This window comes from Ignavibacteriota bacterium, from assembly GCA_016218045.1.
GTDB lineage: Bacteria > Bacteroidota > Ignavibacteria > SZUA-365 > SZUA-365 > JACRFB01.
The window spans coordinates 1-57,671 of sequence record JACRFB010000040.1 but is presented as its reverse complement, the minus strand read 5'-3'; the positions used below and the strand labels follow the sequence as shown (position 1 = coordinate 57,671).

Sequence of the window (57,671 nt, the reverse complement as noted above, 5' to 3'; positions counted from 1 at the left end):
TTCCTCGTGGTGATTGCCGTGATAGGCGTAAAAGACGGCGTTCTGCAAACGTATGACGTGGCGTTTTTCCATAACGCAACGTAGCGGTTCGGCCGGGGGGATACAAGTGGAGGAGTGAGGAGTTAGGAGCTAGGATTTAGGAGTTGGGAGTAGGGAGTAGGGAGTAGGGAGTGGGGAGTAGGGAGTAGGGAGTAGGGAGTTGGGGGCGGGTAGCCTTTCCCCGTTCCCCCTTTCCCTTTTCCCGTTTCCCGTCCTTCGTCACAACATTTCTGCGCGCGACGCGAAGACGGCGTGGATTGACTGCAGGAGGCATGAATGGTACATTTAGAAACACACGATCGGTGAGGTGCGGATGCGCGGATGGGTGCTGTGGTCTCTTCGCGGGATGGCATGTCTTGTTTGTCTCTGTACTGGATCAAGCACAGGCCTGGCACAGGGCGGAGATACCGCGCTGCTCAGCAGCCGGATTGGGAACACCATTGACGCGCAGGAGCGGGATTACTTCCGGCTGTTTCCTGGGTTCGGGTCCTACACGCAGGCCGATCTCGAGTCCATCCCATACGGCGTGCGCGTGCGGTTCACGTATCTGACGCCCGACAGCACACATGTGGAGACACGCCTGTCGCGCGACGAAGTGCTGGCCGCGGGCTGGCTGATCGACACATATGAATCGTGGGTGCGGAGGGAACCTCGTCTTAATGAGTACCTGCGTGCAAATCCCGGGCGCACAATCTCGCCGGAACAGTGGAAGAATGTGGTTCGGGAGGTGGTCGTTCCCGAACGTCTGCCGGTGGGCGAAAAGGTGTCCCTCGTTTTGATGAACGGTGAGCCGGTCAGCGGCATGCTGATGGACGCAACGTCTCGTCACATCGCCGTGTGGCCCAGCCAGACACCGGTCGATGGAAGACGCCTGTCCGACAGTGCCCGCGTGCTGCCGTACGATTCCATTCGCAGTCTTGCGTTCCGCGTCCGGAACTCCTTCTGGACGGGTGCCCTCGTTGGAGCTGCGGGGACCTTCGTGCTCGTGCAGCGCGCGATGGCGGAACATGACGCGACGGCGCATACAACACGCGGCGGCGGCGGCGATCTGACGGGGTTTGGTCCCCTCTTCAGCACCGCGGGCATTCTCGGAGGCGGACTTATCGGTGGTCTCGTATCGGCGGGTTCGCATCACACTGCGGTGTACGATCAAACGCAGGACTCCGGCGTTCTCGCACGGGCCGCCTGTGCGTTGCGCACTCGTGCCGCCTTCGCGCGACGCGTGCCGCCCGAATGGACACGCATGCGCGGCGCGATCGGCGACACCGCGGATCCGTGTCAGCTAGAACGGACCACCGCGGAGGAACCACAGAGACAGCCGACCGTCCGTCACGACGGGCCGCTGCAATTTTCCTGGTCGCTCGTCACCGGCATACAGAATTACTCGGCCGTGGAGCGTCCATCGTCGCCCTACCTCGGGCTCTGTGCGAACATGGATGTGACGTTATTCCGGAGTGCTCCCGTCGCCGTCGCCGTGCGCCCGACGCTCGGAGCAGGCGTCTTGTATGTGCAGGCCGAGGCGTGCGCACGTCTGCAGCTTTTCGGGATCCTCTCCGCCGGTGTGGGTGTGAGCCTCTTCTACGACGGCGACTCCTTCACCGGAAGAAGTCACACGGAACTCGATAACTCGTGGGGAACGGATTTTATCCGCGAACGAAGGGGCATCGGGCAGCAGCTATCGCTCCTCTATTCGGTCGAAATCACGACCCAGACGTTCTTCATTGAATGCCGCTACCGGCGCATGCTGCGTCCGTCGATCACGGCGCGCGAATGGAACAAGTATTGGAACAGAGAATTGGAATCACGCGTCTTATTCCCCCTGCAGTTCATCACCGCCCTCGAACTGCGCGTCGGATGGTACCTGTGACGCGACCACCTCACATCGGACACGATAAACTGCGCGGATGGCGAAGGACGAGGTTTACTTCTGTGCACAGCAGAGTGGGTGCGTCAGCACATCTTCGAAGTACCATTGTCGCAAGTCTGGTGTGTCTCGCCATCATGCCCTGCTTCGCGCAGAAGGGAGATCGACGTGAGCGCCGCTTCCAGTCTACGGAGGAGCACCTGTCGGAAATGTCGGTGTTCAGCCGAGCCCGCGAAACGATCACGGGCGAGCCGGTATGGGTGGGCGATTCTGTGTGTGTGCTCTGCCCGCCACGAGAGGGCATCAAGCAGCCCGTCCTGTGGGATTCGTGCAGAGTGATCCGTTTCGCGGATCTCTGGCAGGTGTCCGTCAACAGGAGCAATTCGTTCCACGACGGCTTTTATCCAGGTCTCGTGACTGGCTTTATAGTTGCGGGCTTTATCGCATCGAACATAACGGATTCGCACGGGAGGATCACTGAGCCCTACGGATACATGTTTCCGAGACTGGCGCTCATCATTCCTCTGCCCTCCGCGGTAATCGGTGGAATTGTTGCCGCGACGCTCCCGTCCACCACAACTTTCGATGCGGTTACCGACAGCAATGGCATCATGGACAATCGCGCCGCGCTCAGAGGTGCCGTGAATGCAGCGGCTCCATCCGCCGAGATCCTTCGCCTGTTGTCACCCTCGGAACGCGTCTTCCTCTCCACGATGATTGATTCCGCAGCGATGGTCCATGATCAGGGAATCGCCATCCTGGCGTCGGAGTCCGATCACCGGCTGCGATGGTCTGTATTGGCCGAATACGCTCTTCATGTGTACGCAACGGAGGGTCGCTTGATCGGGACGCATCTCGGCGCGGGTCTCGCGACCGATTTCCCGCTGCTGACGCCGAGCGACGGGCAGGGCTTACGCTGGGGTGTGAAGATGGAACTCAACGCCGGCTTCGCGTTCGTCGGCGGTTCGCTGGGTCTCACCGCGCAGCCCGCGGCGCGCACATCGTCTCTGCACGCTGCCATCGTGTACAGACGCGTCTTTGAAAAATTCGCGTACGGACATAATATCTGGGATGGCATCGACACCTCGCCACTCGCGGCAAGCCTGTTCGCCGAGCTTGGTATGACCTTCTTCGCAGGCACTCCGTTCACGAGGATCGCGTACAGGCATTGCCTCGGGAGTCCGCGGCTCGATATGTATGGGACCTCGATCCCGCCCTATGGCGTGCTGAGTGTGTCTCTGGGATGGAAACTGTGACCAGCAGTCCTCAATTCAGGAACAGGCATCGGCGATTGTTACGCCGTCGAATCGTGCCGCACTGCGCGATGGTGATCCTGGTCCTCGGCATCGCAGGAGGGGTCTTGCCCTGTGTTGCCGATGCGCAGGAGCAGGGCGACACTACTACGCAGGACAGTCGGACGTGGGTGTTCCCGCGTATGCGTGACACGATCGATGCGTACGCGTGCCGCTACTTCGGGATGCTGCCGGCATGCGGCGATGTGCGGCGTATCGTTGGGGAACGGCGCGGCGCGGGAACCGCACTCCATGTGTCCCGACCCACGGGCGACACGGTGTACACGCTCGATGCAGGCGGTACGGCGCTGATGAGGGTGTGGATCGAACACTTCGAGGCGATACAGCCGTCGCTCGTACGAAACGAGCGACGCATCGGGTGGCATCCGATCGTCATCGACAAAGTCGTGTACGACTTCACTCCGTTGCTGCAGGAGGGACTCGTCAGACCGCGCCACACAGATCACTGGACGCGCAGGCCTGTCTCCATCAGTCCGCGCGGATCAGCACCACTGTCGTGTGACATCCTGTACGCGGGTGACTCAACTATCATCATCCGGGAGGAGGATGATAGTCGTCCGTGGATGAGCGCCGCGAAGGTGCTGCGGCTCTCGGAACTTTCCTCGATAGAATCGACCGGGTACGGATCATTCGGCAGGGGGTTTGTGTGGGGTCTGCTCGGCAGCATCTCGGTATTCGTGATCCTTGTTGACGATGCGTCGAGCGCTCACGGCTCAGTGACCGACGGATACGGGGCCAGTGCAGTAATTGGGGGTGGGTTTGCCGGACTGTTTGCAGGATCGCTCACGGGTATTGTGACGATGTTGGCCGGTGGGGAACACGCAGTGTACCCCTGCCCGGAAGAGGGGCTCGGAATCAGCGACGCCATGCCTGTGCTGCGCGCACGGAGCATGTTCCCTTCCATCCCTCCTCCGGAATATCTCCCACTTCTCTCTCGCGCGGAACGTGATCGCGTGCTCGCACAGATCCAGGATACTGCCGAGGCTGCCGCTCCGCCTGCCGAGACAACGGATGCAGTGGGCGAGGAGCCCGCACCGCTGCCGCGTGATCGGTCTGCACGCGGCTTCCTGGATCATGCAACAGTATTCTGGGATCTCGGCGTCAATCTCTATCTTGGGTACACACGCGGCACGGGCTCCTGGACCGGCGCCTATTTGGCTTCGGCGCTGTCACTTTTTGGGACGAAGGATGAGACGATAACCGTGTTGTGCACTCCGCGTATCGGCGCCGGATTCGAATACGCTCTGGCCGGCTGTGACATCGGTCTGCTGTTGAAGCGGCGAGTCACCGTGACGGCCGGACTTACCTGGCAATGGTTTCATGAACCCTTCGGACGCTTCGATCGTGAATCGTACGAGTACCTCGATACATCGCCGTTCCGAAATAATCTCTTCTACAGCGGTGCAGTGGAAGCGGATCTGGGTGCTGCCCGATTTGTCCTGCGTATCTCGTCAGCGGCCGGCAGGCCCGTGGTGACAACCTCGCAACATGTTCCTGATACAGGCCCGGCCGTTTCGGATACCCGCGCACGCACTGCCCGCTCCTTCTTCATCGTTGGATTCTCGGTGGGGTGGGACATCCCGGGTCTGTGAGGACGTTACCGCAGCACCGTCATTTTGCGTGTCGTCTGCACAACGCGTCCGTCGTTGAGGCGCGCGGAGAGGCGCAGGAAATAGACACCCGGCTGAAGTCCGCCAATCTCCTGTCTCCTTCCACCACCCGCAGCAGATCCCACTACCATTTACCGTCTACCATTTACCATCTACCGTCTACCGTCTACCACCACCCTCCCTACCATCTCCCATCTTCTCTCCGTACATTACTCGATTATTCCAACCACAGCGCATCATCAAATCCACCAATGACCGACCCGACAACTCCTCCCGCGCCCGACAACTTCATTCATGAAATCATCAACGACGATTTGCGCACGGGCAAATTCGACGGTCGTGTACACACACGTTTCCCTCCCGAGCCCAACGGATATTTGCACATCGGGCATGCGAAATCCATCTGCCTGAATTTCGGCACCGCGTTTAAGTATGGTGGCAAGTGCAATCTGCGTTTCGACGACACAAATCCGACGAAGGAGGACGTGGAATACGTCGACTCGATTCAGGAGGACGTGCGCTGGCTCGGATTCTCGTGGGATGATCGTTTGTTTTTCGCGTCCGATTATTTCGAGCAGCTCTACCAGTACGCCGTGCAGCTCATTCAGAAGGGGAGCGCGTACGTGTGCGACCTGAGCGCCGAGGAGATTTCGGCGCGGCGCGGAACACCGACGCAGCCGGGGCAGGAGAGTCCGCACCGCAACCGCGGCGTCGAGGAGAACCTCGATCTTTTTGCGCGCATGCGCGCGGGCGAATTCCCCGACGGCACGCGCACGCTGCGCGCGAAGATCGACATGAGTTCGCCCAACATGCACATGCGCGATCCCGTGATGTACCGCATCATGCACGCGCACCATCACCGCACCGGCGACGCGTGGAACATCTACCCGATGTACGACTTCGCGCACGGCCTGTCGGACTCGATCGAGGGCATCACCCATTCGATCTGCACGCTCGAGTTCGAGGTACACCGGCCGCTGTACGACTGGTTCATCGACGAGCTGGGCATCTACCACCCGCAGCAGATCGAGTTCGCGCGACTCAATCTCAGCTACACGGTGATGAGCAAGCGCAAGCTGCTCGAACTGGTCAAGACCGGACGCGTGCGCGGCTGGGACGATCCGCGCATGCCCACCATCTGCGGCCTCCGCCGGCGCGGCTACACGCCGGAATCGATACGCAACTTCGCCGACCGCATCGGCGTGGCCAAACGCGACAACGTGATAGATGTGGCCCTGCTCGAACACAGCGTGCGCGAGGATCTCAACCGCCGCGCGGAACGCCGCATGGCCGTGCTGCGGCCGCTGCGTGTCGTGATCGAGAACTTCCCCGAGGACCGCATCGAACAGGTGCAGGCCGTGAACAATCCCGAAGATCTCGCCATGGGCACGCGCAGCATCGAGTTCTCGCGGCTGTTATACATCGAGCGCGACGACTTCATGGAGGCACCCCCGAAAAAATTCCACCGGCTTTCGCCCGGATCCGAAGTGCGCTTCCGCAATGCCTACATCGTCAAGTGTGAACGCGTGATCAAGGATGGCACAGGCGCGATCGTCGAACTACGCTGCAGCTACGACCCCGAGACAGGGCCGGGAGGCGCGAACGCCGACAGGCGCGTAAAAGGCACGATACATTGGGTGAGCGCCGCGCATGCGGTGGACGCGGAAGTGCGGCTCTACGACCGCCTCTTCAAGGTCGAAAATCCCGACGATGTGCCCGAGGGCGCCGATTACACCGTTCACCTCAACGAAGAATCGCTCGAAATTCTGCGCGACTGCAAACTCGAGCCGTCTCTCGCCACAGCCGCGGCCGGCGAACGGTATCAGTTCGAACGGCTCGGGTACTTCTGCGTGGATCCTGACTCGGCCCCCGGCGCGTTGGTTTTCAACAAGACCGTGGCGCTCAAGGAAACATGGGCGAGGATTCCCGGCTGAGAAAAAATGATGACATTGTGCGTACAACGTGTTGACAATTTTCAAGAACATCCGTACGTTTGTTCATGAGTCCCTTTCTGTGGGATGAAAAGAAAAACGCGCGGCTGAAAGTCGGCCGCGGTGTGTCCTTCGAACAAGCCGTCGTCCTTCTTGAGCGGGGCAATGTGCTCGACATTGTGGAACATCCGAACTCCGAACAGTATCCAGCCCAGAAAATCGCGATTCTCGAAATCGACGGGTACGCCTGGCTGCTTCCCTTCATCCAGTCGGGTGACACATTCGTCCTCAAGACGCTGATCCCGAGCAGGAAGGCCACAAAGAAGTATCTGGGGAACCGTGATGCCTAAAAAAAAGACACCGGAAGTGCAGCTCGAGCAGGACGAATTGGAACTGCTCGTCTCATACGAGAAAGGCGAATGGCGCCGCGCAAAGGGGCATGACGCCCTGCTGGCCCGGCTGCAGGGCACCGCCGCGGCGACACTGCGCAAGGATCGCCGCGTGAGCATACGCCTCGCCGAGCGCGACGTGCTCTCGATTCAGATGCGCGCCGCCGAAGAGGGCATGCCGTACCAGACGCTCATCGCGTCGATACTGCACAAGTACGTGAGCGGCCGTCTTACGGAGACGACGGAGTAAGGCGTTCGAGTGCCGCGGCGATTCTGCGCAGGCAGGTGTCGCGTCCCAGCACCACCATCATGTCGAAAAGACTGGGCGACTGCGAGCCACCCGTGAGCGCGAGCCGGAGCGGATGAATCACTTTTCCCGCTGCGAGTTCCGCGTCGGCCGCGTGTCTGCGCACCAAGTCCTCCAAGCCCTGCGGCGTGAAGTCCGACGCGGCGAAGGAAGACTGCAACCTTTCGAGCACGGACACTGCGGGGGCGGTCCAGTGTTTGCGCGCGGCGGTTTCGTCATAGTCCGCGGGATCGGTGAAAAAGTACATGCCCTTGTCGAAAATGTCGGTGAGCAGTTCCATCCGCTCGCGCATCAGCGGCAGCACCTGCAGCAGATACCCGTCCGCGACATCGTCGAGCGACTCGGGACGGTAGGGACGGAGGCGCGACAACAGCTCCTCGTCTGAAAGCAGACGGAGGTGGCGCCCGTTCATCCAGGCGAGTTTCTCCTCGTCGAAGACGGAACTCTTTTTCAGGATGCGGCGGGGATCGAAGGCCTCGACCAGTTCCTCCCGTGTCATCACCTCGCGGTCGTCGCCGGGCGACCAGCCCATCAGGGCGAGGAAATTGAAGAGCGCCTCGGGGAGCAGGCCGCGCGACTGGTATTCGCCCACCGACGTCGCGCCGTGACGTTTCGAAAGGCGTTTCTTGTCCGCCCCGAGAATAAGAGGCACGTGTCCGAACATCGGCACCTCGTAGCCGAGCGCCTCGTAGAGCAGGATCTGCTTGGGAGTGTTCGAGAGGTGATCGTCGCCGCGGATCACGTGTGTGACACCCATGTCGTGATCATCGACGACCACGGCCATCATGTACATCGGCGTGCCGTCGGAGCGGAGGATGACAAAGTCCTCGATCTCCTCGTTCCGGAACACCGTCTCGTCGTGCACGATGTCGAAAAAATTCGTTTCGCCTTCCGGCACGCGGAAGCGAAGCACGTACGGCATGGCGGCGGCGAGCCGCGCCTCGCGCTCCTGCGCGCTGAGGTGCAGGCACGTGCGGTCGTATTTTGTGTCGCGATCGCCCTCGCCGACGACATCGCGTTTGGCTTCGAGTTCCTTCTGCGTGCAGAAGCAGGGATAGGCCTTTCCTTCGGCAAAGAGCCGCAGACATTCCGCGCGGTGCCGCGCGATGTGTTCGGACTGTATCCACGGCTCGTTGTCCCAGTCCACTCCCAGCCAGCGCAGACCGTTGAGGATTTCGCGGGTCATCTCGTCGGTGGAGCGGGCGCGGTCGGTATCCTCGATGCGGAGGAGGAAACGGCCGCCGCTCGATCGCGCGTACAGCCAGTTAAATATGGCCGTGCGTGCGCCGCCGACGTGGAGGTAGCCGGTGGGGCTGGGAGCAAAACGAAGGACGAGGTCTTGGGGCATGATACGTATGTTGGTGAGCTGGACGAGTGAGTGGATTCCGCGGCGGCCGCTGCCGTATACCCGTCGGCGAGATTACGGCGCGGGTGTGTTGCGCGCGGCCTTTGAGCGCAGGACCACACGGAAGAGCAGGAAAAGCATCAGCAGCGAGAGCGCGCTCCAGAGCAGGCCCCAGATGATGGCGGGGACGCCCGTCATGGATGCGAGTATGGCCGCATCGGTAAGACGCGGCTCGAGTGTGAGCAGATCTTCCTTGATGTCGACCACCGCATAGAGCGCGGAGATGGTGCCGAGATAGAGAAGGGCGGTATCGAGAAAACGGCGTGGCAGGAAACGGGCGAGGGCGATCATGCCCGCGCCGAACGCGATGCCGAAAAAGAGGCCGAAACCGTTTCGTACAAAGGCCAGAGTGACGGCGAGCACGCCGAGTCCGATTCCCCACGCAAGCGCGGGCGCCGCGGCGCGTTTTCCGGCGAGTAGAAGAATGACACCGCCGAGCAGCAGACTGCCGAGGTATCCGCTCGAGACGACGAGAAACTCCCAGCCGCCGCGGGTGAGGCAGGCGCCGCCGATGCGGGGATCGATTTCGATGCGGACTATCTCGCCGCCGGTGAGGACGGCCGCCGCGCCGTGGCATAATTCATGGAGCAGCACCACAAAGAGTTTTACCGGTGCCAGCACCACCGAATCCCAGAAGACGAGCGACAACAGGGTCAGCGCTGCCACCGCAAGAAGCTGCGTACGCGGGGCGAGAGCGCCGGAATCGGCGCGGGTCATCCGCTACTCCTTTGTCCAATCATATGTGCGCAAACGCGTGCCATCACTTTCAAATATAACCGCTCCGCCGACATCGGTCCTATACACAGCGGTGCCGCGAGCCGCGAGTTGCAGAAGTGTGACGGGCGCGGGGTGTTTGAATTTGTTGAGACGTCCGCACGAGACGACGGCATGGCGCGGCCGTGCCGCGTCGAGGAAGGCGGGCGAGCTGCTGGTGGCGCTCCCGTGATGACCGCATTTGAGCACGTCGCAGCGCAGGAGATCGCCATAGCGCCGCGCGGCACGCTCCTCGGCCTCCTTCTCGGCATCCCCCGGGAGGAGGAAGGACACCGCGCCATGCCGCAGCAACAGCATGATAGACACGTTGTTCGTGCCTTCGAGCGGAGGTCCGTCGCGCGGCGGTGAGAGCACATACAGCCGCGTCTCCGCATCGAGCCGCAGCATCTGACCCGCGCGCAACACCGTGAGAGGAACACGCGCGGCGCGTATGGCGCTGTCGACTGCGGCCGGAAGCGGCGCTGCGGGCCAGGGGCGGGAGACGCAGCAGGACGCGATGCGCAAAGATCGCAACAGCGTGCACGCGCCGCCGATATGGTCGTCGTCGGGATGAGTGAGCAGAAGCGCGTCGAGATTGCGTATGCCGCGGGCGCGAAAGTAGGGAAGAAGCACGCGCTCGCCGGTATCGAAGCCGCCGGAGGAGGGTCCGGTATCGATGAGCAGTTTTCTCCCTCCAGGAGTTTCGACAAGCACCGCGTCACCCTGGCCCGCGTCGAGAAAAGTGACGCGCAGCACACCCGGTGGCGCGTCCGTTTCCGCGCGCCACCCGAACACGGCGAGCGCGGCCGCACACAGCGTCGTCGTCACGGCGAGCCGCACGCGCAGCCGCCTGCGCCATGACAGCACGAGTATGGTGCAGAGCAGATAGCAGAGCAGGAGAGGGAGCGGCACGGCGGGGAGATCGATCACGGCATAGGGAAGCGAGGCGAGTGTGGCGGACGTCCACAGCACCAGGCCGAGCGCGGCATCCGCGGCGGCGGCGTAGAGCAGCGCGGCCGCGGGCCAGAGCGGCAGGAGGAACAGGGCCACCGAGGCGCAGGCGGTCACAACAAAGATGAGCGGCACGACGGCGAGGTTCGCGAGGAAGGAAACAAGACTGAATTGTCCGAAATATACGACCAGCAGCGGCAGTGTGCCGGCTTGCGCGGCGCCGGTCATCGAAAGCAGCGAAAGAAGCGATTCCCCCGCGGGGATGCGGTGCACGAAAGGCAGGAGCCGCTGCAGCAGGCCGCGCACACGCGGCTCGAAGAGGATCAGCGACACGGCCGCGCCGAAGGAGAGCTGGAAGCCGGGCAGGAACAGGTCGTTGGGATCCGCAAGCAGAATCATCAGACCCGCCGCGGCCATGGCGTTGAGTGTGGTGGTGCTGCGCTGCAGGGCGGCTCCGCACACCACGGCAGTGGATGCGATGGATGCGCGCAGCACCGGGGGTGCGAGTCCGGTCAGCACCGTGTAGATCCAGAGCAGCGCCAGCGCAAGCGGGGCGCGCGCGGCGAGGCGCAGGCGGCCCAGCGGATACCAGACGAGACTCAGGATAATGCCGACGTGCAGGCCCGACACCGCCATGACGTGAATGACACCCGCGTCGCGCATCGAGGCCGTCACGTCGTCGTCGATCATGCCGCGGTCGCCCAGCAGAAGGCCCGCGATCACCGAGGCATGCCGTGCGGGGAACAGCGCGTCGATGCCGCGCGCCAGGGATTCGTGCACCGCGTCGATGGCGGCCATCGGCCCCGGGGCGTCGGCCCGGCCCGCAAGACGCACATCCTCAGCGGTACAGGACATCGTCACGGCGCAGCCCAGCCGTCGCGCGTACACACGCGCGTCGAAGCCGCGCGGATTGCGGGCCGGGCGCGCCGAGAGCATCTTTCCACGCAGCAGCAGCGTGTCGCCGCGACGGATGCCGGGCACGACACCACTCGCGCGCGCGGCGTACACCGTCGCCTGCATCCGCGCAGCGCCGTGCGCGACACCTCCGGTGTCGCGCCGCACATCGGACACATCGACCAGAAACGACACGCGCCCCGGTTTGTCCATCGGATATGAACGGACGACGCCGCGCACGGTAATCTTTTCGCGGCTGTCGGCGTACTGCAGCAGCGTGGTATCCATGCCCTGCACCGTGCCGGCCATCCGCGCATACCCCGCAGCAAATAGTGCGGCATACAACAGCACATCACGCAGGACATACCAGACCGGCCTCCAGGGCCGCGCCAGCAGCACAAGCAGTGCCAGTGCCGCGGCGCAGGCGCCGCACACAAGGGCGGGCATGGCCTGCGCGTCGGTGCGGTCGCCCGCCACAACTCCGGCGGCGAAAAACACAAACGCCCGCACCGCGGGCTGCTGCACAAGACGAGCGAGTGGTGCCGACATGCACGATTCCTCCGACGGAATTGCGCCGCATTCCGTCACATGTGAAGTTGCTTCCCCGATCCCAGCGGAGTTTTGCATCCGCATACCTTACACGCGGCAACGGCACATTTTGTTCCCGCACCCGCACGCCGTGTCACCGTGCTCGTCATCAAACGGTAGAACGCGGCCGTGTCAGTCCATCGAGTATTACGCCCGCCACATCGGTGAGCGCGCGGATGCGCGCCGCCGCGCGGGCGTGGCCGCGTCCGAATAGCAGTACGGGCACGGGATTGCGCGTGTGCGATTTTGTGGAGAGATCCTCAAGGTTGCCGTGGTCGCTCGTCACAATAACCAGCGTCGACGAAAGGTGTATGCGTTCATACAGACCACGGAGCAGCTCGTCGACATCGTGCAGTATCTGCGAGGCATAGTCCATCGACCGCTCGTGCCCCGCCTTGTCGGTGAGGAAATACTCGAACAGCGTGAGGCGGTGCGCGCCGGCGATGCCCGCAAGTTGCCGCCCCGCCTCGCGTGCGGAAATCACGGGCGCGTCGGGATGACCGATAAACGGCCAGCGCGCCGCGGTGATGTCGGCCGATACCGCGGTTCCCGCCTTGAGATGCCGTATGTCGCGGAATGGAATGCCGCTCGCACGCGCCGCGTACATGCCGGCCGCCATGCGCCGCGACGGACCCGCCAGATAGTCGAAGAAACGCTGCGGGAACGCGTTGGCGAGGGCGATGTCGTCGCGTGTCAATCCGGCCGCCAGGGCCTGCGCAAAAATATTCCGCTCTGCCAGGACGGGTTTGAGCGTGGAATAGACGTAGGGACCAAAATGCTGGCCTATGAGCCGCGCGGCGTTTGTGCCCGTGTACAGCGATGTCTGCCCCGTGCCGCTCTGCGGCAGACCGGCCACGCGCAGCGTCGCGTTTGCGGGCACCAGCGACACATCGGGCGCCTCGATGTGCCGGCGGCGCAGTGTCGGGAAGCGCGCCCCGAGCAGGCTCTCGACAAAGGGGAGGCGGCCTGCGGCGAAGGGATTGCGCAGCGCGTCCGCGGCACCGATGCCTACACCGTCGAGGAAAATCAGAAGGACGTGGTGAGGCATCGGAGTGGGGAGTCGGGAGTAGGGAGTCTTTGGAGGAGGGGCCGTCAGATGTATTCGTTTTTGCTCTTTATGGTGATCGTGACGGGACCGTCGTTGACGAGTTCCACCTCCATCATAGCGCGGAACTGGCCCGTCGCAACACGCTCCGGCGAAAGCAGCGCGCGGAGTTCCTCCACAAAAAGCTCGTAGAGCCGTTCGGCCAGAACCGGTTCGGCCGCGAGCACGTAGCTGGGGCGGTTTCCCTTGCGCGTATCCGCGTGCAGCGTAAACTGCGACACCACCAGCACCGACCCGCCTGTGTCGGCGAGCGACAGATTCATCTTGCCGTCGTCATCGTTGAAGAGACGCGCCGCGGCGACACGCGCGGCGAGATAGCGCGCCTCGTCGTCGTTGTCGCCCTGCCTGACGCCAAGGAACACGAGCAGGCCCGGTCCGATCGCGCCCGTCTCGGCGCCCGCCACGGTGACCCGCGCGCGGGAGACCCTCTGTATCAGCGCGCGCATAGCGCTGCGGCGCCTCCGTGCTTCACGCGAACCTTCACGCGAGCAGCTTGCCTTTCACCTTCTTCATCTCCGCGACGAGGTAGGCCAGCATCTTGTTGTTCTCGCGCGCGGCCATCGGAAAGTAGTGTTTCTCGGTCTCGTCGATATAGCGGAAGGGATTTCGTTTGACGCCGAATTCCATGCAGCGGAAGTTGTCGAGGCGCTCGGAGAACTTGACGATCTGGCAGTCGATGCTGCTGAAGTTCAGGCGTTCGATGTATTCGGCGTCCTCCGCCTCGCGCTCGGGTCCGGATAGCCGTATGTTTTTTGTCAGCACTTCGACGATGTAGCCCACGTAGGAGCCGAAGTTGTATTTGATGACCTCGGCGGTGATGATGCGCGAATCCTCGAGCACATCGTGCAGCAGCGCGGCCGCGAGTACATCGGCGTTGATGTAGCGCAGCTCGCGGATGAGGATACGGGCGACGCGCGAGATGTGCCAGAAATAGGGTGTCGAGTCGCTGCGCGTCTGGAACTCGTGCACACTCGCGGCCATGTCGTAGGCGCCGAGCACCGTGGTCAGGCCCGCCGGATCGATGTCGTGCGACACGTCCGCGATCAACTCCTCACGGGAGTAGAGAACCTGGTTGTACAGCGGCAGCGGTGCGCTCATGTCGGGCCGTCCGGAGACAAAGAGAGGATGCCCGTGGGAGCGGGCATCCTCTCTCGGTCGGCGGAAAAAATCAGTTCTGTTTCAGCTTCGTGAACACGTCGTTGAAGATGACCTTGTCCGACGTGACGGTGACACGGCGCCACACATCCGGGAACGCCTCGGATCCTTCCCACGTGCCCTGGCCGCCGCTGTTGCTGAATTTGTACAGCAGATCTCCCGGTTCTATTTCGGTGACGATCGTCCATACGTTGTTGCCGAACACCTCGTCGCCGTTCTCGCCGTTGTCCCACATGCGTATCGTGTTGGGTTCGAGATTGCCGAGTTCCTTGCGATTGCCCGCGATGAACACCGCGGTGATGGCCTCGCGGTCGGCGAGTTTGCAGAGGAAGGTCACGCGCACCTTCTTCTTCGGCTTCTCCCAGATCGGCGTCACCGTGTTTTCGGGGATGAAGGAGGCGAAGCTGCCTTCGGCGGAACCCGACAGACGTGTGGCGTTACGAAGCAGATTCTGGAAACACGCCTCGTACGGCTTCGGATCCGTGCGGAGGACGGAACCGGAGCTGAAGTTCTGGTACCAATGCTCGCTCGTCGCGCCGTAGAAAAACGCGTAGGGCTGTGCTGCGAAGGTGTCGAGATACTCGGGCGTCGCGGGAGCAGGGCCCTTCTGCGCGACAGTGGCGCGGGCGCCGTTGAGCTGCGTCCACGCGGCGTTGCTGGCCTCGTTGCCGATCCACGCATCGAAGGTGCCCTCGAGACGCGAACCCGCGCCGAGTTGCGAAATCGACGCGAAGTCGTCGGTCTTGTGCGCGGGGATGCCGCGCTCGCGGTTGCCGGAGATGTATTCCGACATCGTCACCGAAATCACGGCGCGTGTTTCGAACAGCTTGTTGAGCTTCCGGTAGATGCCGTTGATGAGGCCCTTGCCGTCGGTGTCGCGATCGTAGTGCATCCATGCGTCGTCGTTGTCGATCACCACGGTGACGAGCGCGCTCTGCGCGTTGTCGGAGGGGGAGAACGAGAGCAGATTCTCGACGAAGTCGTTCGCGGAGTTCTCGGCGTAGTAGTTGCGGTACACCCAGTTGACACGCGTGGTGAGCAGCGAATTCGAGAACGCGCCGAAGGCGGATGCGTCGCCCGACTTCACGTTGTACACCGCGGCCGACGAGAGGTTTGCCGGTTCGCTCTTTTTCAGCACGGCCTCGTCGCTCGTGAACCATGTGAGCCCGTTCTTCTTCAGATGCGGAATCACGTCGGCCGACATGGCGCCGTAGGGCGGAATGTAGCCGGTCGGTGTGACGTTGAAATATTTCTGATACGCCGCGAGAGCCATCTGCAACTGTGCGTCCACATCCTCGGGATGCGCGTACGCCGCGGGCAGCGTGGCCGAGGGATTCGCCGCGCGCGCGACGTCGCTGTTCGCAAGCAGCGGAAGGATGGCGTCGCTGAACGAGGTCGCCGCGATTTCCATCTGACCGATCTTGCTGGCCGGGCTGTATTTCACTTTCTCGAAGTTCGGCAGGATGCTGGCCATGATGTACCACGCCGAGGCGACGATGCGGCGGCAATCGTCTTCCGTCACTTCGCGCTTCAGGTAGTACTTGCCGTCGCTGCGGTACGACACGAGGTCACGCAGATCGAGCGAGCGCAGAATACGCGTGCCGGTCTGAATAAGCGGGACGCGGCGCTCGAAAAATTCGGTGTCGAAATGCGCGAAGATCGAGAAGAATTTCAGCGTGCGGAGATCCTGGACCGTGTAGTCGGGATTGCCCTTCCCGTCGATATACTTCTCGTAGAGTCGAATCATTTCGGGGAAACGGTTCATGCGCACGGCGCTGATCGTGAAGGCGTTCCACGGATTTTTGTAGAGGTAGCCCTTGTCGGCCTCGCTCAGTTTCTCGGCGGGCGTGAGGCATACGTCGATCCACGGATCAGTCTTTCCGCGCATGCGTGCGAGGAAGCCGTTCGCGTCCATGTCGGCCGGCTTCTTGCGCGGCGACCCGGTCTTCTTGTCCTTGATGAACGGTTCCATGCGTTTGACATAGATCTCCTGCACCTGCCAGAGCAGTGTCGGGGAGAGCGCCACGGTTGCGTGCACGTGCTGATAGCGCTGTATCACGTCGCCCATTTCAAAGTAGTCGCGCGTCGCGTGCATGCGCACAAACGGCGCTTCGATCTGGTCCTTCGCCGCGTTGTAATACAGGGGAACATGGTGTTTGAACACGAGGTTCAAGTACACCGTGCCGCCCTTTTTCGCGTACACGTCGTCGATCGCGCGGCGCACCGGGTAACCCTCCGTCACCACCTTGTTCGCCGTGTTCAGCGTCACCAACGAATTGATGCGCGAGCCGTCCACCGCCTCGAAGGTCAGCGGATTCGCGGGATCCCGCTGTATCCGCACGCCGTCGACAAGAAAGGCGTACTGGTAGGAACCCGGCAACAGGGGAACTGTGACATTCCATGTGGCTCCGCCCGCCTTCTTCATCGGGTGCGCGATGGCAGACCATCCGTTAAAATCTCCGACCAGGGCAACCGAGTTCGCCGCGGCGTCCTCGTACACGAAACGTATGCCTTCCGGGACGATCGACGGCTGGGCCCGCACAATGGCGGTTAAAAGAAGAAAGGAAACGAGCAGGAACGGCAGGTTTTTCTTCATGACGGCAATGCTGAGACTGTGAGGGAGGGAGACAGCGACTCGGTAAGGGGCGGGTTGCCCACAACAAAGGAAACTAACCCACGAACGCCTCAAATGCAACCTGAAGCCCTTTCACGCGTCGGAATGGCTGTGATTTCGCACCCTTCGGGTGAAAATTCCCTTTCAGTCTGTGTGACACGGAACTGAATTTTCTCGAAACTGGAAAAATCGGATATTCCCGTTTCCCCGACACGCACCCCGCGGCATTCCGGGAGCGGCTTCTGCGCACCCCGGAAGACGGCCGACAAGGACACGATACCATGAGCGCTTCGACTATTCCCGATATTCTTGATCTTCTCTCGCATTTTTCCGGCGGCCGGCTCCGCGATGCCGCGGCTTTGGGTCGTTTTCTTGAAGAGGCGGAACCCTCGGAGAAGGCGGCGGAGATCGGTGAATTGGCCTTTCACGGCAGATATCTGACGCGGCTCCTCGACACGATGAAAAAACAGACGGCCCAAAGTGAACATTTTCCCGGACTCGAGGCCGAATTCACGCGGGCTGTGAACCATTACCAGGAATTGATCCGCGTATTTGCAGCCGGCTGTTCGGACGGCTTTTTTCAGTTCTGCGAGCAGCATTATTTCGCCGTCAGTGAAGCGGCGTTACAACATTTGCTCGCGCTCGCCTACGATTTCGCATGGCTGAAGGAATGGGAAGTCACTATGGCGACGGACGGGGAAGAGACGGCCGCCTGATGCAGCTCGAACAGCGCGTGGAAGAAGAACTGGCGTCCCTGTGCGGATCACGCACGGGCGGTTCTTTCCTTGTGGCGTGCAGCGGCGGACTCGATTCCACCGTCCTTGCCTGCATTGCCGCGCGCCGACTCGGAGCCCGCGTTGCTCTGGCATACGTGGATCACGGCCTGCGTCCCGACACGGCCGACGACATTGCGCATGTGCGCGCGCTTGCAGCGCGTCTCGGCGCGGGCATTGAACTGCTCGCCGTCGACCTCTCCGTTCCGCGGCACGGGAGATCGCTGCAGGACCTCGCGCGCGAACACCGCTATGCCGCGCTTGAAGAGGCGCGCGTCCGCGGCGGCTTCGATTGGATACTGACCGCGCATCACGCCGACGATCAGGCCGAGACTCTGCTGCTGCACTTTTTTTCCGGCGCCGGCGTGGAGGGACTGCGCGGCGTGCGCGCGCGTGCGGGACACATCATAAGGCCCATGCTCAGCGTGCGGAAGTCGGACCTGCAGGCGTTCGCCGTCCGCGAAGGCCTGCAGTGGCGGCACGATACAAGCAACGACAGCGATGCGTACCGCCGCAATGCGCTCCGCCATCACGTGCTGCCCGCCATTGCCGCGCACGTGCAGTCCGACATCGTTTCGGTGCTGACACGCACCGCCTCGGTCTTTGCCTCGCTCGAACAGTATCTCGCGCCCCTCATCGACGAGGCGGCCGGGCGCTGTCTGCGACCGCTCGACGACGGTGTACATGTCGACACCGGGCAGCTCGGTGACGAAGCCGCCTTCTTGCGCGCGGGTGTGCTGCGCGCGGCGGTGGCGCGTGTACGCGGAAATGCGGGCGCCTTTGCCGACGTGCGCCGCCTCGAGGAGCTTGTGTCGGGTCCTGCAGGCGCACAGGCGCCGTTGCGGGGCGGTTGTATCGCCTACCGCGAACACGATGGTGTCACGATTCTGCGCGGATTTCAGACGGCGGAACCGGACACGGTAGAGGCACTTCTGGGCGAGGAAATCGATCTGGGCCGGGCCCGGTTCTCCTCGCGGCTCGTCGAGCGCGATGCGGTGCGTTTTACGGATGACCCTTCTGTCGAGTATATTGATGCGGAGCGAAGCGGCACCAACTGGGTCCTTCGCCCCTGGAGGGCGGGGGACGTGTTCCGACCGCTCGGGAGTCCCGGCCGCAAGAAGGTCGGCGACTTCCTCACCGATCACGCCGTCCCGCGACGCATGCGCGGAGCGGTGATGGTGTTGGACCATGCGGGCGAGATCATCTGGCTCTGCGGAATCCGGCTCGACGACAGATTCAAAATCAGCGGCACAACACGGAGCATCGCCGCGCTCCGATTCGAGACACAGGCACAGCACGAATGAATTCACCACACGACACCATCCCCTCGGTCGCCATCAACGGCGACAGGTTTATTCCCTACATCACGCGCGACAGCATCGCCGCGCGGATCGACGAGCTGGCCGAGGCGCTGAACCGCGACTTCGACGGCAAACGTCCGATCTTCATCTGTGTGCTCAACGGCGCGTTTATGTTTTTTGCGGACCTCGTCCGCCGTATCACGATCGACTGCGAGGTCGATTTCCTGCGGCTGTCGAGTTACGGCGACAGGAAGATCAGCTCGGGCGACGTGCGGCTGCTCAAGGATCTGTCCTGCGAGGCCGACGGGCGGCACATCGTGCTTGTGGAAGACATCGTCGACACGGGCGTCTCGCTCGATTTCATGAAGACCCTGATCGGCGCCAAACAGCCCGCATCGCTCAGCATTGTCACGCTTCTGCACAAACCCGAGAGCACCAGCATTCCCCACACGCTCGACTACGTCGGTTTTGTCGTGCCGCCGCGTTTTGTCATCGGCTACGGACTCGACTACGCGCAGCGCGCACGCAATCTTCCCGAAGTGTACATACTCGACGACGCGTCCGGCACCGGATCCGCCGAAGAGAAGGAGACAGAATGATCACGCCGACACACAGACTCCCACGCTCCTGGAACGCTGGCGGCGACGACAACAGGCCGCCCGCTCCCACGCCGCCGCGCAAGGCGCCGCAGAACCGCAAGCCGGGCGACGACAATACATGGCTGCGCTCGGCGCGCGCCGTGCTCATCGCGGGCGGCATGCTGCTGCTGGCCTTCATCATCTTCTCGCAGCTCTTCAACACCGCGAACGAAAATCCGGAGATATCCTATTCCGATTTTCAGAAAATATTGACCGGCGAACGCAAGACTCCCGACGGGCAGGAACTGCGCATCATCCGCGCGAAGGTGGAAAAGGCGAATCTGAACGACTTCACCCTGACCGCCAGTCTGAACACACGCGCACGCCTTGTGGGTGTGAACGGCAAGACCGTCGAGAGCACCGGATTTGTCGTGAAGCTCGGGACGCTCGACGCCGAGATGCGGAAGTCGTGGCTCGAGCGCGGCATCGAGGTGACCTTCGACGAGAAGGATTCGATCTGGACCAACACCTTCTTCACGCTGTTGCCCTGGCTGCTGTTTATCGGCGCGTGGATATTCCTGATGCGGCGCATGCAGGGCGGGGGCGCCGCGGGCGGGACCAAGGGCCTGTTCTCGTTCGGCAAGAGCCGCGCGCGCATGGCCACCGATTCGACCATACGCGTCACCTTCTCCGACGTGGCCGGCGCCGACGAGGCGAAAGTCGAACTGCAGGAGATCATCGAATTTCTCCGTGAGCCCGCGCGCTTCCAGCGGCTCGGCGGCAAAATACCGCGCGGCGTGCTGCTGCTCGGGCCTCCGGGAACGGGCAAGACGCTGCTTGCGCGCGCCGTTGCGGGCGAGGCGGGCGTGCCCTTCTTCTCGATCTCCGGCGCGGAGTTCGTGGAGATGTTTGTGGGTGTCGGCGCCAGCCGCGTGCGCGACCTCTTTGAAACCGCAAAAAAGAATTCACCCTGCATCGTCTTCATCGACGAGATCGACGCCGTCGGACGCCAGCGCGGCGCGGGTCTCGGAGGCGGACACGACGAACGCGAGCAGACGTTGAACCAGCTCCTCGTCGAGATGGACGGATTCGAGCAGGGCAGCACCGTGATCATCATCGCCGCCACCAACCGTCCCGACGTGCTCGATCCCGCGCTGCTGCGTCCCGGTCGTTTCGACAGGCAGGTTGTGGTGGACCGTCCCGACGTCAAGGGCCGCGAGGGCATACTCAAGGTTCACACCCGCAGCATACCGCTCGATCCCGACGTGTCGCTCGAGACTCTCGCAAAAGGCACGCCCGGACTTGCCGGCGCCGAACTCGCGAATCTTGTGAACGAAGCGGCGCTGCTCGCCGCGCGACGCAACAAGAAGACCGTCGCGATGATGGATTTCGAGGAGGCGAAGGACAAGGTGATGATGGGCATGGAACGCAAGAGCCTGATCATTTCCGAACAGGAAAAACGGCTCACGGCCTATCACGAGGCGGGCCATGTGCTAGTCGCAAAAATGCTCCCCGAAGCCGATCCGGTGCACAAGGTCACGATCATCCCGCGCGGCCGCGCGCTCGGTGTCACGACCTACCTTCCGATCGACGAGAAACACACCTACTCGAAGGAGTACCTCGAGGCGATGATCACGTACGCCATGGGCGGGCGCGCCGCCGAGATGCTCGTGTTCGGCCAATTGACGACCGGCGCCGGCAACGACATCGAGCGCGCGTCGTCGCTCGCGCGCAAGATGGTGTGCGAGTGGGGCATGAGTGAACTCGGACCGCTGACCTTCGGGGCGAAGGAGGAGGAGATATTCCTCGGCCGCGAAATCGTGCAGCACCGCGACTACAGCGAGGAGACCGCCGTGGCCATCGATTCGGCCGTGCGCGCGATTGTCCTTCAGTGCATGAAACGCGCCGAGGACGTGCTCTCCGAGAACCGCGCGGTGCTCGACCGCATCGCGCTTGCGCTGCTCGAACGCGAGATTCTCGACAGCGAGGAGATCGACAAGCTGATGCGCGGCGAGGAACTGCCTCCCGCGCAGCGCAACGGCGGCGGCCTGCAGCAGAAGGTCTCCGAAATCGACGCGTTGCGCATGGATCAGGAGCGTTCCGACAGGATACGGCGCGCGGTCGAGGAGCTGAAGCGGCAGGAGAATCCCGAAAGCGAAGCGCAGGCCGACGCGGACGAAAGGACATGAACGACAACACGGCATACACACCGGCCCCGACCCGCGCCGAGAGCGTGAGCTTCAAGTGGGAACTGCTCCGCAAGGGCATACACCTGTGTTCGCTCTCGATACCCGTGCTGTACTACTACGTGTCGCGCGACCTGATGATCACGCTGCTGATCCCGCTCGGCGCGGCGTTTCTGCTCGGCGATTTGCTCCGTCTGTTCCACAAGCCGTCCTTCGCACTGTACACGCGTATTTTCGGACGCATGCTGCGCACGCATGAAAAGACCGAGGCGAAGAAGACCTTCAACGGCGCGACATGGGTGCTGATTTCGGCCCTGTTCTGCGTCCTGGTCTTTCCCAAACTGATCGTGATCACGGCCTTTGCGATACTCATCATCTCCGACACGATGGCCGCTCTCATCGGGAGACGCTACGGCACACGTTCGTACCGCGGCAAGACCCTCGAGGGCAGCACGGCCTTCGTCGCCTCGGCGACGCTGGTGATTCTCTTCACGCCGAAAGTCGCGCAGCTTCCCGCCGAATACATCATCGGGATTGTGTCGGCGGTGATAGGCGCCGCGGCTGAGGTTTTTTCGTTCGATGTGATCGACGACAATTTTGCCATTCCAGCGGCTATCGGATTTTCGCTCTGGCTGATGTACATCGTGTTTCTGCCCGAGCTCAACGTGCACATTCTCGACATGTAGGTCGGCGCGTCATGTGTCCGCGACGTGAGTGACATGAAGCCCGGCATCGATACGGCCGTGGCTGCGCCGGCTCCCGCGTTCGGCGGCATGCTTCCGCTCGCGGGCAAGCTCCTGCTCGCGGCCGTGTTTTTGTGGATCGTCTCGCTGTATGTCGACGCCGGTGGTGTTGCGGCCGCGGTGTCGCGCGCCGCGGGCATGCCGCTGTTGGCGGCGGGTCTGCTGCTTGCGCCGAACCTCGTGCTGCAATACGCCAAATGGCGGCTGCTGCTGCGCCGCGTCATGCCCGCGTCGACGCGCAGCGACGCCGCCGCGTCGCTGTTTTCGGGCTTTGCCCTCGGTCTCGTCACACCCGCGCGTGTGGGTGAATTCGGCGGCCGCGCGTATGCCGTCGCGCATGCGGATGCCGGCACGCTGGTGGCGCTGACGGCGGTCGACAAACTGGCCTCGCTCCTGGTGACCGTTACGGGCGGTGTGCTGGCCTGCTGCCTGCTGCTCGCGCGCAGCGAGCCCGCGGCCGCCGCGCTGCTCGCCGCGGCCGCGCTTGCAGCTCTTGCGCCCGCCGTGTTTCTCGCGCGGCGACGCGCCGCCGCGTTCGACACCGCGGCCCGTTTGTTGACGCGGCTGCCCGGGATCCGCCGCAGAGTGCTCGCGGCGCGCGCCGCGCTCGCGGGACTCGACCGCGGCGTGCTGCTGCGCCTGCTCGCGCTCAGCGCGGCTTTTTACGGCGTGTTTGTCGCGCAGTTCGCGCTGCTCGTGGGCGCCTTCGGCGCGCCGGCGGGCGCACCCGACCTGCTCGCCGCCGCCGCCGTGGTCATGCTGCTGAAAAGCGTCGTGCCGCCCGTCTCCTTCGGCGAACTCGGCATCCGCGAAGGCGCCACAGCGCTCGTCTACGCCGGCATCGGTGTGCCCGCGCAGCTTGCCGTGCCCGCCTCCATGCTGCTCTTTGTGCTCAATGTGCTGCTGCCCGCCGCCGCGGGCGGCATCGTGCTTGCGCTGGCCTCGCTGCGCCGCGCCTCCGCCGCGTGATTCCCTTCGCCCTCCTCGTTGTCTATCTCGCGCTGCTCAGCGCGTACGCGCTGTTCCTGCATCGCGTCGGGCAGGGCCTCGAGGCGCTGTCGTCGGAGGAATCCGCGCCCGGACCGGAGATCGCTCCGCTGCCGACACTCACGGTGGTCGTTCCCATGCGCAACGAGGAAGGCCACGTCGCCGCGTGCATCAGGTCGCTGCGCGGTCAGGAATATCCGGATAATACACTCCGCTTTATCATTGTTGACGACCAATCGACCGACGGCACCGCCGCGGCCGTCGAGCATGAAATACGCGGAGACGCGCGATTTACGCTTCTGCGTATCGGAGCGGAGGCGCCGGGAGGCAAGAAGTCCGCCATCGCCGCCGCCATCGATTGCTGCGCAAGCGAGACGATTCTCACGACGGACGCCGATTGCACACACGGGCCGCGCTGGGCGGCGTGTATGGCGCGCGAACTTGCGCGCGGCCGCGATATCGTGGCCGGACCCGTCGTGTATGAACGCGCGGGCGGACTCTTTGCCCGCCTGCAGGCGCTCGAATTTCTTGGACTCGTCGGTGTCGGCGCGGGGCTGTTCGGTGTCGGATACCCGCGCCTGTGCAACGGCGCGAATCTTGCGTACCGCCGCACCGCCTTTTACGACGCGGGCGGATTCACCGGCAACGAACACATCGCCAGCGGCGACGACGAATTTCTTATGCACAGCATCGTGTACCGGCGCGGCGGCGAGGCGGGCTTTGCAGCCGCGCCGGACGCCGTCGTGTCGTGTTGCCCCGCCGCGACTGTCGGCGCCTTCATCTCGCAGCGTGTGCGCTGGGCCTCGAAGGGACCGCATTACAACGACGGACGTTTTGTCGCCTTTCTCGTGATCCTTTTCTGTTTCTTCCTGTGCGCAGCCGCCTCGCCGTTGCTGCTGTTCCTCTCGCCCTGGGCCGCCGTCCTCGCAGGCGTGATCTACATGATCAAGGCCGGACTCGACGCGTCCGTGCTGTTCGCGGCCGCGCGGTTGTTCCGGCAGCCGGTGCGGGGCATCGATCTCATCATTGCGGAGCTTCTCCACCCGTTCTATCTTGTCGGCGTATCGATTGCAGGAGCAGCCGGAGTCTTCACGTGGAAGGACAGGAAACAGACATAGATCCCTCGGGCCGATCGCGCCTGTGGTATGCGTCCAGCGGCGAGTTGCGCGCCGTCTGGAAACTCGGCGCGTTTACGTCCACTGCCATCGCGGCCGTTGTGGTCATCGGCGTCGCGCTGATGCTGATCGAGTACGAATTTCCCGGACTCTCGCTATTGACCCCGTTCTGGACGGGCTCCGTTGCGATGACACTCGCCACGATCGTCGCCACGATATTCTGCATGCGGGCCATCGACCGCGTCCCCGTGCTCGATATCGGTCTGCATCCCAGGCCATTCCCGCTTCGACAGTTCGGCATCGGCCTCGCGCTGTCGGCGGCGATGATCGGCCTGTACATCACGGTCATGCTGGCCGCCGGATGGGCCGAGCTGCGGCTCGCCGCGGTCACGTTCGATCACGCGGCCTCGATACTCGCGGAAGGAGCGCTGCTGTTTGTGTACGTCGGTTTCAGCGAGGAGCTGCTGATGCGGGGCTATCCATTCCGCACGATGGTACACGCCTCGAATCCGACGACCGCGTTGTTCGTCACGTCGGTCTTTTTTGCCGCCATTCACTGGGACAATCCCGGCCTGGACGTGCAGGCGCTGGGGAACATCTTTCTCGCGGGAATCTGGCTCGGGCGCGCGCTGCTTGTGAGCGGTTCGCTCTGGCTGCCGATCGGATTACACACCGGCTGGAATTTTACGATGGGCACCGTTCTGGGGCTGCCTGTCAGCGGGATACTTGGGCCGGGCGTTCTGCGCGGAACGACATCGGGTCCGGCATGGTTCACCGGCGGCGCGTTCGGTCCCGAGGGAGGTCTGCTGGCGACGGTCATTCTTGTGGTCGGGACCGGCGTCTTCTCGCTACCGCGTGTACGCCGCTGGATCGCGCCCGCGCTGCTGGCGCTGGGCCTTGCGGCGGCGGCACCTTCCGCGCAGGCGCAATGGATCGAGGATCCCGCGATCGACGCGTCGATACAGGAAGGTATACGCGCGACCTACAACATCGAATTCGAGGCGGCCGACCGCGCATTTGCCGCGGTGGAGCGCGCGCGACCGGATCATCCCGCGGGACCGTTTTTCAAGGCGATGGTGGAGTGGTGGCGCATTCTGATCGACTTCGACGACGAATCGCGCGACGAGGGCTTTTACCGTAAGCTCGAACGTGTCATCGACATGTGTGACAAACGCCTCGACGCAAACGAGAACGATCTCGCCGGACTCTTCTTCAAGGGCGGTTCCATCGGTTTCCGCGGGCGGCTGCTCGCCATGCGCAAGAGCTGGATCAAGGCGGCGGCCGACGGGCGCGAGGCGCTGCCGATCGTGCAGGACGCGGCGCGCATCGCGCCGAAAAACGCCGACATCAATCTCGGCGTGGGCATCTACAACTACTACGCCGACGTCCTCCCCGACAAGTATCCACTGCTCAAGCCCGTGATGCTGTTCCTGCCTTCGGGTGACCGCGACAAAGGAATCCGGCAATTGCGCTACGCGGCGCAGAAGGCGCGCTACGCGCAGTGGGAGGCCGTGTATTTTCTTGCGCAGGTCTATTCGTCCTACGAAAACAAACCCTCGTCGGCGTTGCCCTTCGCGCGGCTGCTTGCCGACGAGTTCCCCGCGAATCCGATCTTTCAGCGGACGCTCGGCCGCATACACGTAAAACTCGGCGACTGGCAGCGCGCGTCCGCAGTCTTCGGAAAAGTGCTCGACCGCTGTATGAAACATCAGGCCGGTTACGGCCAGGCCGCCGAAAGGGAAGCGGTCTACTATCTCGGGTACGACGCCATGCTGCGTCGCGAATACGCGGCGGCGCTGAAATTTTTCGCGCGCTGTGACGAGGTGGCCCGCGCCTTGGAAAAGGACGAACCCTCGGGATTCCGCATCCTCGCCGCGCTGCGCGCAGGCATGACGCTCGATCTGCTGCGCCGCCGCGCCGACGCGCAGCGCGAGTACAACCGCGTGCTCGCGTGGCCGGAACATGCCGGCTCACACGACCTCGCGCGGCAGTACAAGACCACTCCCTACTCGATGTAGCGTATATCGGCGTTTTTACATCCGAAACGGCGATGTCGAAAAATTTCGTCCGTCCCGGGAACCTCCCGGCATGCCCGATATGTTTTAAGTTTGAAGCATATTTCAAGGAACGGACATGACATTCAATAAAAAGCAGAAAACGACCCTCATCGCGACGCTCCTCGTCCTCACTGCGGCCGTGGCAGTGTGGGCCGCCGGAGGATTCAGTCTTTTCACGCGGCAGCAGGTGCCTGTGCAGGTGTACGATGAACTGCTCGGCACCTCGTACACCGAGTGGAAGGACGCCATGATCGTGGGTCTCGACATCGTCGGCCCGGTCGCGCTCGCGGCTGTTACGGCAGGCCTGCTGTTGATCCGCTTCTTTCGCATAAAACTTTCTCACTAATACCATCAATCATCAACACGATTTGGAGAACACCATGAAACAGATCCTCGCCGCTCTTCTGCTCGTCACCGCCCTTGTGGCGCCCGCCGCAGCGCAGCGCCTCAGCACCGACCGCACGGGCACGCTCACATTCAACATCAAGGACGACCGCGGCCGCAACCAGGCCAGCTTCCTTTCGGAGTCGCTGGTGGAAGACATCGCGGGCACCGCGGCGGGCCTCGGCGGCACGGTGAGTTTCGATCCGTCGGATGTCGCCAAGACGATCAGCGCCACCGTCACCGTCGACGTAGCCTCGATGAAGACCGGCATCGACATGCGCGACGAGCATCTCCGCAGCGAGGGCTGGCTGAACGCGAAGCAGTTCCCGACCATCGAATTCAAGCTTCTGAAACTCAAGGGCGCCAAGGTGAAGAACGGCACCGAGATCAACGGCACCGCCGTCGGCACCTTCACGATGCACGGCGTCACGAAAAACATGGAAATGCCCGTGACCCTCATCTACATGAAGGAGTCGGAGAAAACGAAGGCGCGCGCCGCGGGCGACCTGCTTGTTGTGCGTGCTAAGGGCACCGTCTCGCTCAGCGACTTCGGCGTGAAGAATCAGCTTGTCGGACAGAAGGTGGCCGAGAATATCAGCTTCCAGTTCAACGCAGTGGCAAACAGCGGCGTCAAATAATCCGCACCATCGAATCGTCCAAATTTGCCGCCTGCCGGCGTGTGAAAAAGGATTCCGATAGAGGAATCCTTTTTTTTATCACCCTTGGAATTGAGCGGCGTTCCCGATAGATTTTCGGACATCGATTTTCGGTTTTTATCAGCATGTGACGCGTCCAGACGATGCGCCGCAGTTTCATACGCCGGGTGTATGACGGGACCGGCTGAAAACAAATGGCACATGTGATCGCAGTCAAAACCTTCTTGTATACACGTGCGCGGGCAACCGGCCTGCTGCGCCGTGTTATGTATTTCACCGCCGGCGTCGCCTTACTGACGCTTCTATGTGCTGGCGGTGCGATGGCACAGGAGCGACAGCCGCCCGACTCGAGCGGCACCTCGGAGGAAGGGGCCGGATCGGTGCGCGTGAGCGGGGGCGCCACACTCACCGGCGATGTGTACATGTTCGAGTCCGATCCGGATGGCGCGAATCGTCCGAGACGCCCGGCCAATCTCTGGCGGCTCATTCTGACACCAACTGTCACCGTGGGCGACTGGCTCACGCTGCCCTTCAACATCATGCTTTCGAGCCGTGAAACAGGGGTGACGACACCCGCCTCGTCGTCGTCGTCCTTTGCGTCGTTCCTGCAGAATCCGGGCAACACCATAGGCATGCTCCGCATATCCCCGCGCCTGTCGTGGGCGTCGTTTCACATCGGGACTCATGTGCCGATGTATTCCGAACTGTCGTCGGGTGACGGCCAGGTGTTCGGCGCCGGATTCGACCTTCGTCCGGGCAAGGTGCGCTTCTCTGCCTCGGCAGGCACCATTCAGCGCTCGATCGAGCCCGATTCGGCCGCGAATATCCGCGGAGCGTATGCGCGCTGGATCTATCTCGCGAAGCTCGGATACGGGAGCGAGGACGGGAGCCACGTCGATCTGAACTTCGTGCGCGCGAAGGACGACGCGCGTTCGGTGGCGCGACCCGTTGCCGGCGTCGATCCTCAGGAGGGCGCGCTCATCACCGCGAATACACGCGTGAAGCTCAGCGAGATCATGTATCTGACCGGCGAGGCCGGCACGTCGATTTTTACGCACGACATGAACGCGACCGATCTTGCAAATGCCGACAAGGCGCTGAACGGTATCATCCGGCAGCGGATATCGAGCAGGCAGGACTACGCCGGAATGCTCGCCTTTACCATCACCAAGCCCGATTGGGGTGTCCGCGCACTCGCGCGCTATATCGGCGCGGGGTATGTGGCGCTGGGATATCCGTTTCTCCAGCCCGACCGCCTCGAGTTCGCACTCTCGCCGCGTGTACAGCTTTTCGAGAACCGCCTCAACGTGAACGCGACCGTGGGCAACCGCACAAACAATCTTGCGGACACAAAATCAGAAACCTCGAATCAGTTCATCGGGTCATTCAACGCTCTCGGCATCGTCAACGACGACGTCTCGGTGTCTCTGAGCTACTCGAACTTCGGCGTGCGCAACAACACGTCGAGCGACACGCTCCGCATCGAAAGCGTGGCGCAGTCGCTCAACCTCACGCCCACCTACACGATTCCGACCGACGCGGTGATACATACAGTGTCGGCTTCGTACGCGCGCGACATCTTCGACGACTACAACGTGGTGTCGGGCGCGGCGAACAGCAACGTGACACAATCGCTCATGGCCCTCTACAGCGCCTCTTTCATCCGGCTTCCTCTCGCGCTCAACGCCTCGGTGAACCGGCTCACCAACGACCTGCCGTCGGGACCGCTCACGCTGCTCAGCGCCACTCTCGGCGCTTCGTACCGTTTCCTCGCCGGACGTCTCGCGCCGTCGTTCGCCCTCACGTGGTCACAAAGCCGCGTCGACGTGCCCGGCGACGAACGCGGCAATGACGCGCAGATCTATGTGCGCCTCTCCCTGCGCTGGCAGGTGGCCAAGGCGCTGACCTGGAACGTGGCAGTGTCAAACAATGCCTACGAATACGCACCATCTCGCACGCGTCCTGGAAGCACCTTCAACGAACTCTTTGTCCAGACGTCGCTCGCCACAACATTCTGACCGTCCGCCGCGCCGCGGCGCGCGGACATACTCCGACAACCATGTCCGATAATCCGACACCCATGTCCCATTACGCCACGCGCCGCGGCGCGTGTGTCGCGCCCGCGACACTGCCGCGTGTGTTTTCAGGAGTCCGCGCATGATCCGTATAAAACCCTTCCTCGCCCTCGTGTTCCTGCTTGCCGCGCCGCTGTGCGCCGCGGCGCAGGGGATCACCCTGTCGCTCAACGTCTCCGCGCGCCCCAATCCGTATCTCTCGGAATGGGAGGCGCGCCGCGAAACGGCCATGCTCACTGTGACCAATCTCACGGGCGCACCCGTCCAGGCCCGCATCTCGGCGCGTGTTTTTGTCGACGGTGTGCTCAAGGCCGAGACCGAAACGGGCAAAATGCCGCTGCTCTCCATTGGCACGGGTGTCAGTCTTTTCCTCGCCGATGAAATTGTGCCGGGCGGGGCCGTGAAATTCTACGGCAATGTCGACGAGGTGGCGCAGCGCACGGGCATGCTGCCCGCGGGTGCCTATGAGTTCTGTGTCACATTGCTCAATGCGCAGGATGAACAGATCAGCGGACCCGTCTGCCGCCTCTTTACCGTGACCAGTTACCAGCTTCCGACACTGCTGCAGCCCGGCGTGGCCGCGGCCGACGCAGGCGCCGCTCCGATCCCCCTCCTCCCCGGACAGCGGCCGGTGTTCCGCTGGACGCCCATCATCCCGACGCCGCCGGGAGGCGCGGTGTATCGCGTGCTGCTCTTCGAAATTCTGCCCGGACAAAAACCGATGCAGGCCTTCCGCGCCAATCAGCCGATCATGGATGTGGAGGTGCGCTCGATGACACAGCTCGTGTGGCCCGCCGATGTCCCGCTGCCGGATCAGCCGGGAGAACTTCTATGGTCCGTGCAGACACTCGATCTCGCCGGGAGGCCCCTCGGCGATGGTCACGGATTTTCGGAGCCGTTTCTTGTTACGTTCCGCGCTTCGTCGTCGACAAAATGATGTGGTTCAACGTGACCGTATTCCGGCTGGAACACGTCGCACGTTAAACCTCCGCCCGGCGTCAGAGTCCTAGACACAGACGGCAGGGCGGGACGAGCTTCCACGTCCGCGTGTGCCGGACTTCCAACCCAACGTCACAGGAGTATTGTCATGATACATCGGCTTGTTTGTGTTCTCGGCGCGGTGCTGCTCTGCACCGCCACACTCTCAGCGCAGAAGGATCCCGAAGCCGTCGCTGTCGACGACGATGTTGCCGCAGGACTCGACCTCACGGCCGTCAGCGAGGTCTTCCGTGATTCCAAGGATCTGGAGGATTTTGAGAAACGGCTCAACGACCCGGATGCGGGCGTCAACAACCTCGATCTCGACCGGAACGGCGATGTGGATTTCCTGCGCGTTGTGGAGCAGGGAAGCGACGACACACGCCTGGTGATTTTGCAGGCCGTACTCGGCGAGAATGAATTTCAGGATGTTGCCACGATCGAGGTCGAGAAAACCGACACCGACCAGTACAACATGCAGGTACGCGGAAACGAGGAACTATACGGACCGAATTACTACATCGTGCCCGCCGTACACGTGCATCTCTTCCCGGTCGTGACATGGATGTATCGTCCCCTGTGGCGGCCCTATGTGTCGGTGTGGCGCGTGGGTGTGTACCCGCGCTGGTGGCGGCCCTGGCGTCCCGTGGGTGTGACCGTGTACCGCACACGCACCGTGCATCTGACCACACGCGCGTCGTTCACCGTGAGCCGCACGAGTCGCGTCACCACAGTGCACAAGGTGCACTACACGCCGCACCGTTCCACCATGGTGCGCTCGCGCACGACGGTCACGAAGTCGCCGGGCGGAAAGGTGACGGTGAGGAAATCCACCACCACGCGGCGTCGCCGGTGACGGCATCAGCCATACGAGCGCCGGGCAGTGCAGCAGCCGCCGCACGCCTGAGGCGCATAGTCGAGTGCAACACGGCCTCGCACGGTGTTTCCACCGGCCGCGAGGCCGCGTTGTAATTTCGCACGCGGTTTTTTTGTACACTTTATTTTCGGGCATACATCCCGCCCATTCCTTGCCTCCGTAACGGAGAGAAAGAACAATACCCACTCCTCCAAGCCCGCCTGAACCGGATCCGTCATGAAACGCATATCGAGACTCGTGCTCCTCGCGTTTGTGTTTTTCCTGTCCGCATCGTCGGATGCGCAGCAGCTCCGCCTCACGCTGACCATGTCGGCAAAACCGAGCCCGTATATTTCGGATTGGGCAACACACCGCGAGACCGTCCTGTTGACGGTGATGAATCCGGGCAGTGCTCCCGTCGACGCGAAGCTGCGCGCCATTGTGCGGCTCGACGGCACCATCAAGGCGCAGACACGCACCGCCGCCGTGCCCGTCGTGTCGGTACCGCCAGGAGTGAGCACGTATTACGCGGATCAGATTCTGCCGCCCGAGGCCGTCTCCTTCTCGGGCGGCGTGGAGCGCACGGCGATGCGCACAGGCATGCTTCCCGCGGGCACCTACGAACTCTGCGTCGATCTCGTGGATGCGAGCGGCGCACAGCCGCTCTCACAGCCCGCCTGCCGCAACTTCCAGGTCACGTCGTATCAACTGCCCACGCTGCTCGCGCCCGAGAACCGCGCGTCGCTGAACAGAGCGGCGCGGCCGACGTTCCGGTGGACCCCGGTTGTGCCCGCGCCCCCGGGTGGTGCGCGCTATCGTGTAAAAATCTTCGAGGTGCTGCAGGGTCAGACGGCGGGCACGCTGCTGCGCAGCGGCATGCCCGTGTATGAACAGGAAATCGCAGGGCTCACGCAGATGCTGTGGCCCACCGATTTTCAACCCTCGGGTGTGACAAAAAACTACGCGTGGAGCGTGCAGGTGATCGACGACAACGGCAGGCCTCTGGGTGAACAGGACGGCTGGGCGGAACCGTTTTCCTTTGCCTACTCCGAAGACATTGCGCAGAAGGGCGCACAAGTCGACACGGATCGGCGCGTGAAACCGGGCGGACAGAAGGATCCGGGGAAACTCAAACAGGCCCTGAGCAGCATCAAGGGGAAGCTTGTGTGGGCGTTTCGCAAGAGCGAGATGATGCAGTCCGTCAGCGAGAAGATCGACATTGTTCCAGAGGTGAATATCTCGAAGGAGGAATCGTATATCGGCATCGTGCAAGCGCAGAAGGGACACAGCCACGGCACACCGCCGGGGCATGCGGGAACGTATGCGGGCATAGGCGGCACCGGAGCTGCGGTGTCGCTCAAACCGAACGACGTTGCCATTTTCGGTGGAGGAAGCACGACAACTGTTGGTATGTCTGACGCCATCAAAGGGAAGAAGAATTACAGCACCCCCGGCGAACCGGGTCCGCTTACCTTGCCCGGCGAATGGAATCCCGTACTCGAGGAGTACGCCGCCGATCAGCGCCACCCGCTTATGTTTGTGAACGTCAAACTCACGATCACCAAAAAAATCTTAGATCTTCCGCCAGGCGTGCCCCCACCTTCGGGAAACACAAAGACGATAACCATCGGCAGCGTCACCACCGATAAAAACGGCGAGTTCACGTTTACGTTCCTTGACAAGGGCGACGGCACCATTCCCGCCATCGAAATAGAAGGTGTCACATACGAATTTAATGGCGTGTCGTTCGAAGTGTCGGATCCGCACTTCCTCTACGAGGAGCAGCCCATCCCGCTGCAACAGGTTGAAGGCGTGGCGCAGAAGTGGATGTTTCCGACCGTTGTTGCGCTCGCACAAACCTACCGACTCAGGGCGAAAGCGGTGGATGCACAGACCAACAAGGCCGTCCCTCAGCCCGCATCGGTCGAAGTGTACAGGCCGCTCATGTGGTACCTGTTTAATCCGAACACGGTGAACGAGGGACTCATCCCGCCCACCGATCGGCCGATACGCACCGTTGCGGGTTTCGGCCAGTTCCTGATCGGTGCAGCCACGGCACCACAACCCGTGACGCGGCTCTTCCAAAATGAAGGCGGGCCCTACGACAGATACTATCTGCGGGTGAGTGTTCCCGGGTACGACACGCTCACCACATACGTCTCTGCAATCACCGGAGGAGGCTATTGGAGCAGCGTCACCACGGTCGAAAAAACATTCAAGCTTTCGCGCGCAAAACCCGTCGTGCGCGGACGCATCGTCGAGAAGGACTCCAAGGCCGCAGTGTCGCACGCGGGTATTACTCTCACAGGCAAGACACACGACTACTACGCCGAGAGTGACGCCGACGGGCGTTTCGTCCTCTCGGGTATCGAACCCGAAACGGACGCGTACGAGCTGTCGGTGACGGCCTTCGGCATCAAGAAAGTATACAAGGAGAAAATCTTCCTCGACGTTCTGGGAAAGGTCGTGGAACGAGATCCTCTCGAAATAGATGTGGCAGGAAATCCCGTATCCGGGAAAGTGGTCGATGAGGACGGACAGCCCGTCGCGGGTGCGCTCGTACATTGGTCCAGCGGCGGCGATCCGTTTTCGACAAACGAACTGGGCGTGTTCAAGAGCAGCAATATTGCGGGCAGCCACGGGATCAAGATCTGGAAGCCGGGGTACATGGATCTCGACACCGTCGTATCGGTGCAACAGATCAAGACGCAGTCGCAAAAGGGTGGCGGCGGCGCAAAGGATTATCTGCAGGGGCCGCAGAACAACTTCGGACCCTTCGTGCTCAAACGCAGGATCGGCCGTTTGCTGGTGACAGTGCGCGACAAGCTGGACAACACGCCCGTCTCCGGCGCGCGCGTGGTGCTCGCCGATTTTGCGGACCTCGGCATCACAGGCACCGACGGCAGTTTCTATTTTCCGAAGGCGCCGGGCGGCGCAATCACGCTGCGCGTGTTCGGCGCAACGGGCACCATGCATGTCACACCCGGCAGCAAGGCCTCCGTCATTCTCAAGGCCCTCGGCGCACAATCGCCGCCTCCAGGAGCGCCCGACTACGCCTACTACTCCGCGGCAATAACGGTGTCGGACGAAGGCGACACGACCCGCGTCGACGTGGCGCTGGCGCGCGGCGCGCGTGTGAGCGGGACGGTGACGGCATCCGCACTGCCCGTGAAAGACGCCCTTGTGCGAGTGGATGGTATCGACGACCTGTATCACAAGACGGCGGACAACGGGACGTATACCATCGTGGGTGTGCCCACGGGTGCGCAGACCCTCAAGGCCGGAAAACAGGGGATGATCGGTGATGTGAAAAACGTCGATCTCCCGGTCGGATCCACCACCGTCGATTTCTCCTTGGGCAGCGCGGGTTTCGATATCTCCACCATACTCGGTTTTCCCGTGGTGATCGAATCGCTGACGCTGGGGGCGGACACCGTGGCCTCGGGCGCCTTTGTCGACATTCCCAAGAACGGTGTCTTCTCGCTGCCGCCAGGCAGCACCATTCCCTTCGCCGATATGAAACTCACCGTGCTCGGCGGCAAGGCGGAACCCAAGGGCGGGAAACTTGTCACCGATGCGAGTGAACTCGCGGCCGCCGCCTTCGACCTCGTGCCCGTGACCCTGCGCAACAACACCGGCATCGAAGTGGTGAAGACGCCGGGCGGCGGACAGATCCTCGCGCGTGTGAATGTGGACCTCAACACGATGTTGCAAGGAGCGCCCGGAGTCGAGACCATGACGCCCAAGGCGCTGTACCTCGTCACACCCGCGCTCGCCAATCAGGCCACACCGCCCGCCATCCCCGTGTTTGTGAGCACGGGCGCGCTTCCGTTTCCGTCCGACGGACTCGTCTTCGGCAAGGGCAGCATCAGTTTTTCGGTGTACGGCTTCACCGTCACGCCCGACCTCGCAAAATCGTCGCTCAAACCCGACGGCCTGCATCTCGCGGGCAAGCTCGGGTTCACGGGTGTGCCGCTGCTCGCTTCCACCACGCTCACAATAACGGACCTCTGGGTCGGATATTCGGGCGGCCTCAAACACGCGCTCGTTTCGCTCTCGCCCAAACCGGCCGTCACACTCGGGACGTGGAAACTCACCCTCGATGCCGCCACACTTGCGCCCAATGGATTCTCCTTCGGCGGCTCGCTCGAATTCACCATCCCGTCCTCGTCCAAGACCACCATCGCCGTGAGCGATCTCACCGTGTCGCCCGATCAGATCTACGGAGGCGCACTCACGCTGCCCGACGCGGGCATCGACGTGTTCTCGGTGATGAAGATCAAGGGCAACGGCACGCCGTTTGCGCTTGGGTCCGTCGGCGCCGACGGTCCGCTCTCCATCTCGGGCGGCGGCACTTTCTCGCTGCCGAAGTTCGACAAGTCGCTCACGCTCGAGAGTTTCGAGGTGCGCACCGACGGCAAGTTCTCGGCGCTCGCGGCGATCAACAGCAAGGCCGATTTCGCGGGACTCGCAACATTCACACTCAATTCGCTAGGCTTCTCGACCATCGGCACGCCGAAGGTGGAAGTGGGCGGCGAACTCGGCCTGAAAATTCCGATGGTGGCCGTGAATGCCGGTGGGCAGTTCAGCTACTCGAAGGGCGGCGGCTTCGATATGAAGAAGGTGAAGATCGGCTTCTCGATTCCCGCCGCGACCATTGAAACCGATATCGGCTGGGGAAACAACTTCTTCACCGGCAAGGGGAAAATCGGCATCAGCAGCACGCCGATGAATCTCGACTTCATGCTGACGTATTCGAAGACGTCGTTCTCCGCCGACTTCATGGCGAATATCCCGCCGATACAGATCGGCTATGTGACTCTGACAAAAGTCGGCGGCGGCTTCGGATACTTGACCGATCCGCAGGACAACAAGAAAAAGTACCGCATCACCGTACGCGGCGCGCTGTCCATCGCGGGCACGGGCGCGCTGCTCGCCATCGATCCGCTCGAGGTGACCGTGCGCTCGGGTCCGGTGATCGAGGGCGGCGCGATAGTGACACTCGTCGGGCAGCCGGTGGCTGATGCAAAACTGATCATGGATTTCCCGAACAAGTTTTTCTCGGTGGAAGGAAACGTGGGCGGCAGCATCATTCCCGATCTCAACATGAAGGCGCAGGCAAAGTCGATCATCGCGATCAGCGCCAAGGATGGCGACAGCTATCTGGCCGTGGGATTCGCGGCGCAGGTCAGCATGCTCAAGATTGTCAACAGCACGACAAATGTGTTTGTCGGATTCGATCTGAACAGGGCGAAACATCCCGAGTATGATGTGTACACGTCGTTTATTCCCGTGGAATATCTGAGCAATGGCAATACGGTGAACGGCGCGCATCTGAATGTGGTGAGTGTTATCGATGCATCCGCGTCGGGGAATTTCCTCGACATCGCTTCGGGATCGATATGGTACAAGAACGAGGCATGGACGCAGTTCCATGTGAACTTCGCTCTCAACAAGTACGGCCTGGCGATCGGCAATTCGTGGGGCGGAGGCGGCGATCTGTCGATAGCGGGCAAATCGGTGGCCGGTCTTTCCGTCACCGCAAGCGCCGGCATCGCGGGAGCATACTCGCCGTCGAGCGGCTGGTTCTTCTGCGGCAAGGCGGGCGGATCCATCGTGGCCTGGATAGGGGACTGCTCGTCGGCCTGTGCAAACAAGATCTGCTGGTGCGGCTGTTTTAATCCCTGCTGGCCGTGGAGCAGTTGCAAGGTCTGCCCCATTCCCTGCGGTGGAAAGTTATGTCTCAGCGCCACCGTGATGGCCAAGTACAGTTCCAAAACCGGACTCGATTTCTGTGTCGATTGGCCGGGCCACGGTTGTTCGATCTGTCCCTGACGGTGCCGCCATGTCACATCCCATTCGAAGCACTCACATCATGATTCGACAATTCGCACTTCTCCTGACGCTTGCCGTCGCAGCCGGCATCACTACGCAGAGCCGCGCGCAGTCACTCGAGAATCTCCGCTGGTCGCCCGAAGGTGTCGTGGTGTTTCTCGGCGACAGGGCCATCGGACCGGGCATCGAGGGACCCGTGCAGGGTTTTGTCATCCACCGTGCCGCGTCGAAAGACGGGCCCTTCTCCGAAGTCGGCCGCGCGGCGCTGGCCGCCACGCCGCGGGAGTTCCGCGCCATCGCGGGCGACGCCGTTGTGGACGCGCTTCGCGCGATGAAACAGCAGCGTAGCGACGACGATCTGCTCGCGCTGTTGAAGGCGCGGCCCGCGCTCGACGAGTACGGGCTCCTTGCCGTCGACGTGAATTTCCTGCGCGCCATGGGCGCCGCCTGGCGCGACGAGAGTGCCGAGGCGAAAACGCGCGGGCGCAGCTTCTGGTACAAACTGCTCGCGATACGCAACGGCGCGGTCGAGAGTGACGGTCCGGTGGGAAAAATCGAGACGGGCAAGCCCGCCTCGCTCCCCGTATTCCGCGCAGCGGCCGCTCCGGTCGAGCGCGACAGCGCAGTGTCCTTTGTCTGGGCCGTGCCCGCTGCGCTTGCGGGCGAAACGCAGCGCGCGGTGATGTACACCGAAATCGACGGCGGCGACTTTCTTCCGCGGCCTCTCGAATTCCTCGGCAGCCGTGTGAACGACACGCTCTTTTTCCGCATGCGGGTACCCGCCGCGCCCGGCAGCCGCGTGCGCGCGTTTCTGCAGCCGCTCGACCTTGTGGGGAATGCCGGACCCTCGTCCGACACGCTGCTCGGTTTCACCGTCGACTGGCTGCGTCTGCCCGTCGTGCAGGGACTTTCGGCGCGCGACAGCAGCGCGGGCATTCTGCTCACCTGGACGCCGCTGCCCGCTGGGGGACACATCACGGGCATCGTGCTCGAACGTTCGCTGAAACCGTCGATCGAGTTTGAGGTGATCGACACGCTGGGCCGCGACGCGGTCGTGTTTGTCGACGGCGCCGTCGTGCCGGGCGCGACGTATTACTACCGGCTCGGTGTGCTCACGACACGTGGAGTGAAACACGCCGGTGGTACGCAGGCCTCGGCCTCGCACATGTCGGTGCTGCCCCCGCTTGCACCCACCGGACTCGCAGCCGCGACCGAGGGCCGGCACATCCGTTTGCGCTGGGACGCAGTGCCCGAGGGTGATCTCTTCGCGTACTTCGTGTATCGCGCCAACGGTCCGGGCGATTCACTCGTGCAGGTTTCACCGGCACTAAAGGAGGCGACTTATCTCGACACGGCGGCCAGTCTCGACGGCCGTTTCACCTACACGTATTGTGTGCGCGCGGTGAACACGTCGCAGCTCGAGAGCGAACCCAGCGCGAACACCTTCGCGCGGCCCGCGCGGCCCAAGGCGCCGCCCGCTCCGCTCGGCATCAGCGCCATGCCCATGGGCAGCCGCGTGCGGCTGACGTGGACCGACATGACATGTGTCGATCCATTGATCAAACATTACCGGCTGTACCGCCGGCAGCGCGCGCTCCCCGTGCCGAAGCAGAAATCCGCGACGCCCGCAGTCGAGGTCGACACCGCCTTTGTGCTGCTCAAGATCAGCGACGTGCCGCCCACCGACGACTCGAACGTGGTGGCGGGACGCGCCTATCAGTATGCGGTGAGCACTGTGAACGCCGAGGGCATCGAGGGTCGGCGCTCGCGTCCCTCCTCGATTAAAATGCCGTGGCCGCCCGTGCCCGCGCCTGAGGGACTTTCGACACGGTCCACCGAACGAGGCGTACTCCTGCGCTGGAATCCCGTCGAACATCCGACACATACGGGATTTGCGATATACCGGCGCGGACCGTCCGACGACGAACCGCAATGGATCGCATCCATCTCGAAGGCCGACACCGAGTACCTCGACACCTACACAGCCCGCGGCGGCCGGTACTTCTACTCCGTCGCAGCCATAGCCGCCGGCGGCGAAGGCGCGCGCTGCCTCGAAAAAGCCGGACGGCGGTAAAAAACGTTACACGTTACACGTATCCACGTTACACGTTTTACGTTACAAGTGGCAAAGTAGCAATGTAGCAAAGTGGTTCACGGCGTCTTTTACTTTGCTACCTTTCTACTTTGCTACACTACCGATCTACCCATCTACCAGCAGAGATCCCCATGAGTGTCCAGCTTACGTTGCCGCCCGCGGCCATCGAGGCATTGCGGTACGGACAAAAAATCGAGGCGATAAAGATTGTGCGCGAGGCGAATCGCTGCGGGCTGAAGGAGGCGAAGGACGCGGTGGAGATGTACGAGAGCCGCGGCCTCATCACCCCTGTCGATCCTGCGAAGGTGATGCCCGCGCAATCGGCGGCACGGCCGGATTTCCCCGCCGGATTCCCTGAGCTTCCGCGTGAAGCCATCATGGCCCTGCAGCGCGGCGAACTGATAGAGGCCATCAAACTGCTGCGCAAGTTTTCGGGTGTGGACCTGAAGGCGGCAAAGGATGCCGTGGATAACTACCGCCGACAGCACGAGTCCGCATCCTTCAACGACACCTCGGCGCCCGCACGGTCCGGCATGTCGCGCAGCACCGCCTCCAAACCCGCGACGCGCCAGTCTCCGCGGCAGATGGAAGCCGACTCGCCGATCCAGGAGGGAAGTGGCGGTCCGCGCTTCATGCTCTTCGGCGTGCTGCTCGCGCTGATCCTTCTCGGCGCGGTGCTGGTGTTTATGCTGTAAAAAAAAGAACACAGGAGGAACGGAGGGAACGGAGGTTATTTTTTGCGGCCTTCGGCCGCTGACGCCCCCGTGTCGCGCTGCGGTGCTTGTGTGTGGTGTATAGGAAAAAAAGAACACAGGAGGAACGGAGGGAACGGAGGTTATTTTTTGCGGCCTTCGGCCGCAGATGGTGTTATCCTTCGTTATGGTGCTTGCGTGTGGTGTAACGAAAAAAGAACACAGGAGGAACGGAGGTAGCGGAGGTTTTTTTTGCGGCCTTCGGCCGCTGATTCCCCCGTCCCTACTCCCCCGTCCCCCGTCCCCCGTCCCTCGTCCCTCGTCCCCCGTCCCTCGTCCCTCGTCCCTCGTCCCCCGTCCCTCGTCCCCCGTCCCCCGTCCCTCGTCCCTCGTCCATATTCCGCGCTCGGTTTCGATTTTCTTCGTATTATTTGCCACTCACTATCCATCGAAACAAGGAGCCGTTATGAAACGCATTCTGCTTGCCGCGCTGCTCGGCGGCCTGGTGATGTTTGTCTGGACGAGTGTCAACCATATGCTGCTGCCCACTGCCGAAATGGGCGTGCGGTCGATGCCGAACGAGGATCCCGTGATAGAGGCACTGAGAAACAATGTGCCCGAACCCGGCATGTATTATTTCCCCGGCTTCGATTTGGGCGAGAAAATGACGCCGGAACAGGAGGCGGCGTGGACGCAGAAACATAAAACCGGACCCGCGGGTCTTTTAATATACAAACCCGTCGGCGGCGAACCGATGCCGCCGATGATGCTCGTGACCGAGTTCGTCAGCACCATCCTCGCCGCGCTGTTCATGGCCCTCATCGCCGCGCGGCTCTCCGGTGCGTACATGAAACGCGTGCTGCTGCTCTCGCTGCTCGGACTCTTCGGCTGGGTGTCGATCAGTCTCAGCCAGTGGAACTGGTACTCGTTCCCGACGGCCTACTTCATCGCCGACGGCATCGATCAATTCGTCGGCGCCATCGTCGGCGCCCTGCTCGTCGCGAAACTCGTCCCTGAAACCAGTCGAGCATAGGCAACATCACAAAGTTGTTGCGGAAAAAAAGAACACAGGAGGAACGGAGGTAACGGAGGTTTTTTTTCCGGCCTTCGGCCGCTGATTGATTATCCTTCGATGCGGTGTTTGTGCGTGGTGTAACGAAAAAAAAGAACACAGGAGGAACGGAGGGAACGGAGGTTTTTTTTTGCGGCCTTCGGCCGCTGATGGCACCGTCCTTTGTTGCGGGTCTTTGTGTGTAATGTATCGGAAAAACGAACACAGGAGGAACGGAGGGAACGGAGGTTATTTTTTGCGGCCTTCGGCCGCTGATTCCCCCGTCCCCCGTCCCTCGTCCCCCGTCCCTCGTCCCTCGTCCCCCGTCCCTCGTCCCCCGTCCCTCGTCCCCCGTCCCTACTCCCTCGTCCCTACTCCCAGTTCCTCTACTAGCTCCTAGCTCCTAAATCCTATCTCCTTTCCCAGATCCCAACTCCGTCCGATGTCAACTATCGCCCACTACGGCCATGGACCCACAACCGGTCTCGACCAGACCGCGCTTGGGAAAATCACCACGGGGTTTACCGCCGATGATGTCGCCATGTGTACGGCCGACGCGGATGTGCTGCGCGTGCTGGCGGAACAGGTGGCCACAATCGCGGCGAGTGAGGCGATGGAGGAGCGGCGGCGGCTGTGGCGCGGCGTGAACGCCCTCGAACACGTGCGCCCGCCGGTGTTCTGCGATCCTGAAAACGGATGGAACGAAATCATCACCGAAACGCAGATGCGCTGCACGGGCGCGCTCGCGCGGCGCTGGGAGATGGATCTGCGCAAGGAGATTTTCTGGGGCACGGTGATGGGCGACGACAAGCCGGTCGACGATGTGTTCGTTGTGCCGTACACGGTGCGCGAGGACGATTGGGGCCTCCCGACGCGCTACCATAAACCGGAACAGCGCGACGGCGCGCAGAGCTGGGACGGTCCGGTGCAGGACTACGACCGCGACCTCCCGCGCCTCGTCGCTCCGCTGCCCGACATCGATCACGACACCTCGCGCGGCTGCCTCGACGTCGCGCAGCACGTGTTCGACGGCATTCTGCGTGTCGAACAGCGCGGCACCTGGTGGTGGTCGCTCGGCATCACGCTCCCTGCCGTGCTGCTGCGCGGACTTACTAACGTGCTCATGGACTTCCTCGATCAACCCGAGAACCTGCGGGCGCTCTTCACCTTCATCTCCGATGCGCATCTGAAGAAACTCGATTGGCTCGAACAACACGGCCTGCTCGCGTCCAACAACGACGGCACGTACGTGGGTTCGGGCGGTTTCGGCTACACAACGGAACTCCCCGCGCCCGATTTCGCGGGTCGTGTGCGCTGTGCCGACATGTGGGGATTTGCGGAAAGCCAGGAGACCGTGGGTGTGTCGCCGGAGATGTACGAGGAGTTTGTGTTCCCGGCCGAAAAACCCGTGCTCGACCGCTTCGGCCTCAACTGCTACGGCTGCTGCGAGCCGCTGCACTCGCGGTGGACGGCCGTGTCGCGGCATAACAACCTGCGGCGTGTTTCGTGCTCGCCGTGGATCGATGTCGAACGGATGGCGGCGCTGCTCGGCGACCGCCACATCTTCTCGCTGAAACCGAATCCGGCCGTGCTCGCGCTGCCCGACATCGACGAAGCGGCGATTCGCCGCGACCTGCGCTCCTCGCTCGAAAAAACGCGCGGCTGTGTGGTCGAGATCATCATGAAGGACAATCACACGCTCGGCGGCAATCCCGCGAATGCCGCTCGCTGGTGCCGCATCGCCCGCGAGGAGGCGGATCGTATCGCGGGGTGAACCAATCCGGCCCCGCAGCCGTTTGAGTATGACACCCGCGGCACTGACGCGCGGGTTCATGTGGAACCGAGAAAGAAACGTGGCATGCAGATTCAGATGGTGATTTGGTTTGTGATGGTTTCCGCCGTGCTCTTCGGCGGATATTCCTACCTGTCGTGGCGGCTTATCAAACCAGCGCGGCTTTCGAAGAGATGGAAGTGGACGGCGCGTGTCGCTCTCGCCGCGCTGCTCGTCATACCCGTGACGACGAGCATTCTTCAGCGGTCGGGCGCGGAACAGATGCTCGGTCCGCTTGTGTGGGTGGCCTATGTCGGACTCGGCCTGCTCTCGTCGGTCTTTACGTTTGTGCTGCTGCGCGATATCGTTTGGATGATCGTCCGTTTGGGGAAGAACATCGTGTCGATGCTGCGGCGTCTTGGAACTGCCAAGCAGGTGACGGCGGAAGCGTCCGCCGATCCGTCCCGCGAGTCCGCCCGCGCGGTCGATCCGCCCGTGGATGAAAAGCGCCGCCTGCTGCTCGTGAATGTGATGAACGCGGGCATACTGGGTGTGGCCTCGACCATGACCGCCTACGGCGTGTATGAGGCGCGGCGCCGGCCGGCGGTGGTGGAGGTGGATGTGCCGATCACACATCTGCCGCCGGATCTCGAGGGTTTCCGCATCGTGCAACTGAGTGATATCCATGTCGGCCTCACGGTGAAACAGGATTTTGTGGAAACGATCGCCGGCATGGCGGATGAATTGCGCGGCGACATGCTTGTGATCACGGGCGATCTGGCCGATGGCAGCGTGCGGCACTTGCGCAACGACGTCGCGCCGCTGGGGCGGATACGCGCCCCGCACGGACGATTCTTCGTCACCGGGAATCACGAGTATTACTCGGGCCACGAACAGTGGATCGAGGAGGCCGACCGCATCGGCTACAGTGTGCTCGTCAACGGCCATCAGCTCGTCGAGAAGGGGAGTGGACGCCTGCTCGTCGCGGGTGTCACGGATTACAGCGGCGGACGCTTTTCACCCGAGCATGAATCCGACGCCGCGCGCGCCGTGGCAGGCGCTCCTGCGGCCGATACACGGATACTGCTCGCGCATCAGCCGCGCAGTTTGTACAACGCCCTGCCGCACGGCTTTGATCTGCAGCTCTCCGGTCACACGCACGGCGGACAGTTCTTCCCCTGGAATCTCCTCGCGCCCATCGGCCAGCCCTATCTCACCGGCCTTAACAAACACGACAACACCTGGGTCTACGTCTCCCGCGGCACCGGCTACTGGGGTCCCCCCGTGCGTATCGCCGCGCGTTCGGAGATTACGGTGCTGCGGTTGGTGCGGTCACTCACAGCGTAGAGTTGTGGAAGGTAGATAAGTAGATGGTAGATAGTAGATAGGTAGACACAGTGTCACGCTGAGCTTGTCGAAGCGCGACGACACTGCGGAACAGCTACACAGTGTCACGCTGAGCTTGTCGAAGCGCGACGAAGTGGAAAGTGAAAAGTGGCAAAGTAAAAGCCACAACCGCCTTCCCACTTTGCTACATTCCACATTGATACATGTCACGTTGATACGTGTCACGTGGATACGTGTCACGCACTCACCGAATACCACTGCCCCGTCTCGCAGCTACCGTCTCCGGCTGTACGGCCGCCGCTTCGGTGGCCACTCTCTCGATGCGTGCAAGGAATCGAGCGTACGCGCAACCTCGGCGACAACCGCGGGATCGACACCGTATCGCGCCGCGAGAGCGTCGATGTCCGGCCGCACACCGCGCGACAATTCCACGAGGAATTCGTCAAAGAGATCATGTATTTTTTCGATCTCGAGATTCTGTGCGGCGGTCGGCGGAGGCGGGCTGAAGAGGGCTTCGTACGAATCCTTCGGTGTTTTCTTCCCCAGCAGGTCGTGGATGAGTTCACGAAAGCCGAACGAGACAGTACGTACCGCATCGGGTGGAATATTATACCCCGCGGCCGTCAGATGTTTCACCAGCGCATTCCATCCCCGCATTGTTGCCGCGTGAATCTCGACCCGGTGTTTGTCCGCATCATGGTAGATCCGCGCAAAATGCGGATGCCCGGACATACGCGTAAGCTCAAGGCGTGTGACCGATCCCTTCTTCTCGATGGTGAAAACGCCTGCGAACGGTTCCGGGTCGAAGGCACTCATCGCCACTGAACATATACAATGGACGAGAGGATCCTGTTTGTGCACGACAATGGGATACATCGCGCCGCGCGCGAGAGCCATGAATGGAACGGGATTCGCGTCGATCACAGCGGCGGTTGACGCCGGGGTCGAGGCCTTCGGGTCGATGAGGCGCGCGAGATAGTGTATATCCCAGGTCTGCAGGCCGACAAAGTACATAATCGGGCCGTAGGTCTGATACCCGATGTCCAAATCGTCGAGGAGAAGCAGGAATGCGCGAATGTCGGGGATATCCTTCAGGGTGCGGCCGAGGGCGGGGGAGTACAGAAGGAAGGATTCGCCCTCGATCATGTCGGTCATGACGTGGCAGTCGTGCCCCACGGATCTGTCGAGTGTGCAGAACACAAATCGCCAGGGTCGCTCGATGCGCTGGTGTACGAACGACTTCTCGTCGTCACTACAGCCCCGCTTCACCAGTGCCGCAAGGTGATCTTTCGCACGCCCGTTTTTCCGGAACAATGTATGCGCGAAATACTGCGGGGCGATCCAGTTAAACCACGATTCCGGCATGTCACGAAGAGCGTTCGCGGCGGGTTTCAGCCGGCGCACGAGTTCTGCTTCGAGAGAATACCGCTCGACGGCGAGCGGAATACACACGCGGTCGAGGAACGAGTCCATTATCGCTCCAGTGTCGATAGCACGTTGCCGCAGCTCGGTCAGAATCGCTGGTGTTGTTTTCATCCGTGAAAAATGGCAAGGAAACCGTCGTGGTACAACGTTTTTTTTACGCGCAAACGGCCATTGCGCCGCGTGAAAACGACATTGCACCACGTGAAAACGACATTGCACCACGTGAAAACGTCATTGCACCGCGTGAAAACGTCATTGCGGCGCGTGAAAACGTCATTGCACCGCGTGAAAACGTCATTGCGCCGCGTGAAAAAGTCATTGCGCCGCGTGAAAAAGTCATTGCGCCGCGTGAAAACGTCATTGCAACACGTGAAAACGTCATTGCGCCGCGTGAAAACGTCATTGCGCCGCGTGAAAACGCCATTGCAACGCGTGAAAACCTCATTGCACCGCGTGAAAACGCCATTGCAACGCGTGAAAACGCCATTGCAACGCGTGAAAACGACATTTTTTCGGTGCAAATCGCCGTTATTTCAGCGAAAGTGGCATATATGCATGGAAAACGACAATTGCTGTCCAGCAACCCCTCGTGGATCTGCCGCAACCTCGTAGGCGGCCTGGTGCCCTTGCGAGGCGATTAATCACTATCGCAGTATGAAGGATTATTTTCCGCGATTTTCACCTTTCTCGTGACAAAATGTCTTATTTTTCCTTGCGTCTTGCAGGCCGGTTTTCATGCCGCAGCGGGCGGCGGTTGGGAAACAGAACCGTCGATTTCGGGAATGAAACACTCCTTTCCGAGGAAATGCTCATGCGATACCGATTGATAGTTTTTCTTGTGCTTTTACAGCACTGCCTTGCCCGCTGTGCCTCCGCGCAGTCATTCGAGCGTGTCTCTCCATCGTGGCGTATGGACGACATCCTCGACATCATGATCACCCATGACGGCCAAATGCACCTCACAACGTCAAATGCAGGGCACCTCACGAGCACGGATGCCGGCACCACCTGGAAAGAACAACGTGGACCGGAAAAAATGTACGACCTTATCCGTCTCGTTGAGCATGCGGGAAGCATGTGGGGCCTTCCTGCGGGATCGTTCCCAACAGGGGAGAAAGCGGACAGCGCGGGTTCGAAACTCCTGCTTCGATACGATCCATCGTCCGATGAGTGGTGGAGTATTCGGTTCCACCACAACTGGCAGGGTTGTACGTCCGCGGATATGTCCGGGGACGGTAAAGCCCTGTTTCTCCTCCTCAATTGCGACTCCCTCGTGTTGTTTCGATCCGTGGACGCTGCAGCGACATGGATGCGTATTCCGCTACCACGGCAATGGGCACACAGCGCGACGAATTGGTGGCGGCCTGCCGCCGTGTTCCGCGATAGCGCCACGGGAATCGTCATGCACTACGACGGTCACACAGGGTGGATGTATCAGACCACGGATGCAGGTGCCACGTGGATGCCGGTTGCCGAAGCCACGGATATCCGCTACGGACTGGAGGGAGTCCCCCGTCCCCCTGTCTCCTGGTGTGGTGATTCTGTCTTCGTCTTTATCGACCAGGGCAATGTGGCCGTTTCCACCACGGATCTCGGGCGTACGTGGCGGCGGGGAGCGCGAATACAGGGAACCGTGCGGGCAATCGCATTCGATGATGGGGGGCGCGGGTACGCTGTCGATGCACGTGGCGCGGTCCACCGGAGTGAGGACTACGGTATTCATTGGGTGCGTGTTCTGGAAGGTTCGCAGCTCGATATCCGCGCGACAGTGTGTCTCGCTGGCCGTGACTCACTTCTGTTCGGAACGAACTTCGGGCAGCTTCGCCGAAGCACCGACGCCGGACTCACGTGGACGTGGCAGCGTGATGCGCCCGTGCTCCAACCCCAGAAAGCATGGTTTCCCGACGCAATGAATGGTTTTTTGGTGGGGGCTGCTCTGGATGCGGCTTGGACGCCTTCGATCCTGAAAACAACTGATGGCGGCTCCTCATGGTCGGTTCTTGCGCTTCCGGATTCAGTGACGGTTGCCATGATGTTTTTTGCCGATGCGACGCACGGTTGGATCGTCGACGAACGGAGGGGAAGAGACGACACGGTGCGAACGGTGTACCGAAGCACGGATGGTGGTGTGAGCTGGATTCCGGTGCTCAATTGGCCGATCATCGGCGGGAAGGATATCACCATACTGGCGACCGGAACGTTTCACCGAGGGCGGAATATCATCATACTGCCGACCTACGAGGGCGGGCTTCTCCGTACGGGAGACGGCGGCCTGACATGGTCCTACACAACTGGAGTGTTCGATACGAGCGGGGGAGACTCCGCTCCCGGGGCAGTCGTCACGAATGGGAACACGCACATGTGGATCGCCACCCAACGACGGATATATCGCTCGACCGACGATGGGATTACGTGGTCGATACGGCAGTCAACACAAAATCTGGATCCCCAGAGAACGATTCGACGCCTATTTCCCCTGGGTGAAGACTCCATCGCGCGCATGGCCTGCTCCACCTCATGCCGCATGCATGTGACGCCCGATGGCGGTACCACCTGGCAAGTCTACGATATGGACCCGTCCTTCCGATCGGTTGTCCCGAGCATGACAATGCACGGCGATGGCACAGGTATGCTTACACCCATGAATTTCACGTCCGTGAATGGAATCTGCGCTGACTCGTTGACAATGACTGTTGATGGCTGGAAGACGCGGTACAGACCTGCATGGGAAATCAGATCCACCAGGGGGACGCAGGTCGACAATTCAATTAAACTTTTTCATTCGCTGGACCGGAATCACACCTGGCTCTTCACTCCGGCGGCCGTCTACCGCACCACCAACGGCGGTGTAAACTGGACAGAACTTCCGCCCGCGGTTCCATCCACTGCGGATATCGCCGAAGTCTATCCACAACCGGCTGCACCGAACGACGTGCTGCACGTGCGGCTGCGGAATGACGCGGGCGCGTTGCGCCTGGAGTTGCGTGACCTGCTTGGGCGCCTTGTGTCTGTGCTGCACGACGGTGAACGTGCAGACCGCGGCACCGTGCGGTGGAATGTCGATGTGCCGGCGGGGGTGTATATTCTTTCGCTCGCGTCGCGGTCGCGTGCGCGGGCGAGAACCATCATCGTGCGGTGACACTGTATGCGACCGGGCTCCCGTCATTTCCTTCTGCTCCTGATCGTTTCCTGCGCCGTTGTGCATGCGCAGCCGCTCGCGCTCGACATTCGGAGCATCGACGCGTCCGACCTCCCGCGCATACGCCTGAAAGTGGCACTTCACCGTGGCGGCGCACCGGTCGGCAACGCGGCGGGAGCGTCGTTTGTTCTTACGGAAAACGGGCGGCGTATTACGCCGGCCTCTAGCTGCCCCGATAGCGCGGGCATAACGGCCGTGGCGTTGGTACTCGACAATTCGGGATCCATGGGAGGATCACCATTCGACAGCGCGCGCCGCGGTGCACATGCGGTTATCGATTCACTGCGCCCTGGCCACCTCGCATCACTCTACCGTTTCACGAACGGCGGCGAACAGGTGCTGCCCTTCACCAGCGACACCGCGCTGTTGCATGCAGCCGTGCGGGGTCTTGGAACCGCAGGAGGTACGCCGCTCTACCGCACGATGAAACTCGCGATCACGGATCTCGCCGCATTGCCGCCGGGACGGAAGTTCTGCATCGCCCTCACCGACGGCCTCGACAACGGATCGGGTGTGGCGTCGGACGAACTCGTTCCGCTTGCGCGGTCCGCCGGCATACGTGTGTACACGATCGGCTACGGCAATACGAAACTCAGCGACCGCATCCTTTCGGATATCGCACGCGGAACAGGCGGAGTGTACTACCGCATCTTCTCCCCGGCCGAAATGACGCCGATCTTCCACGACATCGCCGGCGACCTTGTGTCGCAGCTCTGCGATATCGAATACGATAGCGACGGGTGCACCGACAGTCTGCGCCTGTTGACGCTCGAGGCCGGCGTGGGAGCCGAGACGGCGCGTGCCGACACGATGTACGCCTCGCCGTTCCGGAGCGATTCGCTGGCCGTGCGGGTGGTGGCACCGCGCCGCGTGGCTGCGGGGCAGACGGCGATTGTGTACCTCGCGCTCTCGCAGCCATTGCATACGGGCCTGCGGCTCAGCTACAGCGTCCTTCTTCGTCACGATCCTCGGCTGCTGCAGGTCAATCCCGTTCTTCCCATAACCGTGGGCACGGTGTCGCAAAACGCGTCGGTGGGTCTGCGTGTGTTGCGACCAGGGGTGCTTCGCTTCGATGCCGATGTAATAACACCCGGTCTGCCGTCGGGAAATCTGGTCGGTGTGGCGTTCCGCGCGCTCGCGGCCGACAGCAGCCGGCCCGTTGCGCTTGTTCTAGACAGTATGGAACTCTCCGCGGGCTGCCCGAATGTTGTGTCCGTCGGATACGACACGATCGAGGTCTGTCAGTGTGCGGACACGCTCGTTTTCCGCTTGGATACTATGCTGTCGGTGTCGGCTGGCGATGTGGCGCGGCTGCCGCTCGATCTGCCGGCGCTCCCCGACACACCGCCCTCCCTGCTTCGCCTCACAACGCGCTTCGACGACGGGCTGCTGCGCTTCGCAGGGGTGGAGGGCTGCGCCTTCGAACAGCTCGACGGGGAGGACGTTGCCCTTGTGATTCACCCCGGGCGTGGCGAACGTCCCACGCTGCTGTTTACCGCGCGCCCGCAGGCACAGTCGCGGGCCGCGCGTCTCAGTGTATCGGACCTCGTCCTGTACGGCTCTTGTTGTACACATCTGCCGGGGGATTCCGCTGTTGTATATATCGACGGCTACTGCGAATCCCTCCTCGCCCGTCGCGGCGGTCCGGGAATCACCGCGTATCCCAATCCCGCGCGTGACGTGCTTACTATTGCGCTGCGGACCGACGCCGATGTTTCCCATTGTATAGTTTCACTTGTCGGCACTGACGGAGTGCCGCGTTTCGAGGAGGCACTCGCGCCGGTCGACGGATCCGCAGTCCTGCAAATTCCGGTCGCGGATCTGACGCCGGGAGTATATATCGCCGTGCTGCGCGCGGGCAAAACAACAACGAGCCGCGTCGTCACCATTCTCCCGTGACACGATTCCACGGGTGTAGGAAATTCGGATGCAGCGATCCTATGTCCCGCCGCCCACGCGATCACGAAGCGCCTGCCCGGGTCCCAACGGACAAACCGCCGGTGATTCAGCCAGGCCCTGCAGGAGCAAAGGGAATATATTCAGCGATATTATCCATGCAAATGCGGGAAGCACATTCCCGATTTGCAAGGATAAATCGATCCTCCTCGTTCACGCGCTCGAGGGAGTACCGCCCGAGGAAGGGTGCGGGAGCTTCGCGGAGAAAATATACATAGCTCCCCGGATTCCCCCGTACGTTTATCAGAGCACTCCGAGATCGTGATGCCGCGGCTGGTGAAAGCGCGCGAAGCCTTGCGGTCGAATCTCTTCCGTCCGCGTAAACGGTTCACACTGTTTCATGTCTATAGGCGTGGTGACGAGCCCGGTCTATTCGACGAGGAATCGCGTTCTTCCCCTGAGCGAATTCTGAACAGCGGAAATCCAATACACTCCCGGAGACAGCCCGAGTGCCGCCGGGGATAGTGTCACTCTCGCCTCGCCGTGGGCGTCTGTTCTCGCTCGCATGCCTCCCTTGATTCGCCCGAGTGCATCATACACGTGTATGCTCACGTGTTCATCAGGAATCCCGTGGATATTTATCATGGTGTTCTGGTTCCTCCCGACAGGATGCGGAAGCGTTGTCAACAGCACATGGTCCGGCAAAATAACGGGAGACTGAGCGGATCTCAGAGGAAGTTGACGCGTCCAGAGTTTCCGCCCGTCCGAAAGATACACGATCGGCGAATCGACGCCTCCGCCAAGGTGTATCCAGTAATTCCAAGTGCCAACGGTTAACCACCCGTCGGGAAAGTTGGCAATCGTGTCCGCCCAATGCTTCCCCCCGTCGCGTGACACGAACAAGGTGTCACCGAGCGCGGCGATGATGTCTGCGTGTTTCGTATGCGAGGCGATTGAATACAGGTGCCGCAACGTCAGGACGGATTGCATGGTCCGGAGACCATCCAAACTTCGGAGCAGGAACGACTTCGAATCACTGCATGGCCAAATGCAGTATGCGCGCAATTGATCCTGCGGATGCAGAAGAATCAGTTTGTTCGCAGTACCGCACCGCGTCCTGAATGAGCTAAAATCGATATCCGCGATATCCCTGTCACGCACGGGAGACGTCCATGTGCGCGATGAGTCGTGCGTGACGAACAGCCCTTCCGACGTATGAAGTGCGAACATCCCGGCTGATGTGGCCGAAGAAACGAGGGCAAAATCGGTTGAGAACCAGCGGGGGGTCCATCGCAGGTCGTTGCGTGTCCACAAAGCCAAAGATGGATTGGATCCCTCTACCAGAGGTTTCCACGTCAGAAATTTTTTATCTGACGCAAATAAACTGAGGTACACGGTCCGCAACGTCGTATCCCTGAAACTCGACGTCCAGGGCTGTCTGGCCATGAGGTTTATCAATCCAGAATCATGGCCCAAGGTCAGCCAGGGTGTGCCGTTCATATAAAAGGGATCCGATATCGGGTACGTGTCTTCGGGATACAAGACCTCGGAGAACTTTCCTGATCCGGCGCGTGCGTCAACGGAATACGAAATATGCTCCCACCCAAACCACGCGGTTATTCGCGCTGTCACCGAATCCCGCACGAGTAATTGAACCCATCCTTGATCTCCTTCGCTACCGAACTTCACCGAAGTAGAATCAACGAAACGCCAGGAGTATCCGCCATCGTCGGACGTGTAATGACAGAGGCGTCTGTGGGAGTATCCATCGCCTGAGACTGTCTTGGGCGTGGTCAGACCCAGTGCAATGTGTGATGGGTTGAGTTCATCCGCTGTCAGGCGCAATTGGTCAAGAGAATCCGGCATTGCGACAGGCACCCACTGCTGCGACCTCCCGGTTGAGATGCCTATCACAAGGATAAAACCTACACAGCGTACCACACCCACAATGTTCATTGGCGCTCCCGCGTCTGTCGCAGCAAGAATACATATCAGCGAACGTCGAAACAACTGAAAGCGCCGTGTCGCCCTTCGACAAGCTCAGGGTGACACGGCGCGTTACGCCTTTACGCCTTTACGTCATGGACGGTGAGAGATACAATGAAAGCGCCGTGTCGCCCTTCGACAAGCTCAGGGTGACACGGCGCTTTACGTCTTTACCTCTTTACGCCTTTACGCCTTTTTCTTCGTCTTCTTTTCCTTCCGCGGATACTGAATCGCGGCGCGGGCGGCGGCGAGGCGTGCGATCGGAACACGGAAGGGCGAGCAGGACACGTAGTCGAGTCCGATCTGATGGCAGAACTCGACGGACGAGGGTTCGCCGCCGTGTTCGCCGCAGATGCCGAGCTTGAGGTTCTCGCGCGTCTCGCGGCCGTGTTTCACCGCATGTTTCATCAGGAAGCCGACGCCGTCGCGGTCGATCGCCTCGAAAGGATCCTTCGCGTAAATATCCATGGCGACGTACGGCGTGAGGAAGCGGCCCGCGTCGTCGCGGCTGATGCCGAGTGTGGTCTGTGTCAGGTCGTTGGTGCCGAACGAGAAGAACTCGGCCACCTGCGCGATTTCCGCAGCCGTGACGGCGCCGCGCGGAATCTCGATCATGGTGCCGACGAGGTACTTGAACTTCACGCCGGACTCCTGCATCACCTCGCCCGCCACGCGGCGCACGATCTGTTCCTGCAGGGCCAGTTCCTTCACATTGCCCACCAGCGGAATCATGATCTCGGGGAAGGCCTTTTTCCCGGCCTTGATCACGTTCACCGCCGCCTCGAAAATGGCGCGCGCCTGCATCTCGGTGATCTCGGGGTAGATGATGCCGAGACGGCAGCCGCGGAAGCCGAGCATGGGATTGAACTCGTGCAGCGAGTGTACACGCTCGCGCACCTTGTCGGGCGACACACCCATCACCTCGGCGATCTGACGCTGGCCTTCCTCGTCGTGCGGGAGGAATTCGTGCAGCGGTGGATCGATGGTGCGCACCGTCACCGGACGGCCGTCCATCGCCAGGAAGATACCTTCGAAGTCCTCGCGCTGCAGAGGCAGCAGCTTCGCGAGCGCCGCCTTGCGGTCGTCGATCGTGTCGGCCAGAATCATCTCGCGCATCGGACCGATCTTGCCCTCGCCGAAGAACATGTGTTCGGTGCGGCAGAGACCGATACCCTCGGCGCCGAAAGCCACCGCGTTGGCGGACTGATCGGGCTGATCGGCATTGGTGCGGATGTTGATCTGCCGCGCCGCGTCGGCCCAGCTCATGATCTTCTCGTACATCTGGTACACGGGCGCATCGTTCGGATCGAGTGTGCGATCGACGAGCACCTGCAGCACTTCGCTCGGACGGGTCGGGATGTTGCCCAGCAGCACTTCGCCGGTCGATCCGTCGATGGAGAGGAAGTCGCCTTCACGCACCACATCGTCGCGTCCTTCGATGCGCATTTCGCGCGTCTTGTAGTCGATCTTCAGCGTGCCGCAGCCGGCCACGCACACCTTGCCCATCTGGCGCGCCACCAGTGCCGCGTGCGACGTCATGCCGCCGCGCGCCGTGAGGATGCCTTCGCTGGCGTCCATGCCCTTGATGTCCTCGGGCGAGGTCTCGATGCGCACCAGCAGTACGCGCTCGCCGCGCGCCGCGTAATCGACCGCGTCCTCGGCGTTGAACACCACGCGGCCCGAGGCGGCGCCCGGTCCGGCGTTCAGACCCTTTGCGAGCAGGCGGTTCTCGGCGATCGCCTTCTGCTTTTCGGTGAGATCGAAGATGGGGCGGAGGAGCTGGTTGAGCTGGTCGGGATCGATGCGCAGCAGCGCCTCTTCCGGCGTGATCAGGCGCTCTTTCACCATGTCGACGGCGATCTTGATGGCAGCAAACGCGGTGCGTTTTCCGACGCGGCACTGCAGCATGTACAGATTCTGATTCTGTATCGTGAACTCGATGTCCATCATGTCGCGGTAGTGCTTCTCGAGCACTTTGCGGATGTTCATGAGCTGCTTGAGCGCTTTCGGATCCTTGTCGGCGAGCTGGTCGATCGGAAGCGGTGTGCGTGTTCCCGCCACCACGTCCTCGCCCTGCGCGTTCATGAGGAATTCACCGTAGAAGTAGTTCTCGCCCGAGGCGGCGTCGCGCGTGAAGGCCACGCCCGTGCCCGATTCCTCGCCCATGTTGCCGAACACCATCGACTGCACGTTCACCGCCGTGCCCCATTCCTCGGGGATGCCGTTGAGCTTGCGGTACACGATGGCGCGCTCGTTCATCCACGACGTGAACACCGCGCCGACGGCGCCCCAGAGCTGCTCCCAGGGATTGTCGGGGAAGTCGCGTCCGGTTTCGCGCTTGATCGCTTCCTTGAACTCGGCCACGAGTTCCTTCAGATCGTCGGCGGTGAGATCGGTGTCGACGGTTGCGCCGCGCGCGTGTTTTTTCGCTTCAAGGATTTCCTCGAAGGGATCGATGTCGTCCTTGGTCTTCGGCTTGAGATCCAGCACCACGTCGCCGTACATCTGCACGAAGCGGCGGTATGAATCGTACGCAAAACGCGCGTTGCCCGAGCGCTCGATGAGGCCCTGCACTGTCACGTCGTTGAGTCCGAGATTGAGGATCGTGTCCATCATGCCCGGCATCGACGCGCGCGCGCCGGAGCGGACGGAGACGAGCAGGGGATTCTTCGGATCGCCGAACTTCGCGCCCATTTCCTTCTCGACACGCTGCAGCGACTTCTCGACCTGCGCCTTCAGTTCCACCGGGTACTTGCGCCCGTGCGCGTAGAAGTAGGTGCACACCTCGGTGGTGATGGTGAAGCCCGCTGGCACAGGCAAGCCGATGTTCACCATCTCGGCGAGATTGGCGCCCTTGCCTCCGAGCAGACCCTTCATATCGGCCTTGCCCTCGGCGCGTCCGCCGCCGAAATAGTACACGTACCGCACGGACTTGCCCGGCTTTGCACCCTTCTCCGCCTTCGACGCCTTGCCCGGCTTCACGCCCTTCTCGGCCTTGGCGACCTTGCCCGCCTTTGCGGCTTTGTCCGGTTTTCCCGCCTTCGCCTTTTTGGCTGCGGGCTTGCTGTCCTTTTTGCTTTTTGCCATCGTGGACTCCGCTTTCTCGTATAAAATTGGGGAAATAGTAGTCTGTTTTATTCGCAATGTCTGTGTAAAATCTTTCCAGCTTTAAAAGATACGGAGAAATCAAAAAGTGAGCAAAAATTCACGAATTTCTCACATACCGAATCCGAATCCGCGACCGCCGTGATTCGGCGGAAAACGAGATCGGACCTGTATTGTGGGAAGGGGCTACACGGGGCATACTACCGGCGATTTCCATTTCAGAGTAGGTGAACTTTTCCGAACATCGTACGGTTTCAAATAGAGTCACTCACAAACTGAAATGCTTGATGTCTTCACGTAGGAAATTCATCGCGCAACTTGGCGCGGGCGCATTGGTACCGTCCATCGTATTTGCGGGCGAACCCGCCGTAAAACGATCGCGGTGGGACATGATTTTCGCCTCGCCCGATACACGACGCGCGCCGCTTCTGCCCGATCCGGCCACATGGAGCAGCGACACCATCACCGCCGCGTGGATCGGCCATTCGACCGTGCTGCTCAATTTTTTCGGCATGTGGATCATCACCGATCCGGTCTTTTCCGACCGTATCGGCGTGCGTATTCTGGGCCAGACCATCGGACCCAAACGGCTTGTCTATCCCGCGCTGCCATTTGAAAAGATCCCGAAACCGGATCTTATCCTGCTTTCACACGCGCACATGGATCACCTCGATATTCCCACGCTCGAGCGTTTCGACCCCGACATCCCCGTCATTATGGCGCGCAACACGGCCGATGTGATCGACGATCTGCAGTTCCGCACCGTGCGTGAACTCGACTGGTGGGGCCGCACCCATGTGGGCGATCTCGAAATCGAAGCCCTGCGTGTGCGGCATTTCGGCTGGCGTTTCCCGTGGGAACAGGACCGCTCGCGCGGCAATCCCGAAGGACGCAGTTACAATGCCTACCTGCTGACACGCAAGGGCCGCTCCGTCGTTTTCGGCGGAGACACCGCGATGCACGAGTACTTCAAATCCGTGGGCACGCGCGGGCTGTCCATCGACCTCGCCATCATGCCCGTCGGCGCCTATGATCCCTGGATCGGCGCGCATTGTAATCCCGAGCAGGCCGTGGAGATGGCCGCACATCTCGGCGCGCGCGCCGTGATGCCCATCCATTGCGGCACCTTTATCCAAAGCGACGAGCCCACCGGCGAACCCATACGTCGTTTTGTCGCCGCCTCCCGCGCCGCCGGACTACAACCCGCCCTTGCCGGCATCGGCGGCACCTGGGCGGCGGAAGGCATTCTTGCCGACGGCGTGAAGGGGTAAAGGCGTAAAGAGGTAAAGGGGAACGGTGAACGGTGAACGGTGAACGGGGAAAGGGGAACGGTGAACGGGTAAAGGCGAAAGGTGAAAGGGGAAAGGGGAACCTAGCGAGCGAGACGTTGATTCGATAGTTCCCAGTCCCCAGTTCCGAGTTCCCAGTCCCCAGTTCCCAGTCCCCAGTTCCGAGTTCCCAGTCCCCAGTTCCCAGTCCCCAGTTCCGAGTTCCCAGTCCCCAGTTCCCAGTCCCCAGTTCCCTGTCTCGTCCTAAAAAAAGTTGACAGAAAAATCGTTCGTGTATCGCTTCGTTATGGATGTTCCAGTGATCGGTTTTCCACGTGTGATCGGTTCGGTGTGGTCGTTTCCGGCATCGAGACGCGTTGGTGGTAGCAGAAGC

40 protein-coding genes (1 of these 40 running past the window's edge) are annotated in these 57,671 nt (G+C 61.8%); 29 read left to right on the top strand and 11 right to left on the bottom strand.

Annotation, left to right across the window (positions count from 1 at the left end):
* A protein-coding gene (folB, locus tag HY962_10005) for a dihydroneopterin aldolase (protein ID MBI5647252.1) crosses the window boundary here: on the bottom strand, positions 1–72 show its beginning. The gene continues 297 nt to the left of window position 1, outside the view; the window shows 72 of its 369 coding nt (coding positions 1–72); its start codon is at positions 70–72; its stop codon lies off the left edge, out of view.
* 313 nt (positions 73–385) lie between these two features.
* Here folB and HY962_10000 point away from each other — a divergent pair, with 313 nt between their 5' ends.
* The 3 genes from HY962_10000 (at position 386) to HY962_09990 (ending at position 4,808) form a co-directional block, all read left to right on the top strand.
* Positions 386–1,906, top strand: coding sequence for a hypothetical protein (locus tag HY962_10000; GenBank protein MBI5647251.1), 1,521 nt, complete (start codon positions 386–388; stop codon positions 1,904–1,906).
* A gap of 212 nt (positions 1,907–2,118) precedes the next feature.
* Positions 2,119–3,159, top strand: a complete 1,041-nt coding sequence (locus tag HY962_09995; protein ID MBI5647250.1) for a hypothetical protein — start codon at positions 2,119–2,121, stop codon at positions 3,157–3,159.
* A 68-nt stretch (positions 3,160–3,227) separates the two neighbouring features.
* Positions 3,228–4,808, top strand: coding sequence for a hypothetical protein (locus tag HY962_09990; protein MBI5647249.1), 1,581 nt, complete (start codon positions 3,228–3,230; stop codon positions 4,806–4,808).
* A 5-nt stretch (positions 4,809–4,813) separates the two neighbouring features.
* On the opposite strand, the gene HY962_09985 is transcribed toward HY962_09990, so the two are convergent.
* On the bottom strand, positions 4,814–4,957 hold the full coding sequence (locus tag HY962_09985) for a hypothetical protein (GenBank protein ID MBI5647248.1): 144 nt from the start codon (positions 4,955–4,957) through the stop codon (positions 4,814–4,816).
* Between the two features lie 120 nt (positions 4,958–5,077).
* Here HY962_09985 and HY962_09980 point away from each other — a divergent pair, with 120 nt between their 5' ends.
* The 3 genes from HY962_09980 (at position 5,078) to HY962_09970 (ending at position 7,396) form a co-directional block, all read left to right on the top strand.
* Entirely contained in the window at positions 5,078–6,760 is a 1,683-nt protein-coding gene (locus HY962_09980) for a glutamine--tRNA ligase/YqeY domain fusion protein (GenBank protein MBI5647247.1), read from the top strand.
* Between the two features lie 65 nt (positions 6,761–6,825).
* A complete protein-coding gene (locus tag HY962_09975; protein ID MBI5647246.1) occupies positions 6,826–7,107 on the top strand; it encodes a BrnT family toxin in 282 nt (93 codons plus the stop codon).
* Positions 7,100–7,396, top strand: a complete 297-nt coding sequence (locus HY962_09970) for a hypothetical protein (protein MBI5647245.1) — start codon at positions 7,100–7,102, stop codon at positions 7,394–7,396. The genes HY962_09975 and HY962_09970 overlap by 8 nt, the downstream gene beginning before the upstream one ends.
* Here HY962_09970 and HY962_09965 read toward each other — a convergent pair.
* From HY962_09965 to HY962_09935, 7 genes are all read right to left on the bottom strand, one after another.
* Positions 7,377–8,801, bottom strand: a complete 1,425-nt coding sequence (locus HY962_09965) for a glutamate--tRNA ligase (protein MBI5647244.1) — start codon at positions 8,799–8,801, stop codon at positions 7,377–7,379. The genes HY962_09970 and HY962_09965 overlap by 20 nt on opposite strands.
* Positions 8,802–8,873: 72 nt before the next feature.
* Positions 8,874–9,575, bottom strand: coding sequence for a M50 family metallopeptidase (locus HY962_09960; GenBank protein ID MBI5647243.1), 702 nt, complete (start codon positions 9,573–9,575; stop codon positions 8,874–8,876).
* A gap of 3 nt (positions 9,576–9,578) precedes the next feature.
* Positions 9,579–12,005 carry a DNA internalization-related competence protein ComEC/Rec2 gene (locus tag HY962_09955; protein MBI5647242.1) on the bottom strand — a complete coding sequence of 809 codons (2,427 nt, stop codon included), beginning with the start codon at positions 12,003–12,005 and terminating at the stop codon, positions 9,579–9,581.
* A gap of 148 nt (positions 12,006–12,153) precedes the next feature.
* Positions 12,154–13,092 (bottom strand): peptidase, encoded by a 939-nt coding sequence (locus HY962_09950; protein MBI5647241.1) that lies wholly within the window; start codon positions 13,090–13,092, stop codon positions 12,154–12,156.
* Between the two features lie 44 nt (positions 13,093–13,136).
* On the bottom strand, positions 13,137–13,595 hold the full coding sequence (locus HY962_09945; GenBank protein MBI5647240.1) for a D-tyrosyl-tRNA(Tyr) deacylase: 459 nt from the start codon (positions 13,593–13,595) through the stop codon (positions 13,137–13,139).
* Positions 13,596–13,629: 34 nt separating this feature from the next.
* On the bottom strand, positions 13,630–14,247 hold the full coding sequence (locus HY962_09940) for a bifunctional (p)ppGpp synthetase/guanosine-3',5'-bis(diphosphate) 3'-pyrophosphohydrolase (GenBank protein ID MBI5647239.1): 618 nt from the start codon (positions 14,245–14,247) through the stop codon (positions 13,630–13,632).
* A gap of 70 nt (positions 14,248–14,317) precedes the next feature.
* Positions 14,318–16,900: a hypothetical protein gene (locus HY962_09935; protein MBI5647238.1), complete on the bottom strand. Its 2,583-nt coding sequence runs from the start codon at positions 16,898–16,900 to the stop codon at positions 14,318–14,320.
* 299 nt (positions 16,901–17,199) lie between these two features.
* On the opposite strand from HY962_09935, the gene HY962_09930 reads away from it, so the two are divergent.
* The 19 genes from HY962_09930 to HY962_09840 all read left to right on the top strand — a co-directional run bounded on the left by HY962_09930 (position 17,200) and on the right by HY962_09840 (position 44,398).
* Entirely contained in the window at positions 17,200–17,634 is a 435-nt protein-coding gene (locus HY962_09930) for a hypothetical protein (protein MBI5647237.1), read from the top strand.
* A complete protein-coding gene (gene tilS, locus HY962_09925) occupies positions 17,577–18,995 on the top strand; it encodes a tRNA lysidine(34) synthetase TilS (protein ID MBI5647236.1) in 1,419 nt (472 codons plus the stop codon). The genes HY962_09930 and tilS overlap by 58 nt, the downstream gene beginning before the upstream one ends.
* Positions 18,992–19,591, top strand: coding sequence for a hypoxanthine phosphoribosyltransferase (gene hpt / locus HY962_09920; GenBank protein ID MBI5647235.1), 600 nt, complete (start codon positions 18,992–18,994; stop codon positions 19,589–19,591). The genes tilS and hpt overlap by 4 nt, the downstream gene beginning before the upstream one ends.
* Complete coding sequence (locus HY962_09915; GenBank protein MBI5647234.1) at positions 19,588–21,759, top strand: ATP-dependent metallopeptidase FtsH/Yme1/Tma family protein; 2,172 nt, start codon at positions 19,588–19,590, stop codon at positions 21,757–21,759. Before hpt ends, HY962_09915 begins: the two co-directional genes overlap by 4 nt.
* Positions 21,756–22,442: a dolichol kinase gene (locus HY962_09910; protein MBI5647233.1), complete on the top strand. Its 687-nt coding sequence runs from the start codon at positions 21,756–21,758 to the stop codon at positions 22,440–22,442. Before HY962_09915 ends, HY962_09910 begins: the two co-directional genes overlap by 4 nt.
* A 33-nt stretch (positions 22,443–22,475) precedes the next feature.
* The gene (locus HY962_09905) at positions 22,476–23,468 is read left to right on the top strand and encodes a flippase-like domain-containing protein (protein ID MBI5647232.1); all 993 of its coding nucleotides are present in this window, start codon (positions 22,476–22,478) and stop codon (positions 23,466–23,468) included.
* Positions 23,465–24,604, top strand: coding sequence for a glycosyltransferase (locus HY962_09900; protein ID MBI5647231.1), 1,140 nt, complete (start codon positions 23,465–23,467; stop codon positions 24,602–24,604). The genes HY962_09905 and HY962_09900 overlap by 4 nt, the downstream gene beginning before the upstream one ends.
* Positions 24,580–26,619 (top strand): CPBP family intramembrane metalloprotease, encoded by a 2,040-nt coding sequence (locus HY962_09895; protein ID MBI5647230.1) that lies wholly within the window; start codon positions 24,580–24,582, stop codon positions 26,617–26,619. The genes HY962_09900 and HY962_09895 overlap by 25 nt, the downstream gene beginning before the upstream one ends.
* A gap of 115 nt (positions 26,620–26,734) precedes the next feature.
* Positions 26,735–27,004: a hypothetical protein gene (locus HY962_09890; GenBank protein ID MBI5647229.1), complete on the top strand. Its 270-nt coding sequence runs from the start codon at positions 26,735–26,737 to the stop codon at positions 27,002–27,004.
* A gap of 34 nt (positions 27,005–27,038) precedes the next feature.
* Complete coding sequence (locus tag HY962_09885; GenBank protein ID MBI5647228.1) at positions 27,039–27,680, top strand: YceI family protein; 642 nt, start codon at positions 27,039–27,041, stop codon at positions 27,678–27,680.
* Positions 27,681–27,892: 212 nt separating this feature from the next.
* Positions 27,893–29,716, top strand: a complete 1,824-nt coding sequence (locus HY962_09880) for a hypothetical protein (protein ID MBI5647227.1) — start codon at positions 27,893–27,895, stop codon at positions 29,714–29,716.
* A gap of 139 nt (positions 29,717–29,855) precedes the next feature.
* Positions 29,856–30,710, top strand: coding sequence for a hypothetical protein (locus HY962_09875; GenBank protein ID MBI5647226.1), 855 nt, complete (start codon positions 29,856–29,858; stop codon positions 30,708–30,710).
* A 150-nt stretch (positions 30,711–30,860) separates the two neighbouring features.
* The gene (locus tag HY962_09870; protein MBI5647225.1) at positions 30,861–31,607 is read left to right on the top strand and encodes a hypothetical protein; all 747 of its coding nucleotides are present in this window, start codon (positions 30,861–30,863) and stop codon (positions 31,605–31,607) included.
* A 237-nt stretch (positions 31,608–31,844) separates the two neighbouring features.
* Positions 31,845–37,442, top strand: a complete 5,598-nt coding sequence (locus HY962_09865) for a carboxypeptidase regulatory-like domain-containing protein (GenBank protein MBI5647224.1) — start codon at positions 31,845–31,847, stop codon at positions 37,440–37,442.
* A 40-nt stretch (positions 37,443–37,482) separates the two neighbouring features.
* The gene (locus HY962_09860) at positions 37,483–39,516 is read left to right on the top strand and encodes a hypothetical protein (GenBank protein ID MBI5647223.1); all 2,034 of its coding nucleotides are present in this window, start codon (positions 37,483–37,485) and stop codon (positions 39,514–39,516) included.
* A gap of 152 nt (positions 39,517–39,668) precedes the next feature.
* The gene (locus HY962_09855) at positions 39,669–40,232 is read left to right on the top strand and encodes a ribosomal protein L7/L12 (GenBank protein ID MBI5647222.1); all 564 of its coding nucleotides are present in this window, start codon (positions 39,669–39,671) and stop codon (positions 40,230–40,232) included.
* A gap of 463 nt (positions 40,233–40,695) precedes the next feature.
* A complete protein-coding gene (locus tag HY962_09850) occupies positions 40,696–41,262 on the top strand; it encodes a hypothetical protein (GenBank protein ID MBI5647221.1) in 567 nt (188 codons plus the stop codon).
* Positions 41,263–41,821: 559 nt separating this feature from the next.
* Positions 41,822–43,054 carry a hypothetical protein gene (locus HY962_09845; GenBank protein MBI5647220.1) on the top strand — a complete coding sequence of 411 codons (1,233 nt, stop codon included), beginning with the start codon at positions 41,822–41,824 and terminating at the stop codon, positions 43,052–43,054.
* A gap of 84 nt (positions 43,055–43,138) precedes the next feature.
* Entirely contained in the window at positions 43,139–44,398 is a 1,260-nt protein-coding gene (locus tag HY962_09840; GenBank protein ID MBI5647219.1) for a metallophosphoesterase, read from the top strand.
* 273 nt (positions 44,399–44,671) lie between these two features.
* On the opposite strand, the gene HY962_09835 is transcribed toward HY962_09840, so the two are convergent.
* Positions 44,672–45,871, bottom strand: coding sequence for a hypothetical protein (locus HY962_09835; protein ID MBI5647218.1), 1,200 nt, complete (start codon positions 45,869–45,871; stop codon positions 44,672–44,674).
* 65 nt (positions 45,872–45,936) lie between these two features.
* Between HY962_09835 and HY962_09830 the strand changes: the two genes are divergently transcribed.
* The 3 genes from HY962_09830 (at position 45,937) to HY962_09820 (ending at position 50,921) form a co-directional block, all read left to right on the top strand.
* Positions 45,937–46,464, top strand: coding sequence for a hypothetical protein (locus tag HY962_09830; protein MBI5647217.1), 528 nt, complete (start codon positions 45,937–45,939; stop codon positions 46,462–46,464).
* Between the two features lie 170 nt (positions 46,465–46,634).
* Positions 46,635–48,962 carry a hypothetical protein gene (locus HY962_09825; protein MBI5647216.1) on the top strand — a complete coding sequence of 776 codons (2,328 nt, stop codon included), beginning with the start codon at positions 46,635–46,637 and terminating at the stop codon, positions 48,960–48,962.
* A gap of 6 nt (positions 48,963–48,968) precedes the next feature.
* The gene (locus HY962_09820; protein ID MBI5647215.1) at positions 48,969–50,921 is read left to right on the top strand and encodes a VWA domain-containing protein; all 1,953 of its coding nucleotides are present in this window, start codon (positions 48,969–48,971) and stop codon (positions 50,919–50,921) included.
* Positions 50,922–53,090: 2,169 nt separating this feature from the next.
* Here the strand turns inward: HY962_09820 and HY962_09815 are convergent.
* Positions 53,091–55,991 (bottom strand): pyruvate, phosphate dikinase, encoded by a 2,901-nt coding sequence (locus HY962_09815; GenBank protein ID MBI5647214.1) that lies wholly within the window; start codon positions 55,989–55,991, stop codon positions 53,091–53,093.
* A 305-nt stretch (positions 55,992–56,296) separates the two neighbouring features.
* On the opposite strand from HY962_09815, the gene HY962_09810 reads away from it, so the two are divergent.
* The gene (locus HY962_09810; protein MBI5647213.1) at positions 56,297–57,280 is read left to right on the top strand and encodes an MBL fold metallo-hydrolase; all 984 of its coding nucleotides are present in this window, start codon (positions 56,297–56,299) and stop codon (positions 57,278–57,280) included.
* The last annotated feature ends 391 nt before the right edge of the window (positions 57,281–57,671 follow it).

Excerpts from the sequence above, each read along its gene's own strand:
- HY962_10000 (MBI5647251.1), top strand. The coding sequence starts at position 386 with ATGGCATGTCTTGTTTGTCTCTGTACTGGATCAAGCACAGGCCTGGCA.
- HY962_09990 (MBI5647249.1), top strand. The coding sequence starts at position 3,228 with ATGGTGATCCTGGTCCTCGGCATCGCAGGAGGGGTCTTGCCCTGTGTT.
- HY962_09985 (MBI5647248.1), bottom strand. The coding sequence starts at position 4,957 with ATGGTAGTGGGATCTGCTGCGGGTGGTGGAAGGAGACAGGAGATTGGC.
- HY962_09980 (MBI5647247.1), top strand. The coding sequence starts at position 5,078 with ATGACCGACCCGACAACTCCTCCCGCGCCCGACAACTTCATTCATGAA.
- HY962_09975 (MBI5647246.1), top strand. The coding sequence starts at position 6,826 with ATGAGTCCCTTTCTGTGGGATGAAAAGAAAAACGCGCGGCTGAAAGTC.
- HY962_09970 (MBI5647245.1), top strand. The coding sequence starts at position 7,100 with ATGCCTAAAAAAAAGACACCGGAAGTGCAGCTCGAGCAGGACGAATTG.
- HY962_09965 (MBI5647244.1), bottom strand. The coding sequence starts at position 8,801 with ATGCCCCAAGACCTCGTCCTTCGTTTTGCTCCCAGCCCCACCGGCTAC.
- HY962_09960 (MBI5647243.1), bottom strand. The coding sequence starts at position 9,575 with ATGACCCGCGCCGATTCCGGCGCTCTCGCCCCGCGTACGCAGCTTCTT.
- HY962_09955 (MBI5647242.1), bottom strand. The coding sequence starts at position 12,005 with ATGTCGGCACCACTCGCTCGTCTTGTGCAGCAGCCCGCGGTGCGGGCG.
- HY962_09950 (MBI5647241.1), bottom strand. The coding sequence starts at position 13,092 with ATGCCTCACCACGTCCTTCTGATTTTCCTCGACGGTGTAGGCATCGGT.
- HY962_09945 (MBI5647240.1), bottom strand. The coding sequence starts at position 13,595 with ATGCGCGCGCTGATACAGAGGGTCTCCCGCGCGCGGGTCACCGTGGCG.
- HY962_09940 (MBI5647239.1), bottom strand. The coding sequence starts at position 14,247 with ATGAGCGCACCGCTGCCGCTGTACAACCAGGTTCTCTACTCCCGTGAG.
- HY962_09935 (MBI5647238.1), bottom strand. The coding sequence starts at position 16,900 with ATGAAGAAAAACCTGCCGTTCCTGCTCGTTTCCTTTCTTCTTTTAACC.
- HY962_09930 (MBI5647237.1), top strand. The coding sequence starts at position 17,200 with ATGAGCGCTTCGACTATTCCCGATATTCTTGATCTTCTCTCGCATTTT.
- tilS (MBI5647236.1), top strand. The coding sequence starts at position 17,577 with ATGGCTGAAGGAATGGGAAGTCACTATGGCGACGGACGGGGAAGAGAC.
- hpt (MBI5647235.1), top strand. The coding sequence starts at position 18,992 with ATGAATTCACCACACGACACCATCCCCTCGGTCGCCATCAACGGCGAC.
- HY962_09915 (MBI5647234.1), top strand. The coding sequence starts at position 19,588 with ATGATCACGCCGACACACAGACTCCCACGCTCCTGGAACGCTGGCGGC.
- HY962_09910 (MBI5647233.1), top strand. The coding sequence starts at position 21,756 with ATGAACGACAACACGGCATACACACCGGCCCCGACCCGCGCCGAGAGC.
- HY962_09905 (MBI5647232.1), top strand. The coding sequence starts at position 22,476 with ATGAAGCCCGGCATCGATACGGCCGTGGCTGCGCCGGCTCCCGCGTTC.
- HY962_09890 (MBI5647229.1), top strand. The coding sequence starts at position 26,735 with ATGACATTCAATAAAAAGCAGAAAACGACCCTCATCGCGACGCTCCTC.
- HY962_09885 (MBI5647228.1), top strand. The coding sequence starts at position 27,039 with ATGAAACAGATCCTCGCCGCTCTTCTGCTCGTCACCGCCCTTGTGGCG.
- HY962_09880 (MBI5647227.1), top strand. The coding sequence starts at position 27,893 with ATGGCACATGTGATCGCAGTCAAAACCTTCTTGTATACACGTGCGCGG.
- HY962_09875 (MBI5647226.1), top strand. The coding sequence starts at position 29,856 with ATGATCCGTATAAAACCCTTCCTCGCCCTCGTGTTCCTGCTTGCCGCG.
- HY962_09870 (MBI5647225.1), top strand. The coding sequence starts at position 30,861 with ATGATACATCGGCTTGTTTGTGTTCTCGGCGCGGTGCTGCTCTGCACC.
- HY962_09865 (MBI5647224.1), top strand. The coding sequence starts at position 31,845 with ATGAAACGCATATCGAGACTCGTGCTCCTCGCGTTTGTGTTTTTCCTG.
- HY962_09860 (MBI5647223.1), top strand. The coding sequence starts at position 37,483 with ATGATTCGACAATTCGCACTTCTCCTGACGCTTGCCGTCGCAGCCGGC.
- HY962_09855 (MBI5647222.1), top strand. The coding sequence starts at position 39,669 with ATGAGTGTCCAGCTTACGTTGCCGCCCGCGGCCATCGAGGCATTGCGG.
- HY962_09850 (MBI5647221.1), top strand. The coding sequence starts at position 40,696 with ATGAAACGCATTCTGCTTGCCGCGCTGCTCGGCGGCCTGGTGATGTTT.
- HY962_09845 (MBI5647220.1), top strand. The coding sequence starts at position 41,822 with ATGTGTACGGCCGACGCGGATGTGCTGCGCGTGCTGGCGGAACAGGTG.
- HY962_09840 (MBI5647219.1), top strand. The coding sequence starts at position 43,139 with ATGCAGATTCAGATGGTGATTTGGTTTGTGATGGTTTCCGCCGTGCTC.
- HY962_09835 (MBI5647218.1), bottom strand. The coding sequence starts at position 45,871 with ATGGACTCGTTCCTCGACCGCGTGTGTATTCCGCTCGCCGTCGAGCGG.
- HY962_09825 (MBI5647216.1), top strand. The coding sequence starts at position 46,635 with ATGCGATACCGATTGATAGTTTTTCTTGTGCTTTTACAGCACTGCCTT.
- HY962_09820 (MBI5647215.1), top strand. The coding sequence starts at position 48,969 with ATGCGACCGGGCTCCCGTCATTTCCTTCTGCTCCTGATCGTTTCCTGC.
- HY962_09815 (MBI5647214.1), bottom strand. The coding sequence starts at position 55,991 with ATGGCAAAAAGCAAAAAGGACAGCAAGCCCGCAGCCAAAAAGGCGAAG.
- HY962_09810 (MBI5647213.1), top strand. The coding sequence starts at position 56,297 with ATGTCTTCACGTAGGAAATTCATCGCGCAACTTGGCGCGGGCGCATTG.